Annotated in this window: 56 protein-coding genes (2 of these 56 running past the window's edge); 43 read left to right on the plus strand and 13 right to left on the minus strand. The window is 65.7% G+C overall.

Annotation, left to right across the window (positions count from 1 at the left end):
- Positions 1-201, plus strand: partial view of a MarR family winged helix-turn-helix transcriptional regulator gene (locus ACT54L_RS01810; RefSeq protein ID WP_476083826.1) — the 3' end only. 312 nt of this gene lie to the left of the window's left edge; only the last 201 of its 513 coding nucleotides appear in the window; its start codon lies beyond the left edge, outside the window; its stop codon occupies positions 199-201.
- Between the two features lie 140 nt (positions 202-341).
- Here the strand turns inward: ACT54L_RS01810 and dld are convergent, their stop codons facing one another.
- Positions 342-2,069 carry a D-lactate dehydrogenase gene (dld, locus tag ACT54L_RS01815; protein WP_476083827.1) on the minus strand — a complete coding sequence of 576 codons (1,728 nt, stop codon included), beginning with the start codon at positions 2,067-2,069 and terminating at the stop codon, positions 342-344.
- 26 nt (positions 2,070-2,095) lie between these two features.
- Entirely contained in the window at positions 2,096-2,857 is a 762-nt protein-coding gene (locus tag ACT54L_RS01820) for a TetR/AcrR family transcriptional regulator (RefSeq protein WP_476083828.1), read from the minus strand.
- Between the two features lie 114 nt (positions 2,858-2,971).
- On the opposite strand from ACT54L_RS01820, the gene ACT54L_RS01825 reads away from it, so the two are divergent.
- The 5 genes from ACT54L_RS01825 to ACT54L_RS01845 all read left to right on the plus strand — a co-directional run bounded on the left by ACT54L_RS01825 (position 2,972) and on the right by ACT54L_RS01845 (position 7,483).
- Positions 2,972-3,223: a hypothetical protein gene (locus ACT54L_RS01825; RefSeq protein ID WP_476083829.1), complete on the plus strand. Its 252-nt coding sequence runs from the start codon at positions 2,972-2,974 to the stop codon at positions 3,221-3,223.
- A gap of 85 nt (positions 3,224-3,308) precedes the next feature.
- Complete coding sequence (locus tag ACT54L_RS01830; protein WP_476083830.1) at positions 3,309-4,748, plus strand: MFS transporter; 1,440 nt, start codon at positions 3,309-3,311, stop codon at positions 4,746-4,748.
- A 44-nt stretch (positions 4,749-4,792) separates the two neighbouring features.
- The gene (locus tag ACT54L_RS01835) at positions 4,793-5,572 is read left to right on the plus strand and encodes a cyclase family protein (protein ID WP_476083831.1); all 780 of its coding nucleotides are present in this window, start codon (positions 4,793-4,795) and stop codon (positions 5,570-5,572) included.
- Positions 5,573-5,711: 139 nt separating this feature from the next.
- Positions 5,712-6,674: a 3,5-dioxohexanoate:acetyl-CoA acetone transferase gene (gene kce, locus ACT54L_RS01840; protein WP_476083832.1), complete on the plus strand. Its 963-nt coding sequence runs from the start codon at positions 5,712-5,714 to the stop codon at positions 6,672-6,674.
- Positions 6,675-6,688: 14 nt separating this feature from the next.
- A complete protein-coding gene (locus ACT54L_RS01845) occupies positions 6,689-7,483 on the plus strand; it encodes an SDR family NAD(P)-dependent oxidoreductase (RefSeq protein ID WP_476083833.1) in 795 nt (264 codons plus the stop codon).
- Between the two features lie 125 nt (positions 7,484-7,608).
- On the opposite strand, the gene ACT54L_RS01850 is transcribed toward ACT54L_RS01845, so the two are convergent.
- From ACT54L_RS01850 to ACT54L_RS01860, 3 genes are all read right to left on the minus strand, one after another.
- Positions 7,609-8,364, minus strand: coding sequence for an SDR family NAD(P)-dependent oxidoreductase (locus tag ACT54L_RS01850; RefSeq protein WP_476083834.1), 756 nt, complete (start codon positions 8,362-8,364; stop codon positions 7,609-7,611).
- 490 nt (positions 8,365-8,854) lie between these two features.
- Positions 8,855-9,631: an SDR family oxidoreductase gene (locus ACT54L_RS01855; protein ID WP_476083835.1), complete on the minus strand. Its 777-nt coding sequence runs from the start codon at positions 9,629-9,631 to the stop codon at positions 8,855-8,857.
- Positions 9,632-9,673: 42 nt separating this feature from the next.
- Positions 9,674-10,426, minus strand: a complete 753-nt coding sequence (locus ACT54L_RS01860; RefSeq protein ID WP_476083836.1) for a GntR family transcriptional regulator — start codon at positions 10,424-10,426, stop codon at positions 9,674-9,676.
- A gap of 122 nt (positions 10,427-10,548) precedes the next feature.
- On the opposite strand from ACT54L_RS01860, the gene ACT54L_RS01865 reads away from it, so the two are divergent.
- From ACT54L_RS01865 to kce (ACT54L_RS01885), 5 genes are all read left to right on the plus strand, one after another.
- Positions 10,549-11,829, plus strand: coding sequence for an ABC transporter substrate-binding protein (locus tag ACT54L_RS01865; RefSeq protein ID WP_476083837.1), 1,281 nt, complete (start codon positions 10,549-10,551; stop codon positions 11,827-11,829).
- A 267-nt stretch (positions 11,830-12,096) separates the two neighbouring features.
- Complete coding sequence (locus ACT54L_RS01870) at positions 12,097-12,972, plus strand: branched-chain amino acid ABC transporter permease (protein WP_476084399.1); 876 nt, start codon at positions 12,097-12,099, stop codon at positions 12,970-12,972.
- 76 nt (positions 12,973-13,048) lie between these two features.
- Positions 13,049-15,574, plus strand: coding sequence for a branched-chain amino acid ABC transporter ATP-binding protein/permease (locus tag ACT54L_RS01875; protein WP_476083838.1), 2,526 nt, complete (start codon positions 13,049-13,051; stop codon positions 15,572-15,574).
- 138 nt (positions 15,575-15,712) lie between these two features.
- Positions 15,713-16,660, plus strand: coding sequence for a 3-hydroxyacyl-CoA dehydrogenase (locus tag ACT54L_RS01880; RefSeq protein ID WP_476083839.1), 948 nt, complete (start codon positions 15,713-15,715; stop codon positions 16,658-16,660).
- A 71-nt stretch (positions 16,661-16,731) separates the two neighbouring features.
- Entirely contained in the window at positions 16,732-17,703 is a 972-nt protein-coding gene (kce, locus tag ACT54L_RS01885; RefSeq protein ID WP_476083840.1) for a 3,5-dioxohexanoate:acetyl-CoA acetone transferase, read from the plus strand.
- A 245-nt stretch (positions 17,704-17,948) separates the two neighbouring features.
- Here kce (ACT54L_RS01885) and ACT54L_RS01890 read toward each other — a convergent pair whose 3' ends face one another.
- Entirely contained in the window at positions 17,949-18,635 is a 687-nt protein-coding gene (locus tag ACT54L_RS01890; RefSeq protein ID WP_476083841.1) for a GntR family transcriptional regulator, read from the minus strand.
- A 353-nt stretch (positions 18,636-18,988) separates the two neighbouring features.
- Here ACT54L_RS01890 and ACT54L_RS01895 point away from each other — a divergent pair, with 353 nt between their 5' ends.
- The 16 genes from ACT54L_RS01895 to ACT54L_RS01970 all read left to right on the plus strand — a co-directional run bounded on the left by ACT54L_RS01895 (position 18,989) and on the right by ACT54L_RS01970 (position 37,861).
- Positions 18,989-19,552 carry a VOC family protein gene (locus ACT54L_RS01895; protein ID WP_476083842.1) on the plus strand — a complete coding sequence of 188 codons (564 nt, stop codon included), beginning with the start codon at positions 18,989-18,991 and terminating at the stop codon, positions 19,550-19,552.
- Between the two features lie 184 nt (positions 19,553-19,736).
- Complete coding sequence (locus tag ACT54L_RS01900; protein ID WP_476083843.1) at positions 19,737-21,923, plus strand: alpha-ketoacid dehydrogenase subunit alpha/beta; 2,187 nt, start codon at positions 19,737-19,739, stop codon at positions 21,921-21,923.
- 49 nt (positions 21,924-21,972) lie between these two features.
- Positions 21,973-23,325 (plus strand): acetoin dehydrogenase dihydrolipoyllysine-residue acetyltransferase subunit, encoded by a 1,353-nt coding sequence (locus tag ACT54L_RS01905; RefSeq protein ID WP_476083844.1) that lies wholly within the window; start codon positions 21,973-21,975, stop codon positions 23,323-23,325.
- A gap of 56 nt (positions 23,326-23,381) precedes the next feature.
- The gene (locus tag ACT54L_RS01910; protein WP_476083845.1) at positions 23,382-24,629 is read left to right on the plus strand and encodes a branched-chain amino acid ABC transporter substrate-binding protein; all 1,248 of its coding nucleotides are present in this window, start codon (positions 23,382-23,384) and stop codon (positions 24,627-24,629) included.
- Positions 24,630-24,725: 96 nt separating this feature from the next.
- Positions 24,726-25,667 carry a branched-chain amino acid ABC transporter permease gene (locus ACT54L_RS01915; protein WP_476083846.1) on the plus strand — a complete coding sequence of 314 codons (942 nt, stop codon included), beginning with the start codon at positions 24,726-24,728 and terminating at the stop codon, positions 25,665-25,667.
- 5 nt (positions 25,668-25,672) lie between these two features.
- Complete coding sequence (locus ACT54L_RS01920) at positions 25,673-26,896, plus strand: branched-chain amino acid ABC transporter permease (RefSeq protein ID WP_476083847.1); 1,224 nt, start codon at positions 25,673-25,675, stop codon at positions 26,894-26,896.
- Positions 26,893-27,648 (plus strand): ABC transporter ATP-binding protein, encoded by a 756-nt coding sequence (locus ACT54L_RS01925; RefSeq protein WP_476083848.1) that lies wholly within the window; start codon positions 26,893-26,895, stop codon positions 27,646-27,648. The genes ACT54L_RS01920 and ACT54L_RS01925 overlap by 4 nt, the downstream gene beginning before the upstream one ends.
- Entirely contained in the window at positions 27,645-28,367 is a 723-nt protein-coding gene (locus ACT54L_RS01930) for an ABC transporter ATP-binding protein (RefSeq protein ID WP_476083849.1), read from the plus strand. Before ACT54L_RS01925 ends, ACT54L_RS01930 begins: the two co-directional genes overlap by 4 nt.
- A gap of 178 nt (positions 28,368-28,545) precedes the next feature.
- Positions 28,546-29,994, plus strand: coding sequence for an NAD-dependent succinate-semialdehyde dehydrogenase (locus ACT54L_RS01935; protein WP_476084400.1), 1,449 nt, complete (start codon positions 28,546-28,548; stop codon positions 29,992-29,994).
- 14 nt (positions 29,995-30,008) lie between these two features.
- Positions 30,009-30,842: a shikimate dehydrogenase family protein gene (locus tag ACT54L_RS01940; RefSeq protein ID WP_476083850.1), complete on the plus strand. Its 834-nt coding sequence runs from the start codon at positions 30,009-30,011 to the stop codon at positions 30,840-30,842.
- 79 nt (positions 30,843-30,921) lie between these two features.
- On the plus strand, positions 30,922-31,788 hold the full coding sequence (locus tag ACT54L_RS01945; RefSeq protein WP_476083851.1) for an SDR family NAD(P)-dependent oxidoreductase: 867 nt from the start codon (positions 30,922-30,924) through the stop codon (positions 31,786-31,788).
- A gap of 275 nt (positions 31,789-32,063) precedes the next feature.
- A complete protein-coding gene (locus ACT54L_RS01950; protein WP_476083852.1) occupies positions 32,064-33,245 on the plus strand; it encodes a PepSY-associated TM helix domain-containing protein in 1,182 nt (393 codons plus the stop codon).
- Positions 33,242-33,445, plus strand: a complete 204-nt coding sequence (locus ACT54L_RS01955) for a hypothetical protein (protein ID WP_476083853.1) — start codon at positions 33,242-33,244, stop codon at positions 33,443-33,445. The genes ACT54L_RS01950 and ACT54L_RS01955 overlap by 4 nt, the downstream gene beginning before the upstream one ends.
- 276 nt (positions 33,446-33,721) lie before the next feature.
- Positions 33,722-34,204: an RNA polymerase sigma factor gene (locus tag ACT54L_RS01960; RefSeq protein WP_476083854.1), complete on the plus strand. Its 483-nt coding sequence runs from the start codon at positions 33,722-33,724 to the stop codon at positions 34,202-34,204.
- Positions 34,205-34,308: 104 nt separating this feature from the next.
- Positions 34,309-35,265, plus strand: coding sequence for a FecR family protein (locus ACT54L_RS01965; protein WP_476083855.1), 957 nt, complete (start codon positions 34,309-34,311; stop codon positions 35,263-35,265).
- Positions 35,266-35,437: 172 nt separating this feature from the next.
- Positions 35,438-37,861: a TonB-dependent siderophore receptor gene (locus ACT54L_RS01970; protein ID WP_476083856.1), complete on the plus strand. Its 2,424-nt coding sequence runs from the start codon at positions 35,438-35,440 to the stop codon at positions 37,859-37,861.
- A 79-nt stretch (positions 37,862-37,940) separates the two neighbouring features.
- On the opposite strand, the gene ACT54L_RS01975 is transcribed toward ACT54L_RS01970, so the two are convergent.
- From ACT54L_RS01975 to ACT54L_RS01995, 5 genes are all read right to left on the minus strand, one after another.
- On the minus strand, positions 37,941-39,632 hold the full coding sequence (locus tag ACT54L_RS01975) for a carbohydrate porin (RefSeq protein ID WP_476083857.1): 1,692 nt from the start codon (positions 39,630-39,632) through the stop codon (positions 37,941-37,943).
- A gap of 5 nt (positions 39,633-39,637) precedes the next feature.
- On the minus strand, positions 39,638-41,080 hold the full coding sequence (locus ACT54L_RS01980) for a CoA transferase (RefSeq protein WP_476083858.1): 1,443 nt from the start codon (positions 41,078-41,080) through the stop codon (positions 39,638-39,640).
- A 308-nt stretch (positions 41,081-41,388) separates the two neighbouring features.
- The gene (locus tag ACT54L_RS01985; RefSeq protein WP_476083859.1) at positions 41,389-42,546 is read right to left on the minus strand and encodes an AraC family transcriptional regulator; all 1,158 of its coding nucleotides are present in this window, start codon (positions 42,544-42,546) and stop codon (positions 41,389-41,391) included.
- Positions 42,547-42,582: 36 nt separating this feature from the next.
- Complete coding sequence (locus ACT54L_RS01990; RefSeq protein WP_476083860.1) at positions 42,583-42,993, minus strand: hypothetical protein; 411 nt, start codon at positions 42,991-42,993, stop codon at positions 42,583-42,585.
- Between the two features lie 253 nt (positions 42,994-43,246).
- Complete coding sequence (locus ACT54L_RS01995) at positions 43,247-43,642, minus strand: GFA family protein (RefSeq protein ID WP_476083861.1); 396 nt, start codon at positions 43,640-43,642, stop codon at positions 43,247-43,249.
- A gap of 268 nt (positions 43,643-43,910) precedes the next feature.
- On the opposite strand from ACT54L_RS01995, the gene ACT54L_RS02000 reads away from it, so the two are divergent.
- The 3 genes from ACT54L_RS02000 (at position 43,911) to ACT54L_RS02010 (ending at position 47,098) form a co-directional block, all read left to right on the plus strand.
- On the plus strand, positions 43,911-44,066 hold the full coding sequence (locus ACT54L_RS02000) for a hypothetical protein (protein WP_476083862.1): 156 nt from the start codon (positions 43,911-43,913) through the stop codon (positions 44,064-44,066).
- A gap of 76 nt (positions 44,067-44,142) precedes the next feature.
- The gene (locus ACT54L_RS02005; protein ID WP_476083863.1) at positions 44,143-44,940 is read left to right on the plus strand and encodes a substrate-binding domain-containing protein; all 798 of its coding nucleotides are present in this window, start codon (positions 44,143-44,145) and stop codon (positions 44,938-44,940) included.
- 916 nt (positions 44,941-45,856) lie between these two features.
- Positions 45,857-47,098, plus strand: coding sequence for a tyrosine-type recombinase/integrase (locus ACT54L_RS02010; RefSeq protein WP_476083864.1), 1,242 nt, complete (start codon positions 45,857-45,859; stop codon positions 47,096-47,098).
- Positions 47,099-47,103: 5 nt separating this feature from the next.
- On the opposite strand, the gene ACT54L_RS02015 is transcribed toward ACT54L_RS02010, so the two are convergent.
- Together ACT54L_RS02015 and ACT54L_RS02020 are read right to left on the minus strand one after the other, a co-directional pair.
- Entirely contained in the window at positions 47,104-47,391 is a 288-nt protein-coding gene (locus ACT54L_RS02015; RefSeq protein ID WP_476083865.1) for a type II toxin-antitoxin system HicB family antitoxin, read from the minus strand.
- A gap of 43 nt (positions 47,392-47,434) precedes the next feature.
- Complete coding sequence (locus ACT54L_RS02020) at positions 47,435-47,680, minus strand: helix-turn-helix domain-containing protein (protein WP_476083866.1); 246 nt, start codon at positions 47,678-47,680, stop codon at positions 47,435-47,437.
- A gap of 84 nt (positions 47,681-47,764) precedes the next feature.
- Here ACT54L_RS02020 and ACT54L_RS02025 point away from each other — a divergent pair, with 84 nt between their 5' ends.
- From ACT54L_RS02025 to ACT54L_RS02085, 13 genes are all read left to right on the plus strand, one after another.
- On the plus strand, positions 47,765-48,088 hold the full coding sequence (locus ACT54L_RS02025; protein WP_476083867.1) for a twin-arginine translocation signal domain-containing protein: 324 nt from the start codon (positions 47,765-47,767) through the stop codon (positions 48,086-48,088).
- A gap of 265 nt (positions 48,089-48,353) precedes the next feature.
- Positions 48,354-48,857 (plus strand): hypothetical protein, encoded by a 504-nt coding sequence (locus ACT54L_RS02030; RefSeq protein WP_476083868.1) that lies wholly within the window; start codon positions 48,354-48,356, stop codon positions 48,855-48,857.
- The gene (locus ACT54L_RS02035; protein ID WP_476083869.1) at positions 48,857-49,108 is read left to right on the plus strand and encodes a hypothetical protein; all 252 of its coding nucleotides are present in this window, start codon (positions 48,857-48,859) and stop codon (positions 49,106-49,108) included. The genes ACT54L_RS02030 and ACT54L_RS02035 overlap by 1 nt, the downstream gene beginning before the upstream one ends.
- A gap of 215 nt (positions 49,109-49,323) precedes the next feature.
- A complete protein-coding gene (locus ACT54L_RS02040; protein ID WP_476083870.1) occupies positions 49,324-49,758 on the plus strand; it encodes a hypothetical protein in 435 nt (144 codons plus the stop codon).
- Complete coding sequence (locus tag ACT54L_RS02045; RefSeq protein ID WP_476083871.1) at positions 49,758-51,230, plus strand: YfjI family protein; 1,473 nt, start codon at positions 49,758-49,760, stop codon at positions 51,228-51,230. The genes ACT54L_RS02040 and ACT54L_RS02045 overlap by 1 nt, the downstream gene beginning before the upstream one ends.
- A gap of 141 nt (positions 51,231-51,371) precedes the next feature.
- Positions 51,372-52,700, plus strand: a complete 1,329-nt coding sequence (locus ACT54L_RS02050) for a phage portal protein (RefSeq protein WP_476083872.1) — start codon at positions 51,372-51,374, stop codon at positions 52,698-52,700.
- Positions 52,697-52,933, plus strand: a complete 237-nt coding sequence (locus ACT54L_RS02055) for a hypothetical protein (protein ID WP_476083873.1) — start codon at positions 52,697-52,699, stop codon at positions 52,931-52,933. The genes ACT54L_RS02050 and ACT54L_RS02055 overlap by 4 nt, the downstream gene beginning before the upstream one ends.
- Entirely contained in the window at positions 52,933-54,492 is a 1,560-nt protein-coding gene (locus ACT54L_RS02060) for a phage major capsid protein (protein WP_476083874.1), read from the plus strand. The genes ACT54L_RS02055 and ACT54L_RS02060 overlap by 1 nt, the downstream gene beginning before the upstream one ends.
- 25 nt (positions 54,493-54,517) lie before the next feature.
- Complete coding sequence (locus ACT54L_RS02065; protein ID WP_209101592.1) at positions 54,518-54,925, plus strand: hypothetical protein; 408 nt, start codon at positions 54,518-54,520, stop codon at positions 54,923-54,925.
- 229 nt (positions 54,926-55,154) lie between these two features.
- The gene (locus tag ACT54L_RS02070) at positions 55,155-55,415 is read left to right on the plus strand and encodes a spike base protein, RCAP_Rcc01079 family (RefSeq protein WP_209101591.1); all 261 of its coding nucleotides are present in this window, start codon (positions 55,155-55,157) and stop codon (positions 55,413-55,415) included.
- On the plus strand, positions 55,415-55,756 hold the full coding sequence (locus tag ACT54L_RS02075) for an HNH endonuclease signature motif containing protein (protein ID WP_476083875.1): 342 nt from the start codon (positions 55,415-55,417) through the stop codon (positions 55,754-55,756). Before ACT54L_RS02070 ends, ACT54L_RS02075 begins: the two co-directional genes overlap by 1 nt.
- Positions 55,749-56,042, plus strand: coding sequence for a head-tail connector protein (locus tag ACT54L_RS02080; RefSeq protein ID WP_476083876.1), 294 nt, complete (start codon positions 55,749-55,751; stop codon positions 56,040-56,042). The genes ACT54L_RS02075 and ACT54L_RS02080 overlap by 8 nt, the downstream gene beginning before the upstream one ends.
- 56 nt (positions 56,043-56,098) lie before the next feature.
- Positions 56,099-56,314, plus strand: the 5' portion of a protein-coding gene (locus tag ACT54L_RS02085) for an HK97-gp10 family putative phage morphogenesis protein (RefSeq protein WP_476083877.1). Its footprint extends 177 nt past the window's final position; 216 of the gene's 393 nt are visible here — the first part of the coding sequence; its start codon is at positions 56,099-56,101; its stop codon lies beyond the right edge, outside the window.

The raw sequence follows: 56,314 nt of genomic DNA on the forward strand, positions 1-56,314 counted from the left end.
GCCATGGACCGACGGTCGCAAAGCTGCGCTCTGACCGCCGAAGGCCGCCGCATGCTGGAGGAGATGGAAGACGGCGCACGCCGCGCCCATGCCGTGACCGTCGACATGCTCACGCCGGAAGAACGGCGCCAATTCATTGAAGCCATGAAGAAAATTGTCGCCACCCACGGCGCGCGCCAAGGTGCCTCCGATCTCGCCTGACGCCCTTCCGCCCTGCCCAGAAATAAGGCAAGGCTCTCGAACGAACGCTGCGGCGCCCCCTGCTCGCCCGGGCGGGATGGCCCGGCAAGAGGCGGGCGCACTCTCCGCGTCCTCCTATGCCAGGACCGGGCCGTGGGCGGTCACCGCTGTGCGGGAGGGACCCAGCGCAGGGTCTTCAGCGTGCCGCCAATCCCCGGATTGAAACAGTTGCACGGATCAAGCGCCTTGTAGTGGTCGGTCACCTCCGCAGGGGCCTCATAGAGATGGCCGAAATTGTGCTCCGCCGGATACCGGGCTCCGCGCGCATCCAGCAGCTTCCACATGCGATGCTCCAGCGCGATGGGATCGTGGCCCTTGCGCACGATATAATCCTGATGGAACACGTGGCAGAAGAAATGCCCGTAATAGAGCTTATGGATGATCGGGCCACTCATGTCGTCCGGCAGGACCTCGACGAAATCCAGGTCCGACCGCTTCAGGGCGATGTCGAGGGCGACGATGTCCTCCACTTCGCTCTTGTGCACTTCCCGGTAGCGAATGGCGGCGCCGGCGGCAGCGAAGCGATGCAGGAAGGCTTTCGTCCCTTCTTCCGGCGTGCATTCAAACATGTCGCCGGAGGCTGACGGGAAGACCGTGGCCAGGTGCGCCCGCGCCTCTGCAATGCCGTCCCCGCTCATCTTCAGCATCAAATGATGGACATAGGCATCCCGGAACTTGGTCATGCGCTCCGGCAGGTGGGAGGGGAACAGATGGCTGGCCGCCTGCATGAGATGGTCGGTGAGGCCGGCGGGCAGAAAGGGCAGACGCGCCACCAGCGCATCGATGCGCGCCTTGGCCGCAAATAGCCCCGGCAAGCGGGCGGTGCCCAGATGCTGGATCGCGAGGAACATGTCCTTGCCGTAGGTGGCGGCAATATCATAGGCGGTGCGGTGAAGATACTCGGCCGCCACCGGCAGGTTTGCAAAGTGCATGAGCATGTGGCGGCGGATTGCCTCCAGCTCTGCCGGATCATTGGTGCCGATGTAGAAGACCTGGGTCTTCTCCTCCAGCGGGAAGGTGTCGAGGCGAACCGCGAAGGTCATCACCTTGCCGGCGCTGCCGGAGGCCTCGTGCAGGCGCCGGGGGTCGGCATTGTAGCGGGCCGGAGTGTCGGCCTGCACATCCCGCACATGCACGGCATATTCGCGGTCGGAGGCCAAGGCGGCGGGATCATGCCGGATGCGGTCCTCGCCAAAATCATCCCGATCGAGGGCAGCGAGCATGGCCTCCGGGTCATTGCCCAGATCGACGCCCAGATGATTGACGAGGGTCAGCTGGCCGGCGTCATCGACGCGCGCGAACAGCGCCAGCTCGGTATAGGCGGGGCCCCGGCGAATGAGGGACCCGCCCGAATTGTTGCTCACCCCGCCAAGCACGGAGGCGCCGATGCAGGACGAGCCGATGACCGAATGAGGCTCGCGCCCCAAAGGCTTCAGGGCATTCTCCAGCTCATAGAGCCGCGCGCCGGGATGGCAGATGACCTGCCGGCCACCGTCGATGAGGCGGATGCGGTTGAGCCTGACCGTGCTGACGATGACCACCGGGCGATCATAGTCGTCACCAAAGGGCGTGGAGCCTCCGGTCAAGCCGGTATTGGCGGCCTGCGTGATGACGATGGTGCCGGCCTGGATGCAGGCCCGGAGCACACGCCACAATTCCACCAGGCTGCCCGGCTCCACCACAGCCAGAGCCGGGCCGGAACCGAAGCGGAAGCCCGTGCGGTAGCGCGCGGTCCGGCGCGGATGGGTCAGCACGTGCCGCGCGCCGACGATGTCATTGAGCGAAGCGATGAGCCCAGCCCCCGCGTGAGCAAGCGTCAAGTCCGACACGCCGCGCCTCCATCCCCCAGGGAGTTTCAAACCTCGGGCCGCTTCCGTTTGACCGGGCCCCGCCCCTTGCGGGGGGATGCTGGCTCCGTCGGCTGCATTCCCTGCAGGCCCTGCAGGAAATGCTGCACCCGCTGGCTGCTGAGCTGAGCATTATCCGTGCTCACCGGCAGCCGCCAGACGTGCTTGCGCACAAGACCGTAGATGAACGAGCCCTGCAGATCGATGACACGATCATAGAGATCCGCCTCGCTGACCCCCGCCAGGGCGCTGGGATAGGCATGGCGCAGTTCCTCCATGATCGTGCGCAGGATGGTTTCCACCCGCCGCGACACATAGCGGTGCGTGAGTTCGTTGCCGGCAAGGCCGGAATACAGGACGATGCGGATCCAGATGGGCTCGTCCAGCGCCGTTAGGTAATCCCGATAAAAGGCGACCAGACGCTCATCCAGCGGCTGCGTGCGGTCCTTGAGCAGGTCGATCCAATCCTCGCGCCAGCGTGCGAGATAGACCTCGTCATAGACGCGCTCCAGAAGGGTCTGCTTGTTGCCGAAATAGGTGAAGATCAGCGCCTGCGAGACGCCGAGCATGTCGGCGAGGTCGCGCAGCTGGCCATCGAAGCCACGCTCGGCGAAGAAGGCGATGGCCCCTTCCAGGATCATCCGCGCCCGCGCCTCCGGCTCAAGGCGACGCCGGGGCGCGCTCTTCGCGCCCGCCGCCGTCCGCGCAGGCGGGGCTTTTTCCCGCCCGGCCTTCTGCACCACCGGTTCCCCTGCCTTATCGCCCGACATCGATCCCCGCGCCCTCGCTCTTATTCAAGTTACAGTCAATAAGGGTTGACAACAAGTCGCGCCGCGCTATTCAATCCCTGCTCAATAAGAACACGACACGTGCGGGGAGCAAGCATGCGGGAGGATCGCGGCGCCCGAGCGCCGGGCGCACCGCGCCATTTACCGCATCAGGCGCCGCATCATGCGCGGGTGGCCTCTCCCGTGATGATGGCGCTGCCGTGCCACCTCGTTCTCACCTGCTTGGAGCACGTCGACATCACGTGCCCGCAGCAGATGGCCGCTTTCCGCCAAGGCTTTGGGGCGGCGGCCCTCGCGCTCGGCGCCCTGAGCCTCACCGTTCTGGGTGTCGTCGCATTCTGGTCCTGACCAGCCGGACAGCCGGCCATGCGGCGGTCGCCATCGCCGCATCACCATCAATCACAAGAAAAAGTCATCACTCGGGAGGGTGCTCATGTTCGAGATGCTGGATCGTCAGCCCCGGCTGACAGGCAATCAGTATAAGCTGATCGGTGCCGCCGTGGGCGGCAACATGCTGGACTTCTTTGACCTGTTCATTATTGGGTTTGTCCTGGCCTTCATTGTGAAGCCCTGGGGACTGACCTTCGGCCAGTCTGCCATCGTCCTGCTGTCATCGGGCGTCGGCGCCACGCTGGGCGCTGTGTTCTGGGGATGGCTGGCGGACCGCATCGGCCGGCGCGCGGTATTCTCGGCCACCATCGCCAATTTTTCCATAGCCACGGGCGCCCTGGCCTTCACCCCCGACGGGGGCTGGGTCTTTCTGGCGGCTTTGCGCTTCCTGGTCGGGTTCGGCGCTGGCGGCCTTTATTGCGTGGACCTGCCGCTGGTGCAGGAATTCGTGCCGGCGCGCCTGCGAGGCCGCATTGGCGGGCTCATCACAGCGGCGGTTCCGGTGGGGCTTCTGCTCGCGTCCCTGGCGGCGGCCACGCTGCCGCCGCTCATTGGCTGGCGCGGCCTGTTCATCGTCGGCATGGTGCCCGGTTTCGCCCTGCTGCTCCTGCGCGCCTGGATCCCGGAATCGCCCCGCTGGCTCATGACACAGGGCCGGGTCGAGGCGGCCCGTCGCTCCATCGCCTGGGCGCTTGAAACGCAGCCGGAGAAGGTGCCGGCGCCCGCGGCCGCCGACATGGTCGCCGCGCGGCCGCAGAAGGCGAGCCTGGTGGGCCTGTTCCGCTATCCCCGCAGCCTTGCGGTGTCCTGGCTCACCAATCTGGGCATCCAGACCGGCCATTACGGCATGACCATGTGGGCGCCGACCTTGCTCGTGCTGCTGTTGCAGATCACCCCCGGCGCGGCCTCCTGGTACATGGCGGCAGTGAGCCTGGGCGGGCTGGGTGGGCGCTTCCTGTTCGCCTGGCTCACCGACATCATCGGTCGGCGGCCCTGCGGCATCCTCATCGGCATCGCCGCGGCCGCGAGCCTGGTGACGGCGGCAATGCTGCACAGCGCCTTCATCGGTCCCGTCTCGCTGTTCTGGCTTACCCTGATCGTTGCCAACATCTTCGTGGATGGCGGCTTCGCGGTGGTCGGCCCCTATGCCGCCGAGGTGTGGCCCTCCCGCCTTCGCACCACCGGCATGGGGTCCGCCTACGGCTTCGGGGGCATCGGCAAGATTATCGGGCCGCTGGGCCTGGCCTGGATCATCGGCTCGTCCAACGTGGTCACCCCACAGGCGACCCTGGACGCGGTGGTTCCAGCCTTCCTCTATCTGGCGGGCTGGTTCGCCCTGGTGGCCCTCGCCTTCCTTGTGTTCGGCTTCGAGACGCGCGGCCGCTCCATCGGCGCACTCGACCATGAACTGGAGAGCCTCGGCCGCCTCACGCGCTCCGATCCCGCGCAGGCCGCAAGGCGGCTGTCGCCCAACGCCGAATGAGCCGGCCGCCCGACTCCCATCCCCCATTCAACGAGAGGTGAACCATGCCCAGGCAGCTGATCGACATTTCCATCATGCTGGACAACGAAACGCCCGTCGACCAGCCGGGCTTCGGCCCGCGGATCGAGTACCAATCCCCCCAGGACAACACAGCCGAGATCTTCCGCTTCTTCCCCGGCCTCACGCGGGACCAATTGCCGGGCGGCGAAGGCTGGGGGAATGAGACGGTGACCTTGCGCACCCACAGCGGCACCCATCTGGATGCGCCCTACCACTATCACTCCACCATGGATCAGGGTCAGCGCGCCATCACCATTGATGAGGTGCCGCTGGACTGGTGCTTCCAGCGTGGCGTGAAGCTGGATTTCCGACACCTGCCCGACGGCTATGTGGTGAGCGCCGACGATGTGGAGCGGGAACTGGCCCGCATCGGCCACGCCTTGCAGCCGCTCGACATCGTGCTGGTGAACACCCGCGCGGGCAGCCGCTACGGCCATCCAGACTATATCGACGTGGGCATCGGCATGGGCCGGGAGGCCACGCTCTACCTGCTGGAGCGGGGCGTGCGCCTGACCGGCATCGATGCCTGGGGCTGGGACGCGCCCTTCAGCCACATGGCCCGCCGCTTCGCCGAGACGGGGGATGCCAGCATCGTCTGGGAAGGCCACCGCGCGGGCATGGAGATCGGCTACTGCCATCTTGAGAAGCTGCACAATCTGGAAGCGCTTCCCGCCACCGGGTTCGATGTGTGCTGCTTTCCGGTGAAAGTGCGCGGTGGCTCGGCGGGATGGACGCGCGCCGTCGCCATTCTCGACGCCAAATAGCCCCGGACGCGCCCGGCCAAGGCCAGCCGCGGGGCGCACCATCCAGACCATCACATGCTTTGAAATGACGAGAGGCGCGGGACGGCGTGTCCCGGCACTGGCCCGGCTGCGCCCGCGCCCACCATCGAGAGGAAAGCCCATGACGCATTCCACCACCACCGCCGTGCCCCCGCGCGGCGGGCGCAAGGTCATCATCACCTGTGCGATCACGGGGGCGATTCACACCCCCACCATGTCGCCCCATCTGCCCATCACGCCCGATCAGATCGTCGCGGAAGCCCTCGCCGCTGCCGAGGCGGGGGCCGCCATCCTGCATCTGCATGCGCGCAATCCGCAGACCGGCCAGCCCGACCAGAGGCCAGAGGCCTTCGCGCCCTTCCTTTCGCGCATCAAGCAGGCCACGCAGGCGGTCATCAACATCACCTCCGGCGGCAGCCCCTATATGAAGGTGGAGGAGCGCGTGCTGCCCGCCGCCACCTTCAAGCCGGAGGTCGCCTCGCTGAATATGGGCTCGATGAACTTCGGGCTGTTCCACCTGCTCGACAAGTACAATTCGTTCCAGCACGGCTGGGAGAGGACCCATCTGGAGAACACCCGCGACCTCGTCTTCCGTAATACCTTCAAGGATATCGAATATATCCTTCACACCTGCTACGGCAACGGAACCCGTTTCGAGTTCGAGTGCTACGACATCGGCCATCTCTACAATCTCGCGCATTTCCTGGAGCGCGGGCTGGTGAAGCCGCCGCTCTTTGTCCAGTCGGTGTTCGGCCTGCTGGGCGGCATCGGCCCCCATCCCGAGGACGTGATGCACATGAAGCGCACGTGCGACCGGCTGTTCGGCGACCAGTATCGCTGGTCCGTGCTGGGGGCGGGCCGCAACCAGTTGCCGATCGCCGCCATGGCCGCCTCCATGGGGGGCAACATAAGGGTGGGTCTTGAGGATTCGCTCTGGGCGGGACGCGGCAAGCTCGCCACATCCAACGCCGACCAGGTGAGGCTCGCGCGTCAGGTGATCGAGGGCCTGGGCCTTGAGGTTGCCAGCCCCGACGACGCCCGCGCCATGCTCGCCCTCAAGGGCGGCGACGACACCCAGTTCTGAGAAAGGCAGCCAACATGGCCACCAATTTGATTGCCGAATGCCCGACGGCCCTGCCCCCATTCGACCGCGCCCGTCCCCTCGCGGGCCTGACCGTCCTGGTGACCGGAGCGGGCCGGGGCATCGGCCGTGCCTGTGCCCTATCCTGCGCCTCCGCTGGCGCCCGCGTCATTGCGGCCGCACGCACGGCGCAGGATCTGGAGACCCTGGCCGGAGAGGCCGCCCGCGCGGGGGGCATCATCACGGCGCTGGTCGCCGATGTGACCTCTCCCCAATTCCTGGACAGCATCGCCGCACTGCCCGCCCTTGACGTGCTGGTCAACAATGCCGGGACCAACAAGCTGCAACGGGTGGAGGAGGTGGACGATGCCACGCTGGACCTGCTGCTGGATCTTAATGTGCGCGCGGCCTTCAAGGTGAGCCAGGCCGCCGCGCGACGGATGATGGCGGACGGCGGCGGCGGCGCCATCATCCACATCTCCTCGCAAATGGGCCATGTGGGCGCGCCGAAGCGCTCGGTCTATTGCATGACGAAGCACGCCGTCGAAGGCCTGACGAAGGCACTCGCGATCGAGCTGGCGCCCCGCAACATCCGGGTGAACGCCGTCGCCCCCACCATCGTGGAGACCTCCATGACCGCCCCGTTCCTGGAGGACCCGGCCTACCGGGCCTTCGCCATGGACACCATCCCGCTCAAGCGGATCGCCACCGCTGCGGATGTGGCGGAGGCGGTGGTCTATCTCGCCTCGCCAGTGGCCCGCCTGGTCACCGGGGTGAGCTTGCCGGTGGACGGAGGCGCCACCGCGCAATGATCCCCGGCCGGGGACAAAACATAAGGGCATCCGGCACCCTCGTGCATCCCGCCCCCCCATGGGGCGCACGGGGGTGGCGGCAGGCCATGGCCCAGTGCCGCCCCCGCGCGAGACGCCGCCGCGGCTCAATCCATATAGAGACCGCCATTCACATGGAGCGTTTCGCCTGTGATGAAGGAAGCGGCGTCGCTGGCCAGGAAGAGCGCGGCGCGCGCGACCTCCTCGGGCTCGCCCAGGCGCGCGAGGGGCGTCGCCGCAAGCAGGGCGTCGCCCTTCGCCGCCAGGAGGTCATCCACCATGGGCGTGCGGATGATGCCGGGGGAGAGGGAATTGACCCGGGTGCGGGGCGCAAGCTCCATCGCCAGGCTGCGCGTGAGGCTCAGAAGGGCGCCCTTGGTCGCCGCATAATGGGAATGCTCGGCGCTGCCCCGATGAGCCGCGATGGATGTGATGTTGACGATGGCGCTGCGGTCTGAAAGCACGGGAATGGCAGCCCGGATGATGCGATAGACGGCGTCGAGATTGACCTCCATGGTCTCCCGCCATTCCTGCTCCTGCATCTCGCTGAAGCGCCGCTGGCGGTAAATGCCCGCCGCGGGGATCAACATGTCGATCGATCCGAACTGAGCCCGCGCCCGTTCCACCACCTGGGTCGCTGCCGCCGGGTCGCGAAGGTTGGCGGCGAACACAAGGGACTTTGCCGGGGCGCATTCCCTGGCAAGGTCCTGCAGCGGCGGCTCATGCAGGTCGGTGAGAACAAGGTTCGCGCCGCGTGCAGCCGCCAGCCGGGCGATGGCGCTGGCGATGGAGCCGGTGGCTCCCGTGAGCATCAGGGTCCGGCCCGAAAGGCTGGTTTCAAAATCGAGCGCGGGGGCAGTCATCTCTAGCACATCCCTTCATCTGCGGCCTGAGCTGGCGGACGGGACAGATGGAGCAGCGCCGTTCTCCGACGCGCCCGAGCACCGTCCTCACCCAGCCCGCCACGGCCCGTGGACAGGCCCCGGGCAGCGACGGCGGCGCCGTAGGAAGGGAGGCTTAATGTATCCGATCGACCTTTGTCAAAGGTCGAAAGCCGAGAATATCCTACGAATTTTCACGAAAATTAGAGCAGTTTTGAGCCACACCACACTCAATGTATCCAATCAGGCCCAGAGCGGGGCGTTCGCGGCGCATGGTTCGGCCGGGACCGAGACCTCGGAACCCGCGCGGACGACGCCTTGAAAAAGCCCATCGTCAGGTCCTTCTCCCTCTAGGGACGGCGCCATCGGCGGCTTCTTCGCCGATGCCCGGCCGACCCTTCGCTCCTGCATCGGCAGCGCCGTCCGCCACCGTGGCGCGCGTACGCGGGACAACTGGCCAGAAGGGCTGGTGTCAGACCAGCATCTGCATGTCGCCGTCCACCGCGATGGCCTGGCCCGAAATGCTGGAGCCGAGGGGCGAGGCCAGGAAGACCGCCACATTGGCCAGGTGCTGGGGCGGGATCAGGCGCTTCAGGGAGGTGGCGGACAACGCCATGGCCTGGACCTCCTCGAGGGAGAGATTGCGCTCCCGGGCCTTGTTCTCAAACACCGAGCGGATGCGCTCCCCGTCCACCGAGCCGGGCAGGATGGCATTGGCGCGGATGCCGAATTCCCCGAGCTCCATGGCCAGCGACTTGATGAAGCCGATGACGCCCCATTTGGCCGCCGCATAGGGCGAGCGCAGGGGGAAGCCGAAGCGGCCGGCCGCCGAAGACAGGCCGATGATCGAGGCGTTCTGGCTGTGCTTCAAAGCCGGGACAGCAAGGCGCGTGACATTGAAATGGCCGGTAATGTCGACCGCAAGCGTGCGATCCCAATCCTCGGGACTGATCTGATCCACCCGGCCGGTGGGGCCGGCGATGCCGGCGTTGTTCACCAGAACATCCAAACCGCCCAGACGATCCAGGGCATCGCCCATGAAGCGGTCGACGGCCTTGCGGTCCGACACATCGCAGGCGACGCCATGGGCGCCGGGCGCATTCCGCGGCAGGGCGGCCAGGGCGGCCTCATCGACGTCGCACACCTCCACCCGGGCGCCTTCCTTCAGGAAGGCACGGGCGATTTCAAGTCCGATGCCCCCCGCCCCTGCGGTGATGATTGTGCGCAGGCCGGTGATGCCGAGGTCCATGTTCTTTCTCCTTGGGTGGTTCGCTCGGGGCGGGATGTCGGGTCAGTCGGGCAGGATGCCGCGCGACAGGATGAAGTCGCCGGCGCTCCAGATGTCGGCCACCAGCGCGGCGCGCGCCCCCTCCGCGTCGCGTGCCTCCAGGGCGCGCACCAGGGCGGCGTGGTGGATGTGAGCCTCGCCCTGCCGCACGCGGTCCGGGCCGGCGCAGAAATCCAGGTTCAACACAGGACCGATCTGAAGCCAGAGCCCTTCGATCATCTGGAACAGCGTCGGCAGATGGGCCGCGCGGTACAGCGTGAAATGCAGCGCCTTGTTGTTGCGCATGGCCTTCTGGCCATCGGGCTGCGCCTCGTCGCGCTCGGCGGCGAACAGGCCCTCGAATCGGGCGATCTCGGCAATTTCCTCCGCGCTCGCCGTTGTGGCGGCCGTGGCCGCCGCCAGTCCTTCCAGGCTGGTGCGAATGAGGCGCAGCTCTGCAAACCGCGCCCGTGACATGAGGGGTACACGGACCGCCCGGTTGGGCAGAACCTCCAGCGCATTCTCCGCCGCCAGCCGGGAGACGGCCTCGCGCACCGGCATGGGGCTGGTGCCGATGGCGCCCGCCAGCCCGCGCAAGGTGAAGCGCTCGCCCGGCACGGCGCGCCCCTCCAGCAGCAATTCCTTCAGATCCGCATAGACTTGGTCCGCCAGCGTCTGCCGGACGATCCGGTTGACGCGCGTGTCGAACGGCTCCCCGCCCGCCTGCGTGCCGAACCGGGGAAAGGAGAGATCGTCGTGCGCTGGCTTGTCTTCCATGATGCTCGTCTGTTATGTGTGATCACAGATAACAGATCGCCGACATGATCGGCAATCATCCCGATGCAGGCAGGCAGAGAAAACTGTCGCCCCAAGCAGCGGGTATAAGGGGAGGATCCGCGGTGAAAGAGACTTCGTTTCGCGCGTCCATTGCGTCCGCGCCGCTGGGGCGGCGCACACTCCTGAAGGGCGCCGGCGCCACCGCCCTTCTGGCGGGCGTGGGCATGCCGGCCATCGTTCACGCCCAGTCGGAAGACATCATCTTCGGGCATCTCACCCCCCTCACCGGCTTCCTCGGCCCGCTCGGCGCCTACGGCCAGATGGGTGTCCAGCTCGCGGTGGAGGAAATCAACGGGGCGGGCGGCATCAACGGCCGCAAGGTCAAGCTCATCATGGAGGACAGCGTCAATCCGGCGACCGCCTCCTCCAAGGCCCAGCGCTATATCGAGCGCGACAAGGCGACGGTGATCGTGGGCGAAATCTCGTCCGCCTCGGCGCTCGCCATTTCCCAGGTGGCGGCCCGCAACAAGGTGGTGTTCGTCAACACCGGCGGCAATTCCGACGCCCTGCGGGGCAAGGACTGCAACCGCTTCATGTTCCATGTGGAAGGCGCCAACACCCAATATGTGAAGGCGGTGGGCGCGGCCATGCTGCGCGACGGGCTCATCAAGGGCAAGAAGCTGTTCTTCCTGACCGCCGACTATGCCTTCGGCCACGATCTGTCCCGGGTCGGCAAGCGCTATGTGGAAGCCAATGGCGGCCAGGTCATCGCCGACGAACTGGTGCCCACCGACGCCACCGACTTCTCCGGCTATCTGCTGAAAGTCCGGCAGGCGCGCCCCGACGTGGTCATCTCGAACCTCGCGGGCAACCAGATCACCAATTTCATCAAGCAATATGCCGAGTTTGGCCTGCAATATCCCTATGGCGGCTTCGGCTTCGACACGGCGGTGGCGTGGGGCGCGGGCAAGGGCACGTTTGGCGGCATCTGGCCGCTGATCTGGCACCATGACGTGCCCGCGGCCTCCTCAAAGGCGTTCGTGGCGGCTTTCGTGAAGAAGTTCGGCAAGCCGCCGGAGAACCAGGCCTGGGGCGACTATGTCGCGACCATGGTCGTGGCCCGCGCCATGACGGAAACCAAGAGCACCGCGGGCACCGACCTCATCACCTATTTCGAGAAAGAGCCCGAATTCGACATCCTGAAGGAGCGCAAGGGCTACTTCCGGGCGTGGGATCACCAGCTGATCCAGGAAATGTACACGGTCACCGCGGCTCCGGCAGCCGAGGTGAAGGAAGTCTGGGACATCATGAAGCTGGGCAAGGCCGTGCCGGGGCCGGACACGGCGCTCAGCGCCATCGCGCCGACGCCGGAAGAGAACGCCTGCACCTTCCCGCCGGTGTGAGCGCAACACGCCCGGCCTCCCGCGCGGGGCGCGAGGGGCCGCCGCGGCTGGGCGTTGGGAACTTTGGCGTTGCCTGTGCGGTGTCTGGCGGTGTCTGGGCCTGACCTTCGACGGGTCCTTGAACGTCACTCCTGTGGCCTCGCCTCCTGTCCCCGCCCCTCCCTCCCCCGGAGCCGGCTGTCCGGCTCCGGGTCTTCCTTGTCCCTCGCGGGCCCGGCCCGCCGTCTCCGGCGGCGGAGCTCGCGGCAGGAGCATGGCTTCATGGCGCTGGAACTCGTCTTTCTGTTGGAGCAATTGCTCAATGGCCTGATGGTGGGCGTGACCTACCTGCTCATCGCGCTGGGCCTCTCCCTCATCTTCTCGCTGGGCGGCATCGTGAACCTCGCCCATGGCGGCTTCTATGCCATCGGCGCCTACATCGCCGTGGAGGTGGGCAACCGGTTCGGATTTGCCGCCGCCTTCCTGGTCTCGCCCATTGCCGTGGCGCTGATCGGCATGGTGGTCGAACGCACGCTGTTCTCCCGCTTCTACCGCGCCGATCCCATCCTCTCCCTGCTTTTGACCTTCGGCCTTGCCATGGTGATCGAGCAGGCCTTGCGGATGCTGTTCGGGGCCACCCCCATTCCCTTCTCCATCCCGCCCTTCCTGCGCGGGCAGGTGTTCCTCGGCGACTTCATCTATTCGCGCTACCGCATCGCCATTCTCGTGGTGGCGGCCGTGGCGGTGCTGGGCCTGTGGCTTTTGTTGCAGCGGACCGCCTTCGGGCGCGTGGTGCGGGCGGGCGTTCAGAACCCGGACATGGTGGGCGCGCTGGGCATCTCGCTCACCCCCTACCTGACCGCCGTAGCGGCGCTCGGCATCGGGCTGGCCGGCGTCGCCGGGGTCATGCTGGCGCCCATCTCGGGGGTTCACCCGGCCATGGGCGCGGAGGTGCTGACAGCGGCCTTCGTGGTGGTGGTGATCGGCGGGCTCGGCTCTTTCTGGGGCGTGGTGCTAGCGGGGCTTCTGGTGGGGCTGGTGCGCGGCCTGACCGTCTTCTTCATGCCGCCGGCCGCCGAGGCCTCCATGTATCTGCTGATGCTGATCGTCCTGCTGGCGCGCCCACGCGGGCTGTTCGGCGAGCGCATCCTGCGTTTCGAGTGAGGCGCTCATGCTGGACCCTTCCAAGGGCTTGGGAACCACATCTCCGTCCCTCTCCGCAATCCCCGAGGCAGGCACCATGATCAAGCGCCATGCAAACCTGCTCATCACGGCGGCCTGCCTGCTGCTGCTGCCGACAGCGCTCTTCGCCATGGGGCTGACTTTGACCTCGGCGACGGACGTGGTCTTGCTGGCCATGGCCTGCATGGCCTTGAATCTGCTGGTGGGCTACACCGGCCTGGTGTCGTTCGGCCACGGTGCCTGGTTCGGCCTTGGAGCCTATGCCGCCGCCCTTCTTCAGCAGCGGCTTCTGCCGGATTTCGGCCTGGTGCTGGCCCTGCCGGCCATGGCGCTGGTGGGGCTTTGCGCCGTGCCCATCGGCTTCGTGGTGCTGCGTCGGCGCGGCGTCTATTTCTCGCTCCTGACGCTGGCCTTCACTGCCCTGCTGTTTTCCATCGCATTCCGCTGGACCGCCCTGACCGGCGGGGAGAACGGGCTCGGCGGAGTGGAGCGGGGCACGGTGCTGGGCCTCAACCTCAACAGTTCACAGAGCTTTTACGCCGTGGTGGCGGGGGTGGTGTTCCTGGTGGTCTATGGCCTGCAGCGTTTCGTGCGCTCCCCCCTGGGGACGGTGCTGGTGGCGATCCGCGAGAACGAGCAGCGCGCCCGCTTCATTGGCTACAACACCACGCGCTACAAGCTCGCCTGCTTTGTCCTGTCGGCGTCGGTGACGGCGCTCGCCGGGGCGCTGACCGCCTTCAACCATCGGTTCGCCTCCGCCGACCCCATCGGGATCAGCTTTTCGGGCGAGCTTCTCGCCATGGTCGTCATCGGCGGCATGCGCAGCTTCCTGGGCCCGGCGCTCGGCGCGCTGTTCTACGTGCTGTTCCGCGAATTCCTGTCCATGTGGACGCCCAACTGGCTGTTCTATTTCGGCCTGTTGTTCGTGGGCTTCATCGTTTTCTCCCCGACCGGTCTTGTGGGGGTGGCAGGGCGCCTGATGGCCCCCTTGCGCAGGCGCCGCGTGGAGGCCGCCGCCATGGGCGGGCGCGCGAGTGCGCAGGTACGCCCCTTGCCGGCAAGCCTGCTGGCCGGTGCCGGTGGCAAGGGGGACGAGATCGTGCTGGAGGCCAAGGGCCTTGTCCGGTCCTTCGGCGGCATTCGAGCGGTGCAGAACGGGACGGTCATCGTCAAGGACCGAACGTTGCACGCGCTCATCGGGCCCAACGGCGCCGGCAAGACCACGGCCTTCAACCTCATCTCCGGTATGTTTGCCCCGCAGGCCGGGGAGATCCGGCTTGCCGGAGGCCGCATCGATGGACTGACGCCCAACGAGGTGTGCATGAGGGGCCTGTCCCGGTCGTTTCAGATCACCAATCTCTTTCCCACGCTCTGCGTCGAGGAAAATCTGCGGCTCGGCGTCCAGGCCACCCACAAGCGACGCTTCGACCCCTGGACCGACGCCCACGCCTTGGCTGACGTGACCGCGGAAACCCGCGCCATGATGGACTTCCTTGGCGTCGCCGGCATGGAGAAGGCGGAGGCGGGCGCGCTCTCCTATGGCGGCCAGCGCCTGCTGGACATGGGGCTCGCCCTCACCTCCCGGCCCCGGGTGCTCCTGCTCGACGAGCCGCTCGCCGGCCTTGCGGCCGCGGAGCGCACCCGCGTCTCAAACCTCATCAAGCAGATTTCGCGCGAGGTGCCGGTCCTGCTGGTGGAGCACGACATTGATCGCGTGTTTGAGCTGGCCGACGCGGTCACCGTGATGGCCGATGGCGCCGTCCTGGTGGCGGGGACGGTGGAGGACGCCCGCTCCAACCCGAAGGTCCAGGAGGTCTATATCGGCTCGGGCGCGGCCGCGCTGGCATCCCGCGATCTGGTCTCCTGCGCCACCGACACCACGCTTCTCGCCTTGCAGAATGTGGATGCCTTCTATGGCAAGAGCCGCATCCTCTCGTCGGTCTCGCTGGAGGCCAGGCAAGGGGAAATCCTGGCCCTGCTCGGGCGGAACGGGGCAGGCAAGTCCACCTTGCTGAAGACCATCACCGGCATCGTGAAGCCGCAGTCCGGCTCGATCCTGCTGGCGGGCGAGGAACTGGCGCGCCAGCCCTCTGCCGTCATCGCCCGGCGCGGTGTCGGCTACGTGCCGCAGGGCAGAGCCCTGTTCCACGGCATGAGCGTGCGCCACAATCTCGAACTTGGAAAGCTGAAGCGCATCACCGGGGCCGGCCATCACTTCTCCGAGGAGGAAATCTATGCGCTGTTCCCGCGCCTGAAGGAGCGCCGGGACCAGCCCGCCGACCTTCTTTCGGGTGGCGAGCAGCAAATGGTCGCGGTGGCCCGCGCGCTCATGGGCGATACCCGCGTGCTGCTTCTGGACGAGCCCTTCGAGGGTCTGTCTCCGGCGGTGACGGAAGAGCTGTTCGATGCCTTCGATACCCTGCGCAAGACGCTGACCCTCATCATCGTCGACCACCACCTCGACGTGGTGCTGAACCTGGCGGACCGGGCCGTGGTCCTGGAGCGGGGCGAGGTGGTGCATGAGGGTCCCGCCCGCCCGCTGGCAAGGGACATCGACCTGCGCCGGCAGGTCCTGTGGCTCTAGCGCCGGTTCCCCGACTTTGAATCCCAAGGCGTTTCAATGTGACGGGGGGATCACAGGCCGGCGGAAACCGGCTTGCGGCCCGGTCCTCCCCGCCACCGCCTTCAGCTTCGATCTCCAGTCCTCAACGAGGCGACATTCATGACAAAGGTTGCAATCATCGGGTCCGGCTTCATTGGTCGCGCCTGGGCCATCACCTTCGCGCGGGCGGGCTTCGATGTGGCGCTGGCGGACCAGGCCCAGGGCGCGCCCGAGGCCGCCCTTGCCTATATCGAAGGCGTCCTGCCGGACCTTGCCAACAATGATCTCCTGATGGGCGCCTCGCCCGAGACGGTACGGCGCCGACTTTGCGCCAGCCCCTCCTATGCGGACGCGCTGGATGGCGCAGACTATGTTCAGGAGAATGCCCCCGAGGATCTCGCGATCAAGCTGCCGCTCTATGCGGAGCTGGACCGGCTGGCGGCGCCGGAGGCCGTCCTTGCCTCGTCCACATCCGCCATCCTGCCCTCGCTCTTCAGCGAGGCCCTGGCCGGGCGTCATCGGGTGTGCGTCTGCCATCCCATCAATCCGCCCTATCTCGTGCCCGCCGTGGAGGTGGTCCCCGCGCCCTGGACCGATGCTGCCACCATCGCGCGCGCTGCCGCCATCATGCGGGAGGCCGGCCAGTCTCCCATCGTGATGCAGCGGGAGCTGGACGGGTTCGTCATGAACCGCCTGCAGGGGGCACTGCTGGAGGAGGCTTTCCGCCTGGTGGCGGATGGATATGCCAGCGTCGAGGATGTGGATGTGGGTATCCGCGAGGGTCTCGCCCTGCGGTGGAGCTTCATGGGTCCGTTCGAGACCATCGACCTCAACGCGCCCGGCGGGGTGGCGGACTATGTCGCGCGCTACCAGCAGATTTACGAGCGCATCGCGCCCACCCAATGGCGCCGCGTGGATTGGGCGGGAGATGTGCTCGGCACGGTGCTCGCCGAGCGCCGGTCGCGCCTGCCGGAAGACGGACTCGCCGCGCGCCAGCTCTGGCGCGATCGGCGGCTGATGGCCCTCGCCGCTCACAAGCGCAAGGCCGAGCGCGACATCGGCCAATGAGGATCAGGGCGCGGCGCTCGGTCGTCCGACCGGCGCCGCCCCGATGAAACCCAGACCCACGGATGGCGAAAATGACTGAAACACAGAGCAACCCGCAGACTTCGGCCCCGGCCAAGCCCCCCCGCAAGGTCATCATCACCTGTGCGGTGACCGGCGCGATCCACACGCCCACCATGTCCCCCCACCTGCCGATCACGCCGGATGAGATCATCACCGATGCGCTCGGGGCGGCTGAGGCCGGCGCGGCCATCCTGCACCTGCATGCCCGCAACCCGCAGACCGGCCAGCCCGACCAGCGCCCCGAGGCCTTCGCCCCCTTCCTCTCGCGCATCAAGCAGGCGACCGGGGCTGTCATCAACATCACCTCCGGCGGCAGCCCCTACATGAAGGTGGAAGAGCGCGTGCTGCCCGCCGCCACCTTCAAGCCGGAAGTGGCCTCCCTCAACATGGGGTCGATGAATTTCGGCCTTTTCCATCTCCTGGACAAATACAAGGAATTCAAGTTCGACTGGGAGCGCCAGCACCTGGAAAACACCCGCGACCTCGTGTTCCGCAACACCTTCAAGGACATCGAATATATCCTGTCCACCTGCTACGATAACGGCACGCGCTTCGAGTTTGAATGCTACGACATCGGCCATCTCTACAATCTCGCGCACTTCCTGGAGCGCGGGCTGGTGAAGCCGCCGCTCTTTGTCCAGTCGGTGTTCGGCCTGCTGGGCGGCATCGGCCCTCACCCCGAGGACGTGATGCACATGAAGCGCACGTGCGACCGGCTGTTCGGCGACCAGTATCGCTGGTCCGTGCTCGGCGCCGGGCGCAACCAGTTGCCCATCGCCGCCATGGCCGCCGCCATGGGGGGCAATGTGCGGGTGGGCCTGGAAGATTCGCTGTGGGCGGGAGCCGGCAAGCTTGCCACTTCCAACGCCGATCAGGTTCGCCTCGCCCGCAAGATCATCGAGGGGCTCGGGCTCGGCATTGCCACACCCGACGAGGCGCGCAGCATTCTGGCGCTGAAGGGCGCGGACAAGACGAACATCTAGGTCGCCTCTTACTCCTCCTGGCAGGCGCTCCCTCTCTTCCAGGCCCCCTCCTTTCCGCCGGCGAAATCTTGCGGCGCGCGGAAAGGCGGATGGCATTGAAGTGATGATGGGGGCGCCCCGGAGCCTGCGGTCAAGGATGGCGTGGCCCCACCGCTCCACCCCGATGACAAACCGCAGGCGAACAGGCACCAGGCCCGGCCCAGATTGACGGCCGGGCCTTCAAGGCCGAGGGGGCACAGGCCCGCTCAACGACCGCTGCTGAGCGAGCTTTCCTTGGCCTGAAGCTGCAGGCGCGTGCGCCGGATATGGGTGGCCAGCAGGTTTTGCACATCGGTGCTGTCCCGCCGCCGGATGGCCTCCATGATGAGCCGATGTTCGCTGTGAATGATCCACTGCCCCTCTTTGCCGATGAGGCGGGAATATTCACGGCGGTAATGCTGGGTCGTATTCCAAAACCGCTCGATCATCGTCAGCAGGGTGGGCATCTGCGCCGACCGATAGCTGAGAAGATGAAACTCACGGTCCAGCCTGAGGAAGTCCTCCACTTCGCTCGCCGCTTCGATCTGCGCGCAGATGTTGGACAGCGTATCGATCGTGGCGGCGTCCATGTGCAGGATGCTCTCGCTGAGCGCCAACGGCTCGATGCGTTCGCGGATCTTATAGACCTCCACACACTCCCGGATGTCGGTCTTTGCGATCCAGGCGCCGCTATTGGGCACGAGGACCACGAGACCTTCACTTTCAAGAGTGCGCAGCGCCTCCCGCACCGGGATGCGGCTTGTCCCATAGCGCTCCGCCAATTCTTCCTGCCGCACGCGCGTGCCGGGGGCATAGAGGCCGGCGAGAATCCCGGTGCGCAGATCGGAAGCGATGGCAACGCCAAGAACTGCGGTGTCTTTTTCCAGGGTTTCAGCGGGGCGGGTTGGCGTCATGTTCGGCTCTATGTGGGTCGCGAGTGGCCATTGAGATAATTGGATACCACGTTAGAGATTGCAACGCTAACGTATCCAAAGATGGTATTATATTATTCCCAATAGCCAATTATGGAGTGATTTTCCGCTCAATCGGATTCCTGTCGTTGACATCGTATCCAATCAACACTATCCCATCATCAAACGGCAGAGATCGTTGGCGAGGGTGGAGATGGATGGGCGGAGCGGGCGCCGTGCGGTTGCGCGGCGGACTGCGTGTCGCCCCAGAGCCTTCCCCTGACCTATGTCCATGAACAGCCGCCTCGGCTTCAGCCGAGGGCACATCATTCCTGACGCACGTTCGGAGGAGCGCCATGCCATGTCTTGAGCAAAGCAGGTCGGATGCCGCCCTGCGCATGCCCGGGCTCCGGGGGCTTGAGCATGTGGGCTTCACCGTCCCCGACCTCAGTCAGGCCGTTGCGTTTTTCGTCAACGTCATCGGCTGCCAGCTGATTTACGAACTCGGTCCGTTCGTCGCGGACGATGACTGGATGGCGCGGCAATTGCGCGTCCACCCCAGAACGGTGATGAAAAAGCTCGCCTTCCTGCGCTGCGGCCATGGTTCAAACTTTGAAGTCTTTGAATATGACGCGCCCGATCAGAACCACGCCCAGCCACGCAACAGCGATGTCGGCGGGCACCACCTCGCCTTCTATGTGGACGATTTTGCGAGCGCCCTCGCCTATCTGAAGTCGCATGACGTCGCGATCTGCGGCGCGCCCATTACCCGGGAGACCGGGCCGAGCGCAGGCCAGACATGGGTCTACTTCCTGACACCTTGGGGCATGCAGTGCGAACTGGTCAGCTTCCCCAAAGGGAAGGGGTACGAACAGGGCGCGCCCGTCAAGCTGTGGCACCCCGCGGATCCGACAGCGTGATCCTTCGCCGTCCGCCCGCCGGAACAGCCGCGGTGGCGCCGAGGTCCGCAGCGCAATCGGCATAGAAAATCGACAAGAATGGAGCGTATCGCGCAGTCGACGACGTGCCTCCACGCCCGACTCGCAAGTTACGCCCCGCCTTGATTTCAGAATGACAAAAACGTCCGGGATTTGGAGTTCCTCGATGGTTCGTTATGCCGATCTTGCGCCGCTGGCGCCGTGGCGGGAGCTGAGCGCCACGCGTGAAGACTGGAACTCTGCCGATCCGGCGCTGCTCGGAACCATGCTCACCTCCATGGTCCTGATCCGCGCGTTCGAGGAAAAGACCCTGGAACTGGCGGGCCGGAGCCTCGTCCATGGTCCCGCACATTCGGCCATCGGGCAGGAAGGGGGAGCCACCGGCTCGGCGGTCATGATGCGCGCCACCGACCAGGTGAATGGATCCCATCGCGCCCATCACCAGTTCCTGGCCAAGTCGCTGCAATTCATCGCCCCGGAAGGTCTTTCTCCCACCTCTGCGTTCTCGTCGGACATCCGCGCGCTGTCACAGAAGACGCTGGCCGAAATCCTCGGCCTTGCGCAGGGCTTTTGCAGCGGGCGCGGCGGCTCCATGCATCTGCGGTGGGCCGAGGCGGGCAATCTGGGAACGAATGCCATCGTCGGGGGTGGCGTTCCCATGGCGGCGGGCGCGGCGTGGGCGCATCGGCGGGCCGGAACGGGGGACGCGGTCTTTACCTATTTCGGCGACGGCGCCGTCAATATTGGCTCCGTGCTTGAGACCATGAACCTTGCCGCAGCCTGGAAGCTGCCGCTCTGCTTCTTCATCGAGAACAATCGGTACGCGGTTTCCACGCGCGTGGACGAAGTCACCGCGGAGACCCGCCTGTCCGCCCGCGGCCTGGGCTTTGGCATCCCGGCCTGGAAGGTGGATGGCATGGACCCGCTCGCGGTCGCGCTGGCGACCGAGGAAGCGCTGGCGGTCATGCGCAGCGGCGGCGGTCCGACCATCATCGAGGCGGATGTCTATCGCTTCTTCCACCAGAATGGCCCCTTGCCCGGCAGCGCCTTCGGCTATCGGACCAAGGAGGAAGAGGCGCAGTGGCGCCAGCGTGATCCCATCGACCTCCTGGCGCGGGAAATGGGGCTGCGGCAGCTCATCAGCGAAGACCAGGTGGCGGCCTTGCGGGAGCGCGCCCGGCAGCTGATGGACGATGTGGCGGGCGAGCTGGTGGAGCGCTCGGACAAGACCTGGCGCATCAAGCCCACGCTCTGGCCCTCCACCGACTTCCGCGACTTCGGCGTGCGCGGCGACCTGTCCGAATTCGACGGCGTCCGCACCGAGGAATTGGAGACGTTCAAGGGCGCCATTACCCCGCAGGCCAAGTTCATCGACGTGGTCGCGGACGTGATGCAGCGGCGGATGCAGCAGGACGACGGCATCGTGGTGATGGGCGAGGATGTCCATCGCCTCAAGGGCGGCACCAACGGGGCGACGCGTGGCCTCAGCGAGGCATTCGCCGGCCGCGTCCTGGGCACGCCCATCAGCGAGAATGCCTTCGCGGGACTTGCTGGCGGCATCGCCATGGACGGGCGCTACACCCCCGTGGTCGAATTCATGTATCCCGACTTCATGTGGGTGGCCGCCGACCAGATCTTCAATCAGATCGGCAAGGCGCGGCACATGTTCGGCGGCACCTCCGATGTGCCGCTGGTGCTGCGCACGAAGATCGCCATGGGCACCGGATACGGCTCGCAGCACTCCATGGATCCGGCCGGCATTTTTGCAACGTCCGTGGGCTGGCGGATCGTCGCCCCCTCGACACCGTTCGACTATGTGGGGCTGATGAACAGCGCCCTGAAGTGCAAGGATCCGGTGCTCGTCCTGGAGCATGTGGACCTGTACAACACGCGCGGGCCTGCCCCCGTGGACGATCTCGATTACTTCATCCCACTGGGCAAGGCGAAGGTCGTGCGCTCGGGCTCGGCCGTGACCATCATTACCTATCTGAACATGGTCCAGCCCACCCTCGACGTGGTCGAGCGCCTCGGGGTGGACGCGGACGTGATCGACCTGCGAAGCCTGGATCGCGCCGGTCTCGACTGGGACACGATCGAAGCCTCCATCGCCAAGACCGGCAATGTGCTGATCGTCGAGCAGGGCTCCATCGGCACCTCCTACGGCGGCATGCTCGCCGCGGAGATCCAGAACCGCTGCTTCGATGACCTGGACCAGCCGGTGCAGCGCGTTCATGGCGGCGAAGCGTCCCCCAGCATTTCCAAGGTGTTGGAGGCGGCGGCCTGTGCCGGACCCGCCGAGATCGAGGCCGGTGTCAGGAAGGTCATGGCCGACCAGGGGCGCGCCCTGTCGTGACCTGGCCGTTCGCCCATCGCTTGGTCGCCAGCAAGGCAGAGACGTTCCCATGCCGCACGACATCCTGATGCCCGCGCTCTCCGCCGGAATGGAGGAGGGTCACCTCGTCCGGTGGCTGAAGAGCGAAGGCGAAGCCATCTCCCTTGGCGAGGCCATCGCCGAGATCGAGACCGACAAGGCCCTGATGGAGCTGGAAGCCCCCCATGCGGGCATCCTCGCCTCCATCCTGGTGGGGGACAATTCGCAGGGTGTCCCCGTCAACACCCTCATTGGCATGATCGCGGCCGAGGGCGAGGCCCTTCCGCCCAAAGGCACCGCCGGGCCGGATCATCCGGCGCCGGTGCCGGCGACGACGCCTGTTGCGGCCGCGCAGGATGCCCGTGGCGCCGGGGTCGTTGTTCAGACCCGGTCCGAGCCTCCCCCTCCCCGCAAGGTGAAGGCGTCTCCGCTCGCCCGGCGCTTCGCCGAGATGCACGGGATCGATCTGCGGACGATCAAGGGAAGCGGCCCCGGCGGGCGCGTGGTGCGGCTGGACGTTCTGGCCCAGCGCACCAGCGCCCCCCTTGATGCCCGTCCAAGCATGGTCGCCGTCCCTGAACCGGCGCCTGCGGCGGCGCCACCCCCTGCCAGCCCCGCCGTCGCGGCGCATGGCCTGCTGAACCATGCCTGGCTGCGCCGCGGCGAGGGCGATCCCATCGTCCTCCTCCATGGCTTTGGCTCCGACCATGGCGGCTGGCGCCCGTTCCTGGCGGGCGCCGCCACGAACCGGCCTGTGCTGGGGGTGGACCTGCCCGCGCACGGCGGGTCTCTCGCCCATGTGGCCCGCGATTTTGACGCCATGGTTGACCTCGTGGAAGCCACGCTCCTCGGGCTCGGCCTCCAGCGGCATGACCTTGTGGCGCATTCGCTCGGGGCGGCCGTGGCGACCGCGCTGGCGGGCCGCGGGCAGCTTGACGTGCGCTCCCTCTTCCTCATCAGCCCGGCTGGTCTGGGACCCGACATCAATGGGGCCTTTATCGAGGGCCTCGGCCGGGCGCGGTCCGAAGCCAGCCTCGGGCCGTGGCTACGGGAACTTGTGGCGGACCCGAGCGCGCTCGGACAGGGTTTCGTGCGCGCCAGCGCCGCCGCGCGGGAAGATGACGGGCTGGTCACGGCCCAGAACGCGCTCGCATCCGCACTTTTTCCGTGCGGGACGCAGGCCTTCAGCGTGCGCCGGCAGCTTGAGAACCTGTCCATCCCGGTCGCGGTGGTCTTCGGCCTGAAGGATCGGATCATCCCGGCCCGCCATGTGCGCGGCCTGCCCGGTCCCGTCGCGCTGCACCTGTTCTCCGAAGCGGGGCACATGCCGCACCTGGAGATGAAGGCAGACATCTGGCGCCTCTTGAACCATCACCTGCGCTAGGCGCGAGCGGCTACGTAAGACGAGCGTACATCTCTAAATAAAACAGGGAGGATCCTATGACTATGCTACGGACCATCACCGCGTCGGCCATGCTTCTGGCGTCCACAGCCGCATTCCAGCCGGTCGCGGCCGAGCAAATGAAGATTGCCCTGATCGAGACCCTCTCGGGACCGCAGGCCTCGACGGGCCTCCTCTTCAAGGCGGCCACCCGCTACCAGATCGACAAGATCAACGCCGCCGGCGGCTGGGCGGGAGAGCCCATCCAGTTGATCGAATACGACAACCAGGGCGGCCCGGTGGGTGCGGCGGACAAGGTCAAGGCGGCCATCGCCGATGGCGCCCGCATCATCGTCCAGGGGGCCTCGTCGGCGGTTTCGGGACAGATCACGGAAGACGTGCGCAAGCACAATATGCGCAACCCCGGGAAGGAGATCATCTTCCTGAACGTGGGCGGTGAAGCGCTTGAGCTCACGGGCGCCAAGTGCCACTTCTATCACTTCCGCTTCAACAGCAACGCCCCCATTCGGGTGAAGACGCTGGTCGAGGCCATGAAGGGCGCCGGCATTCTCGGCACCCGGGTTTATTCCATCAACCAGAACTATTCCTGGGGCGTCGACATGGAGAATGCCATCGTGGCGGATGCTCCGCTCGGCGGCTACCAGGTGGTTGAGAAGACCCTTCACGACGTCTCCAAGATCCAGGACTTCTCGCCCTATACCGCCAAGATCGCCGCCGCCAATGTGGATACGGTCATGACCGGAAACTGGTCGAACGACCTGCTTCTGCTGATGAAGGCGGCGAACGGAAGCGGCCTGAAGGCTCGGTTCGGCACCGCCTTCCTCGATCAGCCCGGCAATATCGCCAATGCCGGAGACGTGGCCATCGGACACGTGGTGGCCCATCCCTTCAATGCGGAAGCCGGTGGTGAAGTCAGCGCCACCTTCGTGGAGGACTACAAGGCTAAGACGGGGCACTACCCTGTCTTCATCGAGCCCCAGACCGTCTTCGGCCTGGCCATGTTCGGCGAGGCCCTCAAGTCTGTGAAGGCGCCGGACGGCAAGATCGACGCCACCGCCATCGCCAAGGCCATCGAGAACACCAAGATCACCTCCCCCATGGGCGAGATGACCATGCGGGCGGCCGATCACCAGGCGCAATTGCCGATGGTGGCGTCCATCGTCTCGGAAGACGCAAAGTACAAGGTGGATGGCACCCGTCTCGGCTTCAAGCCGCTGAAGCTGTTCACCGCGGCCGAGGTCTCCTCTCCGGTCCAGGCGGACTGCAAGATGGTTCGGCCGAACTGATCGGCCGGACATCCGATCAAAACATAAAAACGGGGGAGTGCGTCAACGATCATGTCGCCAGCGCACTCTCACATCTAGCGTCAGCCGGGGACTGAAATGGAACATCTGCTTGTCTCTGTGTTGAACGGGGCGATCTATGGTCTCCTCCTGTTCATGGTGTCAGCCGGACTGACGCTGATCTTTGGCATGATGGGCGTGCTGAACTTCGCCCATGCCTCCTTCTATATGCTCGGCGCCTATTTCGCTTATGCCTTGCAGGGCGTTCTGGGCTTCTGGCTGTCCGTCCTCGTCTCGCCGCTCCTCGTGGGTGCCATCGGCGTCATCGTGGAGCGCTACTTTCTGCGGCGGGTCCACCGCTACGGACACGCCCACGAGCTTCTGCTGACCTTTGGTCTGTCTTTCATCATCGCAGAGCTGATCAAGCTGTTCTTCGGCAACTTCCCGGTGGACTACCGCATTCCGGCGTCCCTGAACTTTGCCGCGTTCGACATCGGGGGCGTGGCCTATCCGGCCTATCGCCTGCTCATGGGCGGCGTGGCGGTGTTCATGTTCATCGTCATCTATCTGCTCTTGAGCACCACGCGCGTCGGGATCGTGGTGCGGTCGGCCATATACCGGCCGCGGATGGCGGAAGCCCTGGGGCACAACGTGCCGCTGGTCTTCATGGGCGTGTTTGGCGTGGGCGCGGCTCTGGCCGGCTTGGCCGGATCGGTGGCGGGCGCCTTCTACACCACCAATCCGAACATGGCGCTGGAGCTGGGGGTCATGGTGTTCGTGGTGGTGGTCATCGGCGGTCTTGGGTCGCTGGAGGGGGCGATGGTGGCATCGCTGCTTATCGGCATCGTCACCTCGCTTGCCGTGGGCATCGATGTCAGCGCCGCGGAAATCCTCGCGCTGGTGGGGCTTGGCGATTGGGCGCGCGGTGTCGGCGGCCTCTTGACGCTGCAGGTCTCAAGCCTGGCGGCAACGATCCCCTTCGCACTGATGCTGCTCATCTTGCTGGTGCGCCCGTCGGGACTGTTCGGTGAAAAGAGCTGACTGCGATGAACCTGAAAATCACCTCTATCCTGGTCGGCGTCGCGGTGCTGGTTCTTGCTCCAGCCGTGTTGACCCCGTCTCTGATGAACGCTGCCATTCAGATGCTCATCGCCGCGCTTTTCGCGTCGGCCTTCAGTCTGCTGTGCGGGGGCGCGGGCCTGCTGTCGTTCGGCCATGCCGCCTATTTCGGCATCGGATCGTTCGCGACCATCCATGCCATGAACGCGCTGGGCGGTAACGGGCTTCTGCCCACCCCCCTGCTGCCGCTGGTGGGCGGATTGTTCGGGCTGGTGAGCGGCATTCTGGCCGGCTGGTTCGCGACCAAGCGGACGGGCGTCTATTTCGCCATGATTACGCTGGCACTGTCGGAACTTCTGCATGCCCTGGCCCCGCATCTGAAGGGGATCTTCGGCGGCGAGGCCGGCATTTCGTCCATGCGCAGCCCGGCATGGGGCATAAGCTTCGGCAGCAATGTGGATGTCTATTACCTGACGCTCGCCTGGGTATTGTTGTCCATCGGCGCCTTGTACCTTTATACGCTGACCCCGGTTGGCCGCCTGACCTTGGGGTTGCGGGAAAACGCGCACCGGCTCCGCTTCCTTGGCTACAACGTCCACTGGCTGAGCGTGTTCGTCTTCTCCGTCTCGGCGATGTTTTCGGGCATAGCGGGCGCGCTTCAGGCGATGAATATTGAAGCCGCCAATTATGTCGTCCTTGATGCGCAGCTCTCGGCCACGGTGGTCCTCAACAGCTTCATCGGCGGCGTGAAGGTCTTCCTTGGACCAGCGGTCGGCGGGGCCTTGATGACCTTCTTCGGCTATGCCGTGTCGGACATGACCCGCTCCTGGCTGCTCTATCAGGGGCTGTTGTTCGTGGTGGTGATGATGTTTCTGCCAGAGGGCATCGTCGGCGAGATTTTCCGGGGCCTGAAGAGCGGTGACCTGAAAGTCTTGCGGCGTCCCCGCGTGGGTCTGGTCGGCGCCATCGGCTGCCTTGCGATCGTCGCCGGAACGGTGTGCGGCATCGAGCTGGCTCAGCGCTTCTTCTCCAGCGACTACAGGGCGCTGGCGGTGTCCGGGGGCTGGCCTCCCATCAGTTTCCTCGGCCTGCAATGGTTCCCCTTCTCCTGGCAGACGTGGACGGTGCCCACCCTGCTTGCGGGCATCGGGATTGTCTTGCTGCGCCTTGCGGTGCGCGGCCATGACGCCGCCAAGGGAGAACGGGCATGACGAACCCGATTTTGTCATTGCATGAGGTCCGCAAGTCCTTCGGGCCGACCGAGATCATCCGGGGCGTCAATCTCGCGATCACCGAGGGCGAGCGACACGCGGTCATAGGCCCCAACGGCGCGGGAAAATCAACGCTGTTCCACCTCATCTCCGGGCAGTTCGCGCCCTCGAGCGGGCGCATCCTGCTCGAAGACCGGCAGATCCAGGGCATGGCGCCCAACGAGGTGAACCGCCAGGGGCTCGCGCGCTCGTTCCAGATCACGAACATCTTTCCGGGACTGACCGTCTTCGAGAACCTGCGGCTGGCGGTGCTGTGGCGGTTCAAGATGGAGTTCGTGGTCTGGCGGTTCGTGGCCCGGGCGCGCGCCGTGACCAACCTTGTCGACGAATTGCTGGAGCGGGTGCGGCTGACGCACAAGGCCGGTACGCAGGCCAGCGAACTGTCCTACTCCGAGCAGCGTTCCCTTGAGATCGGGATGACCATCGCCTCGGACCCGAAGGTCATCCTGCTCGACGAGCCCATGGCCGGCATGTCGCACGAAGAGACGGAATACACCGTCGGCCTGATCCGTGAGATCAGCCGCGGCCGCACCTTGTTGATCGTGGAGCACGACATGGATGTTGTCTTCTCCTTGAGCGATCGGATCAGCGTTCTCGTCTATGGCGAGATCATCGCCACCGGGACCCCGGCGCAGATCCGCTCCAATGCCCTCGTCAAGGAAGCCTATCTGGGCGAGGAGGCCAGCCGATGACCCAGCCTGGACCCGCGGTGCTCAGCGTCGAGGAGCTTCACGTCCACTATGGCAAGAGCCATATCCTCCACGGCGTGAATTTCCATATCGAACGGGGTGAGGTGGTCAGCCTGCTCGGCCGGAATGGCTCGGGGCGGTCGACGACGCTGAAGGCGATCATGGGCCTCGTGCCTCCCACCTCCGGCCACGTGCGGCTGCAGGGGCGCGACCTTGCCGGCGCGCGGCCCTATATGATCTGCCGCAGTGGCATTGCCTATGTTCCCGAGGAGCGGGAGGTTTTCCTCAACCTGACGGTGGACGAGAATCTGCGGATGGGCGAGCAGCGCGGTCAGGACAATGCCCCGCGTTGGACCGTCGAGCAGATGTTCGACTATTTCCCGCGCCTCAAGGAGCGCAGGAATACGCGGGCGGGGAGCCTGTCGGGTGGCGAGCAGCAGATGTTGACCATGTGCCGCTCGCTGCTTGGAAACCCCTATGTGATCCTCATCGACGAGCCCACCGAAGGCCTCGCGCCGAAGATCGTCACAGTGGTCGGCGAGGCCATCACGGACATCAACCGGCGCGGTGTCGCGGTGCTTTTGGTGGAGCAGAAGCTGACCATCGCCCTGAAAGTGTCCCAGCGTGTCTGCGTGATGGGCCATGGGCGGATCGTCTTCGAGGGCGCGCCCGGCGATCTCACGTCCAACCCGAAACTGATGGAAGAATGGATCGCGGTGTGAGCCGCGCCATCACGGCGCTGCTCGTCCCGCCCCCCGCGCCCCGGTTGCCCCATAGCCGGATGCCCCTCGAGAGGCGCTCGCGGTGAAGGATCATCAGGGAGACGACCTTCGGCAAACGGCATCCGCCGCGCCCGGGGTCGTCCCGCCTCTCGGCCTGGAAGCGAAAGAGGAGAGGATGATGGTGAAGCTGAAGGATGCCGGTCTCCTGCGGGACGCATGTTTCGTGGCCGGGACCTGGGTGCGCGCGGACAGCGCGATCGATGTCTTCAATCCGGCCACGGGCGCCAAAGTCGGCAGCGTTCCCGATCTGGGCGCAGAGGAGGCGCGCGAAGCCATCGCGGCGGCCAATGCCGCCTGGCCGGCCTGGCGGGCGCAGACCGCCAAGCAGCGGGCCGCCGTGTTGCGGCGCTGGTTCGATCTCATCATGGCCAACCAGGAAGACCTGGGTGCCATAATGACCGCCGAGCAGGGCAAGCCGCTGGCGGAGGCCCGGGGCGAAATCGCCTATGCCGCGTCCTTCATCGAGTGGTTTGCCGAAGAGGGCAAGCGTGTCTATGGCGACATCATCCCCGCGCCGGTCCAGGGCCAGCGCATCGTCGTCACCAAGGAGCCCATCGGGGTCTGCGCGGCCATCACGCCCTGGAACTTCCCGGCGGCCATGATTACCCGGAAGGCGGGTCCCGCGCTGGCGGCCGGCTGCACGATGGTGGTAAAGCCGGCCTCGCAGACCCCCTTGACGGCGTTGGCGCTGGCCGTGCTGGCAGAGCGCGCCGGCGTTCCCGCCGGTGTGTTCTCGGTCATCACCGGCTCGTCCCGGGCCATTGGCAGCGAGATGACCTCCAATCCGCTGGTGCGAAAGGTCACCTTCACCGGTTCGACGGAAGTCGGCCGGCTGCTGATGGAGCAATCGGCGCGCACCATCAAGAAGGTCTCGATGGAACTGGGTGGAAACGCCCCCTTCATCGTCTTCGATGATGCCGATCTTGATGCCGCCGTCGAAGGCGCCGTGGCCTCCAAATATCGCAATGCTGGCCAGACCTGCGTCTGCGCCAATCGGCTTTATGTGCATGCGCGGGTCTATGATGCCTTCACGGAAAAGCTGGCCGCGGCGGTGGCAAGCCTGAAGGTCGGCGACGGCACGCAGGAGGACGTGCGGATCGGCCCGCTCATTGATGCCAAGGCGGTCGAGAAGGTCGAGGAGCACGTGCGCGACGCGACCGCCAAGGGCGCGCGCATTGTGCTGGGCGGTGGGCGCCACGCCCTCGGGCATTCCTTTTTCCAGCCGACCATCCTGGCGGATGTGACACCGGACATGCTCGTGTCGGGGGAAGAGACCTTCGGCCCCCTGGCGCCTCTGTTCCGCTTCGAGACCGACGACGAAGTGGTGGCGCTCGCCAATGCCAGTGAATTCGGCCTTGCCAGCTATTTCTACTCGCGCGACCTCGGCCGCGTGTGGCGGATTGCCGACCGGCTGGAATCCGGCATCGTCGGCGTCAATACGGGCCTGATTTCCAACGAGGTGGCGCCCTTCGGCGGCGTCAAGCAGTCCGGCGTGGGGCGCGAGGGATCGCACTACGGCATCGAGGACTATCTCGTGGTCAAGTACATCTGCATGGGCGGGATTTGAGGGGGCATGCGCCAATGACCATCAACGGCAACACACGGGTCGTCGGCATCCTGGCCGACCCCATCGGGCATGTGCGCACGCCCCAGCTTTTCAATGCCTCCGTCGCGCGCCAGGGGCTGAATGCGGTGTGCGTTCCGTTCCATGTGAAGCCAGACGGGCTCATGCGCTTCCTGGACGGTGTCCGGCAGATGGAGAGCCTGGCCGGGATCATCGTGACCATCCCCCACAAGGAGAGCGTCGTTGCGGCCTGCGATGAGCTCTCCAACGCCGCACGCCTGGTGGGATCGGTCAATTGCATCCGGCGGGAGGAAGACGGGCGGCTGGTGGGCGGCAATTTTGATGGAGAGGGGTTCGTCGCCGGACTGAAAAGTGCGGGCCACGACGTGAAGGGCCGGCGCGTGTTGCTGCTGGGGGCCGGCGGGGCCGGAAAATCCATCGCGCTGGCCATTGCGCGTGAGGCCCCGTCGCAGTTCGTCATCCACAACCGCACGCCGGAGCGCGCGGTGGAGACCGCAGAGCGGATCCGCCGCGCGCTGCCCGGCGCCTCGGTGAGCGCAGGTCCCGATGACCCGGCCGGCTTCGACCTGGTCATCAACGCCACGGCCCTGGGGCTGCGCGACGGAGAGCCGCTGCCCCTGGATCCCGCACGCCTTGGGCCGGACACCCTGGTGAGCGAGGCGGCCATGCGGGACGGCGACACCGCCTTGCTGGCTGCCGCGCGGGCGCGGGGCTGCCGGGTCCATCACGGCCAGCACATGCTTCTGGGCCAGATTGTCAGCATCGCCACCTTCCTTGGCCTGCCGCTTTCGGCCGACGCCGTCGATAAAGGCATTCTGCCGACCGGCTAGAGCATGCGTGAGGCGATTCACCGATCAGATGGATTCGATCTGATCGGATCGCGCTCGACGCGCACATCCGCGCGACGGGGTGCGGTTCGCGTCGGCAAGACGCCTGGAAACAAGAGGATCGAGCGTTTCCGGCGGCCGGGCTGCCCGGTGGCAAGATCAATGGAAATGGGATGAAGGCAGTTACATGATGTCTCACGGTCGGAACGCCGTTATCACCGGCGGCGGCGCAGGAATCGGACGCGCCATCTCTCTCGCCCTCGCGCAGGCGGGCCATCATGTCTGCATCATCGACCTGGACGAGGCCGCGGCCGCGGAGACCGCGCGCCTCATCACGGCCGCCGGCGGAGGGGCCGCCCCATTCATCGGCTCGGTCCTGGATTACGCGGAAGTGGTTGACATGTTTGACCGCATTCAGCGGGACCACGGGCGCATCGACGTGCTGGTCAATAACGCCGGCGTGAGCGGCAATAAGCCCACTCTGGACCTCACCGAGGCGGACTGGAACAGGACGATCGGGGTCAATCAGACCGCCGTGTTCTTCTGCGCCCAGCGGGCGGCCCATGTCATGCTGACCCACGGCGGGGGAGCCATCGTCAATATCGGGTCCATCTATTCCCTGGTCGCGGCACCGAACCGGCTGCCCTACTGCGCCTCCAAGGCCGCCGTCGCCATGATGACCAAGTCCCTGGCCATTGAATGGGCCGAGCACGGGATTCGGGTGAACTGTGTGGCGCCCGGCTATGTTGAAACGGCGCTGGTCCACAAGCTGCAGGAGGAAGGCCGGCTGGACCTGGAGGCGATCCGGGCCCGGACTCCTCAAAAACGCCTCGCGACCCCCGATGATATTGCCCGGGCCGTCCTTGGATTCTGCGATCCCTTGAATGCCCATGTCACGGGGCAGGTCCTGGCGGTTGATGGCGGGTGGACCGCCTATGGCTATATCTGAGGCTTGAGACCGGCCGGTCCGCGCCATCGTCCCTTCAGGCGGTGGCGCGGGTGACGCCCGCACCATCGGTGAGGCCCAAAGCCGCTCGCGGCAGTTCGGTGTGAATAATTTGCGCGACAATCCGCTCCTTCGCTCGTCTAGCTAGGAGGGAGCCGTGCGGGCTCCCAAGAGCAGGAGCCCCGCGGGTGAACGAAGACGGCCTCCCATGCGCCACCCGTGGGGCGGCGGTGCCGACCTTGCCCCCCTCCCTCAGGTCGCAGGCAAGGGACGCGATGATGCCGGCCAGCACGCTCAGGATCTGGGCCTTCATCCACACCTGGACCAGCCTGGTCTGCACGGTCTTTCTGCTGCTCATCTGCCTCACCGGCCTGCCGCTGATCTTTCACGAGGAGATCGACCACTGGATCGATCCGCCTCCCGCCCCTGCGCAAATGCCGGCCGACATGCCGCACCTCCAGCTCGACCGCCTGGTGGAGCGGGCAAGGGGCATGTATCCGGGCGAGGCCATCGTTTCGCTGTTCAAGGACGATGAAGAGCCCGAGGTGGTGGTGTGGATGGCGCCATCGTTCGCCGCGATCGAACAGGACCCGCGGCTGGAACATTTCATCCGCTTCGATGCGCGCAGCGGAGAGGTGATGGAGCAATCCCAACCGATCGAGCATCAGCGCACGGGCTTCATGACGCTCATGCTCCGCCTCCATGTGGATCTGTTCGCGGACCTGACCGGCAATCTGTTCCTGGGGGCGATGGGCCTCCTCTTCGTGGCCGCGCTCGTGTCCGGGATCGTGCTGTACGGCCCCTTCACGCGCAAGCTTAAGTTCGGTGCCGTACGCGCCACTCGCGCGCGCCGCACCCGCTGGCTCGACCTGCACAATCTGCTGGGCATTGTCACCGCCCTGTGGGTGCTGGTGGTCGGCGCGACCGGTGTCCTGAACGAACTGGCCTCTCCCCTGTTCGACCTGTGGCAGCGCACCGAGGTGCGCGCCATGCTGGCGCCATGGCAGGGCAAGGCGCCACCCGCGCCGCAGGATTTGGCCTCGGTGCAGGCCGCGTACGACAGCGCGAGCCGCACGCTGCCGGACATGCATGTGGTCACCGTCATCTACCCCGGAAGTCCGTTCGGAAGTCCCCATCATTATCTGCTGTGGGCGCACGGCAGGACGCCCCTGGCCGAGCGCCTGTTCAGCCCGGTGCTGGTGGATGCGCGAACCGGCGAACTGACGGCTGTGGTCGAGATGCCTTGGTACCTGCGGGCGCTGGAAATTTCCCGCCCGCTGCATTTCGGCGATTATGGTGGCCTACCGCTCAAGATCATCTGGGCGCTGCTCGACCTCGTGACCATCGCCGTGCTGGGAAGCGGCCTCTATCTCTGGCTCTCGAAGCACCGCCGCGCCGCGCCCTCTGGGCACACGCGTCCTCAACGCCCCGCCGCCCGCCTGCCGGAGGCGGCGGAGTGAAGGGACGTGCTGCGGCCTTCTGGGGACAATGGGGTTGGCCGCTGGGCCTCGCCCTTCTCACCGCGTTCGGCCTGGTCTCCGCCTTGCTGGGCGAGGGCGGCATCTGGTGGGTCCTGTCCTGGATCGCGCTCGGCGTCCCGCTCCTTGTCGCGCTCTGGCACATGCTTTGCGCCAGATATCGCAGAGCCGGGCGCCAATAAGGCCGGACGGCTCAACCAGTTGAAATGTCCGATATTTCGCAACGCCATGGAGAGCACGGATCGGGCCCGCCCGACGCGCCTTAGAATCGATATAAATCATTGGTGTTGCAAGGGAATTTCATACTACGCTAGATCACACCCCGCGATGCGGCACGCTCTCTTGGAAGGGCATGCCGGCGCAACCGGCCGTCCTTGAAACGAGCGACGGCTGCCAAGGCATGGACGGCACCGGCACGACCGGAGGGTGGGGCTTCAGTGGGTTGGGATCTCGCCACATTGTTCAAACGGCACGCCAAGGACATCGCCCAGGCGCTGCGCCGGCGCGGCCTGACGGCGGACATGGCGGCCGACCTCACCCAGGACACGTTCGTCCGCGTGCTGGTGTCCCCGCCCGCCGAGACTGCCCCGGTGAGCAACCCCACCGCCTATCTCTTCCGGGTGGCCCGCAACCTTTCCATCGACCACCTGCGGCGCGAGCGGCTGCTGAACCGGGTGGACCTTGGGACCGAGGGCTTCGAGGCGCTCCTCGATCCCTCCCCGTCCCAGGAGGCGGCGGTCTATGACAGGCAGAGGCTCGCCTTGACCGCGGCGGCCCTGGCCGAACTGCCGGAAAAGACCCGGCGGGCCTTCGAGCTGCACCGGATCGAGGAGATGACGGTCGCGGAGGTGGCGGCGGAGCTTGGCCTGTCCCGGTCGCGGGTCTGGGCCCTGGTGCGGGAGGCTTACGAGCACATCGACCTGCGCCTGAACGGCCTTTGAGCGGCGCGTTTCAGGACGCTGAACATGCGCGCGTGCCGTTCGTATAGTGATAGGAAGCCCGCGACCCCTGCCACCCCGGTAGCCCGCCTGCACGAGGGATGTCCATGAGCGAAGTGCCGGAAGAGCGCCTGCTGTTTCGGGAAGCCGCCGACCTGGCCATCCGCCTGCAGAATGATCCCGCCAATTCCGTTTCGCTCGACATGGTCCGCGCCTGGGCCGCGCGCAGCCCCGCGCATGCCGCCGCCTGGGCGCGGGTGGCGCAGATCCACGGCATGACCGGCAAGGTCCTCGCCGATCAGCGCAAGACGACCGACGACCCCCGCTTGCCCACACGCCGCACCCTCGTGATCGGCGGCGTCATCGGCCTTGGTGCCGCAGCCGCGGGCGCCTGGCTCGGCCCCGAGGCGATCCGCCACGCCCGCGCGGACCAGGCCACATCCACGGCCGAGATCCGGCGCGTTGCGCTCGCCGATGGCAGCGTGGTGACGCTCGGCCCGGACAGCACGGTGGCGATCCGCTTCTCCGACGACCGGCGGGAGGTCACGCTCCTCGACGGCATGGCCTTTTTCGAGGTGGCGCGCGACGCCGCCCGGCCCTTCTCGGTCCTGTCGGGCTCGGTGTCGGCGACGGCGATCGGCACGGCGTTCGACATGACCAGCGATGGCGGCTCCACATCCATTTGCGTCGACCGGGGGGTGGTGGAGGTGCGCGCGCCCGACGCGCTGCTGGCCTCAGGCACGCGCCTGACCGTCGGCGACTGGATCACGCTCGATCCCGCCTCGCACAAGGTCTCCCGCGGCGTGCGCGATTCGTCCCAGATCGCCGCGTGGCGGGAGGGCATGGTGATCGCGGACGGGGAGACCGTCTCGGCGCTGGTGGCCAAGATCGCCCGCTGGCAGCCCGGCCGGGTGGTCATCGCCGACCCCTTCCTCGGATCGCGGGTGGTGAGTGGCGTGTTCGACCTGACCAACCCCACCCGCGCCCTAGAGGCGGTGGTGCGTCCCTTCGGCGCGAAAGTGCGCCGGATCGGCCCCTATGCGACGGTGATTTCGCCCCTTTGAGAAAAAAGCGTGAGAAGTGCAGGAGGTTTTCGACCTCCGCTCGTAAGGCCCAATAGGGGCGACAGCAGCGAGCCACCTGGCCATGCCAGCCCTCCAGTGAAAACGACGGAGAGGCGGGGACATGCGGCCGGGGTCTGGGAGAGGGGGGGTCGCCGGCATTGGCGGCAAGGTCATGGTCGCAACGCTGCTGGCGACCACCGCCATCCCGGTGCAGGGCGTGCTCATGGGCCGTCCCGCCCAAGCCCAATCCAGCGCGCAATTCCCATTCAACATCCCCGCCGGCCCGCTGAGCCGCGCCCTCGCGGCCTTCGGCAAGCAATCTGGCACGCAAGTGTCCTATGAGGCCGCCATCGCGACCGGCAAGACGTCGCCGGGATTTCAGGGCTCCGCCACGCGCGAGCAGACCCTGGCGCGGCTGCTGCAGGGGTCCGGGCTCACCTATGCCTTTTCCGATGCCACCAGCGTCCTCATCACCCAGCCCCGCCCCCAGGCGGCGGCGGGGGCAAACGACGGCTCCATCGCGCTTGATACGATCACCGTGGAAGGGCTGGGGATCAACGACTGGGATACGCCGCCTGTCTATGCGGGCGGCCAGGTGGCCACCGGCGCGCACCTGGGTGTGCTGGGCAATGTCAGCATCATGGATGCGCCCTTCAGCATCACCAGCTACACCTCGAAGGTGATCCAGGAGCAGCAGGCCGTGACCGTGGCCGATGTGATGGCCAATGATCCCTCCGTGCGGGTCTTCACCAATGGCATCAGCTCGTCGGCCGGCGCGGGCGAAGTCTTCTTCATCCGCGGCTTCAGCGTCACAAACCAGAGCATCCTGATCGACGGCTATGGCGGCATTTCGCCCGATCGCCTCATCCCGGTGGAAACCATGGAGCGCGTGGAGGTCCTGAAGGGGCCGAACGCGCTTCTGACCGGCTACACCCAGTATGGCTCGCTGGGCGGCTCCATCAATGTGGTGCCCAAGCGCGCCACGGACGAGCCCGTCACGCGCATTACCGGCAGCTATTTCTCCGACAGCCAATTGGGCACCCAGGTGGACGTGGGGCGGCGGTTCGGCGCCAACAAGGAATGGGGCGTGCGCGTCAACGGCATCTTCATGGACGGCGACACGTCCGTGGACGGCCAGTCCGCCAGGCTTGGGGCAGGCACCTTGGCGCTGGATTATCGGGGAGAGGACCTGCGGGCGAGCTTCGACGCCGGCTATATCGACCAGAAGACCTATGCCCCCACCGGCGCCGCCGGCTTTGGCTTTGCCTCCGACATCGCCATTCCCCACGCGCCGGATGCCAGCAAGCAGATCTACCAGAATTGGGAATATTCCGGCACCAGGACGGCCTATGGGCTGGCCAAGTTCGAGTATGACATCAATTCATCCTGGACACTCTATGGAGGCATCGGCGGCAGCACCTATCGGCAGTCCATGCTGTCCACCGACATCTTTGTTCTTGACGGCGCGGGCAACGCGACGGCCACGGCCTATTACAGCCCCATCAATGGCAATGCCATCTCGGCGCAAGCCGGCCTTCGGGGCGAGTTCACCACCGGCCCCATCGGCCACAAGGTCAATCTGAACACGTCCTACCTGTACCAGAACCTGTACCAGGAAAGTAATTATTACGGCTTCTTCTCTTTCGACACCAACATTTACAACGCGCCGACGGTGGCGGCCCCGTCCACTTTCGGCTTCAGCGACGACCCGCCCAAATATTGGGACATCAACGCACCCGCGGTGACGCTGACCGACACGCTCTCCGTCCTGGACGATCGCATCCTGTTCACCGCCGGGGTGCGGTACCAGCAAATCAAGGTGGATGTGTTCAACCCGGATGGCAGCATTTCGCAGGCCTATGACAAGCAGGCGGTGACACCCGCCTTCGGCCTGGTGGTGAAGCCCGTCGACCATTTGTCGCTCTATGCCAATTACATCCAAGGCCTGCAGCAGGGGCCCGTTGCCTACCAGGGCACGGTGAATGCCGGCGAAGTGTTCCCACCCATGATGACGGAACAGATGGAAGCCGGCATCAAGTATGATTTCGGCGCCTTCACCGCCACCGCCAGTCTTTTCCAGATCACAAAGCCCAGCAGCATCATTTCCACCAATGCGGCGGGCGAGTCTGTCTTCAGCGTGAACGGCGAGCAGCGCAACCGGGGCGTGGAGATCAATGTCTTCGGCCAGCTCTGGCAGGGGCTGCGCCTCCTTGGTGGCGTCGCTTATACCCAGGGCACGCTGACCCAGACAGCGGACGGCCTCTATGACGGCAATGCGGCGGTGGGTGTTCCCACCTGGCAAACCAATATCGGCATCGAATGGGACCCCGAGCCCATTGCCGGCCTCACCTTATGGGCGCGGATGATCACCACCAGTTCGCAATATGTGGACCAGGCAAACACCCAGCAGATCCCGAGCTGGATCCGCTTCGACCTCGGCACCCAATATAAGACGGAAGCCTTCGGCCACCCCCTCGCCGTGCGCTTCGCGGTGGAGAATGTCTTCGACAAGAATTACTGGGCGGCCGTGAACGACGGGTGGGTCTCCACGGGTCTTCCCAGAACCTTCAAATTCTCGGCCGTGATGGACTTCTGAGTGTTTGGAGCAAGGCGCCGACGAGGAAGGGGCAAGGCGAAAAAGCAGGAGCCTCCTCCCCTATACCGGCTGTTCCCCGTCACCAGGCGGCGGTAAGGCGAAGCGTGAACAGGTCGGCATGGTCCTGCTGCGCGGCCACCTGCGCGGCAACCGGGTTCCAGATGTGCTGGTAGCCTGGAATCATATGGACCGCCGGGGTGATGGCAAAGTCGTAGAACACTTCCAGACCCTTCTCATCCTGCACATCCGTGAGGCCGGCGGTCATCATCTTCACCGACTTCTTCAGGTCATCGCTGATGCCGTTATAGTAAAAGCCGACACCAAAACTGTCGTACGGGCGCTCGGCCAGCAACCCGTGCGCAAACAGGGCGATGCTCGCATTATAGGTAATCATGTTCGTCTGGGGCGGCGCGTAGCCCGCGCGGGCGATGAGGCCGACGCCATTGATGACACCGCCGCTCTTCAGCTTCTGCCGGACCGTCGCTGCATCGTCCCGCACATAGAGAAATTGCGACACGTTGGCGATGGCAAACCAGCTGTTGTCGATGTAATTGGCGGCAAGACCCTCGGTTCCGTTGGCACCCAGCAGGGCGCCGATGGCCTGAGGGATCTGGCTGACCGTCACCGCGCCATAGGGCGCGGCCAAGTCGAGCTGCGGCTGGTTGGACCAGTTGAAGGCCGGCGAGAATTGTCCGGGCAACCCGCCGATGTCGTAGGACACCAGTGCCATGGCGTAGAAATTCGCTCCCTTCTGGAACGCGTCCTGGGCGAAGTTATCCGCCTGGGAATAGGGGTCCAGCACGCCTCCCGCGAACGCCAGCCAGGGGGTTGGCGCGTAGACTCCGAGCGCGGCCCATGCGATCGGGTGATAGAAATTGATCGTCATGGGGTTTTTGTTGAAATTGAAATTGGCAAAGTAATATTTGTAGCTGTCGGCGAAGAGGGTCTGGTCGGGGATAAAGACGTCGCTGATCTTTCCCACCACAAGGGCCGTCTCCTTGCTCAGCGCCTGCACGAGGAAATACTCGGACGGCAATGTGGTGCTCGAAAAGGTCGGCCCCGGCTCCACCAGCCCGGTATATTGCGGGGCAATGCTGCCCGCGTTGAATGTATCCGCCGGGGAACCGCCATAGCGCGATTGGAGGCTGAAATGAATGAGCCCCCCGTCCCACAGCCCCGCGCGCCCGGTGTCGAGATTGACCACCAATTGGGAATTCTGGACGAATGAACTTCCCGTCTTGGTGCCGCCCGAGGTGACGTCCTGGACAGAACTCGTGGTATAAAGGTCGATGAACAGGCCCTTGCGGGCCCATTCGGTGCGCAAGCCCCCCCAATCGCCCAGGAGCTGCGTCCGCTCGGAGAGGCTGCCCGTGACGGTGCCGGGCACGCCGAAGACGGGCCCATTGTTGAAATAGGCGACCAGGCCCGGGGCGAGATTGACGAGCGATATTTTGTCCGTCGGGACCGGCCCCCACGGATCAGTGTGCGCCGGCTCCGCATTGGCCTTCCCGGCGCCTTTGGCCGGAGTCTCGGCGGGCGGACCGGCGTTCTGAGCGTCTGCAAGCCCGTGAAACTCGCCGATGGCCTGGTCGGCGCGTGCGGGAGCCCCGCCGATCATGGCGCCCGCAACCGTCGCTGCCCAACACAATACGCGCCCAAGGCCCGCTGACCGCTGCATCTGCATGTCCCCCTGCGCCATGAGGCTCCCCCTCGCGCACGCGGCTTCGGCTTTGTCACCGCGCGGCGAACGCCGTCCGTGTTCGAGGCCCATCGGTCTCACGCCTCCAGCCACTCGGGCTTGCAGGAGCCGCGGACGGTGACGACACCGTCGGGCCAGGCGCCAGGCGTTTGGGAAAATTGCACCGCGGGCGCCAGTCGAACGAGCTCCCCATAGGGGGTCTGGCGCGTGATCGTGTCAGGCGGGAGCAGCCGATGGGCCTCGTTGTCGGGCTCCAGCGCATGCGGATCCACGAGGCCAAGGGTCGGATACCACATGGCGTTTCGCGTCAGGGAAATCTTGACGTGATAGCTGCCGCCTTCCCGCGCGCGGCGGATGAGCGCCGCCGTCACGCCCGCCGCGCCCATGTAGCCGGCGATATAGTCATTCATGACGAGGGTGGGGGGAAACTTCGGGCTGTCGGGCGTGCCTTCGCGGAAGGTGAACCCGCTGACGCACAGCGCTTCCATGTCGAAGCCGCCGCGATTGGCCCACACGCCCTCATAGCCGTAGCAACGGATGGAGCAATAGATGAGCCCCGGCCGCGTCTCGGCCAATGCCTCCGGCGAGAAGCCGAGCCTGCTCAGGCTCCGCCCCCGATAGCTGTCGACGAAGACGTCGGCGCCGCGTGCCAGCGCATGGCCGCGCGCATTGCCCTCCACCGTCTTCAGGTCGAGCCATGCGGACCGGTGGCCGGCGCAGGTGTCGATGGCCAGGACCTCGTGCTCGAACTCCTGCGGATGAGCGATCTGCAGCACCTCTGCGCCCTGCTCGGCGAGGGTGCGGGAGACCACATTGCCGGCAATCACATGCGTCGCCGAGAGCACGCGGACACCGGACAAGGGGCGCTCCGCCGCGCCGAACGGTTCCGGCGCGCTATCGCTGATTTTTTCGATTTCGATCAGGGGCTTGGAGGCCAGAAGCTCGCCCTGGGGATGGCGCGCCCATTCCTCGCTGGACCGGCAGATGGCGAAGATCATGTTCTTCTCGGCCGCCGCCTGGTCAAGATCTTCCGCATCCCATTTCAGGATGGCATTGGCGATGCTGGCCTTTTCGTGCGAACAGCGCAGCAAGGCACTCCATTCGGCGGTCATATGGGGATAGGCGCCGGTCGGAAGCACCCAGCGGCCATCCCTGGTCAGATAAAGATCAAACATCATATTATTGCCCTGGCCGTAGGGCATTTGATAAGAATAACCGTTTATTGTTGGCTTGAATTGATAGAGCGGGTTGACGCCATGGATGGCGCGGCGCAGGTCGAGGCTCAGATCCTGCGTCCCCCCCGTGCGCATGTTCCAGATGGTCGCGGCGCCAGCGGCAGCGCCCATCATCGGAAGGGCAATGCAGGCGCCGATGCGGTGCCGGCTCCCATAGATGGGATCGGCGCCGAGAAAGCGAATGGTGCCGCCGGTGTCTTCCGGGGATAGACCGATGCCTTGCATCAGGAGAGCAAATTCCCGGTCCATATCCAGCGCGCTTGACGTGATGTCATGTATCGTCATGGTCAATTCCAAGAGTTTGCTTGCGGGCGGCGCGGTGGCTTGCGGCCACAGCCATGCACCCGGCATCAGGTCGAGAGGTCGGACGCAGGCGTGATCGAGCACGCGCGCAACAGCCCGGAGCCATCGCAGCGATACGCATGGCCTCAACGACGATCCGTTCGCGGCGCTCCAAGGCGAAGACGCAGCGGAAACGGCTTGTGTGAGACAGAGGCCGTCGGGCGAATGCCCGATCCCTTTCAGGTCACGGCGTCACGGCGTGCCTTTGAACGGAGACGACGGGCAGAGGGCGTTCGCTCCATCCGGCCCATTCATCCCCGCCGGGGCGAACGGTTCGTCCAGCGGCGGAAGGCGTGCCGGAAATTTGCGGCATCGGAAAACCCCAGCGCGAAAGCGACCTCCTCAACCGTCGTCCCCTTCTTCTGAAGGAGACGCAGCGCGAGGTCGCGGCGCAGATCGTCGTGAATCTCGCGGAAGGAACTTCCCTCCGCGGCGAGGCGCCGCCGCAATGTCCGCACCGACGTGCCAAGCTCATCGGCGACCGCGTCGATGGAATGCGGCAGGAGCCGGCCGCGAAGCAATGCGGTGCGCACCCGCCCGGAGGTTCCGCTGGCTTCGTCGATCTCCCGCAGGCGCGCCTCGCACAAAGCAATGACTTCGGCTGAGCTGATGGCATTGCCGAAGCGTGCCTCGCGATCCAGCCACGCGGCCGCGAAGGTGAACCGATTGCGGGAGGCTCCGAACGCCACCTGGCATCCCAGGACCGCCGCGCTCCTGTCGGCGGCGTGCGGGGCCGGCCATGTGACCTCCACGGCGTCGAATCCGAAGTCCGATCCCATGACGTCCCGGTGGAGCGACAAGTTCTGGCCGCACTGCATTTCGACGAGAAAACGATAGACGCCCTCATCGACCAGCGGATGGGCGATCGGCTCGACGATCCAGGACGCCGTCCCGTCCGCCTCTTCAAAGCCCAGCGAGACCAAAGGTGCGGACACCAGATGATACTTGGTGGCGAAGGCGATGGCGGCCCGAAAACTCGTCGCGCTAAGCACACCGAAGCCATATTGCCCATAGCTCGCCACATGGAGACTTGCGCCCACGTGGAAGGCGAAGTGACCGCTGGCGGTCAGCCGCGCAGCATTGGCGTAGACGCGCAGGATGTCGGCCATCGAGACCCGCGTCTCCGCCGTGATGGGGGCGGCGGCATTCATCCATGTGCCGGCCAATGCCGCCTCTGCCGGAATGCCCTCGCGCAACAGTGCATCCCGCACCGCCACGATCTTGGCGGCCGAGTGGACCTTGTCGTTCACCCCGGATCGAACGGGGGGATCGTGCTCAGCCATCGACACCAAATGGCTCCGTGCGCAAGCCCGAACGCCCTCGGGGCGAAACGCAATTTCCAGCATCGGCACAAAATGGCGTGCCCCGCCAGAACCGATGCCATCCAGTATATTTGCATCGAACGCCATAGACGAGCCCCCCTCTCTTTCGATCGGCCGCTGCGCCTAACCCGCGCTGTCGGCGTCAGATCGGGCGTGCCACGCTTCGAGCGCCGCCGCCTCGGCTTCGTCTATGGCCGCCGCGGCCAGCTGCGAGGCCGCGCGGGCATAGTCTTCGGCCCGTTCGGCGCGCCGCTCCAGCTTCTGCCGCTCATGGTTCTGCTTCCACGTAGCAATCTCGGCCTCGGTGGCGTCCTTCTTCTCCTCGATCCAGGTCTTGGCGTGCCGATTGGCCTCGACGACCTTCTCGTGCTGCTGCTCAATCCGCGACTTCACTGCGCCAAGATGTTCCCGAACCATCTCATCGGCCTGGGCGCCCCGATCCGTGACGCTGCTTTTCAGCGCGCCGAGAGCGTCGTCGATACCGGTCAACTTCTCACGCAAGTCCTCGCAAAACGCGTCGATATGCTGTCCCATGATCTTCCCACACCGCTTTGCTTGAGCTGGGTGGATAAAGACATGGGCCTCCCATGCTCGAAAGGTGAACTTCGGCCAGAAAGTGGGGAATGCCGGCCAATCTCGCGGCCGGGGAACACCGCCAATGGGCGTGCACGAGGGCGGCGTGCACGCGGCCGCCGCGGTCGCGCGGTCGCCATTCCCAGAAAGATTGCTCCAGGGCGCCGAAGATGGCGGGCCTCAGGCAAACCCGAGCGGTAAACAGCGGGGCATGTCAGCCCTCCGGCGGCGCCCCCTCCCAGGCTTTGATATGGTCGTCGAGCGTGGTCCACGCCAGCTTGTCATGGATGAACCAGTTCTCGGATGGCGGGCATAGGTTCGGATGATCCAGTGAGCCTGCGGTCACCCAGATGGTTTCGGGGTCCGTGTCGAATACAAAGGTCATTGGACTGCCACACGTGCCGCAATGGGTGCGTACGGCATGCTCGGACGACCGGTATGGAACCAAGGTCCCGGTCTCCACATGGAACGAGGTTTGCGCGACGGCGACGTAGGTGAGGAAGGACGCGCCGCTATGGCGACGGCACATGCCGCAGTGGCAATTCACCGAGCTCTTGGGTTCGCCTTTCAGGAGGTACCGAAAGGAGCCGCACAAACAACCGCCTCGCATCGCTTCTTTCTCTCAGGAACTGCGCCGGCGCCCAGGACGGGAGCTGCTCGAGTAAAACCTGGTACTGCGTGCCACTTTAGCCTCATGTCATAGATCGCTCTGAAGGGCTGACGGCGCAAGCGCTCCACCCGGCGTGATGCCCAGCTTCCCGGTCTCCTCTGGTCGACCGTCAACATGTGCCATCCCGCCGTGGCCCGGAGACGAGCCGAAGACCGACGACACCGATCCGCCCCAGACGCAGCCTCAGCGCGAAGAGGACGGCTCCGAGGTGAAGGCATTCGACCTCGAATGTCCGATCGACATCGGCATGAACGGCCGGCCCGGCGGCACGGCGGTCATCGCATTCGTGCGCTGGCGGCCCACCAGATGGGAAGGGTCACCGCCCCTCCACGGCTATGAACAACGCGAGCGCAAACCGTCATGAACACGCGCCCGTGAAAGGATTTGACGCGCTGACCCGCTATTCTCGCGCAGCCTACCAACCAGCCCTCAGGCCGCCCATGCCCGCGACCCGCCTCATCCGGACATTTACCCGCCGCGCGCCCGTGTTGCGCCTCGCCACCCTCGCGCTCGGCCTTGGCCTGTTCTGCGGGCACGCCACCGCTGGCGATCTGAAGGTTCTGACCACCGGTGCGTTCAAGCCAGTGGTCGTCGAGGCCGCCAAGCGGTTCTCCGAAGCGACCGGCACGCAGGTGAGTGTGGATAACGACACCGCCGGCGCGCTCGCCCGCCGCGTGGAGGGTGGGGAGGCCTTCGACGTGCTCATTCTCACGCCCGCCGCCCTTGGCACCCTGCAGAAGAGCGGGCGGGTGGCACAGGGCACGCCGGTGCTGCTTGCCAAGGTCGGCATCGGCGTCGCGGTGAAGGTCGGCGCGCCGAAGCCGGACGTTTCCACCCCCGACGCCTTCGCAGCCGCTCTGCGCGCCGCCCGCAAGGTGGCGATGATCGACCCCGCCTCCGGGGGATCGAGCGGCATTTATCTCGTCGGCCTGTTCGAGCGCATGGGCATTGCCGATGAAATCAAGGCCAAGGCCGTGCTGGTGCCGGGCGGATTGGTGGCGACGCGGGTGGTCTCGGGCGAGGCGGACATGGCCATCCATCAGGTGAGCGAAATCCTCGCGGTGCCCGGGGCCGAGCTGGTGGCGCCGCTGCCCGCCGCGATCCAGAACTATACGATCTATGCCGGGGCGCTCGCGCCCAGTCCATCCAATCCCGACACCGCCGCGGCCTTCCTCGCCACCCTCGCCGCGCCAGACATGGCACCGCTGCTCGCCGCCAAGGGGATGGAAAAACCGTAAGCGGCGCGCCGGTGCGGCCCCCCTTGGGCCGGGCCGGATCTCGCCGAAGGCCGGCTGCGCCTCAAGCGCACGTGCCACAAGGACGGGCCCCGGACTTTCCCCTGCCCCCCCTGCCCCGTGCGTGGCGCGGGGCCGCGGATCGCCGTCCTTCCCTGGGCCGGAACAAAGGCGCGCCTGCGCCATCCTCCCCCCTGCACTGCAATTGCAATGCGGCCCCCTCGCAAGAGCGGGACGGGGAGACCCAGGCGATGGGGCGTCTCGCGCCTTCCGCCCCGATCGCCCTAAAGGCCACAATGGCGCGGGCTCGAAAGACAGGAAGGAACTGGAAGATGGCCCCCGTCGGCAGCGGTGCCAACGGCCTCACCGCCATCTGCTCACTTGCCAGCCCAGGCTACCGCGACGCGCTTCCCCTTCGCGTCGACTGAACCGGCCCCGGTCCAGGCCGTGCGCGCGCCGCATCACCGGGCGCGCATGCGGACCCCTCGTTTGCATGACCGGCGGCGGAAACGGCGGGGATTTCAAACCTCTGGAACCTGCCTTCAAGCCAGGTTATCCGCCAGCCTTCGACGCGGGCGGCACGCGAAGTGGGCTTTCCCACGATGCGCCCCATGCGCTTCCGGACCCTTGGAAGGATCACCGGGCCGACCAGCTTAGGCATTGAAAAGACTGGCGCACCCGGCACGATTCGAACGTGCGACCTTTGCCTTCGGAGGGTTAATCAGGAGGCATTTCCTGTTTTTGCGGCTCGCTTCCGAACATTTATAAGCATTTGATCTGGAACGGATTTTTCATTTAGTCCGATTTCAAGTCGCTTCCGGGAATTTGCCTGATTATCGCCCGCGTGCTTCCTATATGCTTCCTGTAACGACATTTGCCCTTCGCGGCGACCTCACAGGAAGCAGGGGCGGAACGGGCCATGAAGCTCTCCAAGCGGGCAGTCGAAGAGCTCGAGGTGAAGGCCTCGGACTACTTCGTGTGGGATGACGACTTGCACGGCTTCGGCGTCCGCATCTGGCCGAGCGGACAGCGGACCTATGTCGTCCAGTATCGCGCCGGAAAGCGCACGCGGCGGGTGAAGATCGGCCATCACGGCGCACTCACGCCGGCCGAGGCGCGGGCGGAAGCAAAGGGCATCCTGGGGGACGTGGCGCGCGGCCAAGATCCGGCCGAAGACCGCATGACCCGACGCAAGAGCCTCACCGTCAAGGATCTATGCCAGCGCTATCTGGAGGCGGCCGAAAGCGGCCTGATCATGGGCAAGGGCGGGCGCGCGAAGAAGGACAGCACGCTCTATGTGGACCGTGGCCGCGTCGAGCACCACATCCTCCCCTTGCTCGGCAACAAGCTGGTGCGCGACCTGGCGCCGGCGGACATCAATCGCTTCTTGCGAGACATGATCGCAGGCAAGACGGCCGCTGTGGTGAAGACGAAGAAGCTGCGGGGCAAAGCCATTGTTGAAGGCGGCGCCGGCACCGCGGCGCGCACGGTGGGCTTGCTCGGAGGCATCCTCACCTTCGCTGTGTCCGAAGGCATCATCCCCATGAACCCGGCGCGCGGCGTGAAGCGGCCTGCGGACAATCGGCGCACGCGTCGGCTCACGGCTGATGAATATGCCAGCCTCGGACAGGCGCTCGCAGAGGCGGCAGACAATCCGGTGGAGCCCTGGCAGGGCGTGGCCGCCGTGCGCCTCCTGGCGCTCACGGGATGCCGCCTGGGCGAGGTGCAGAAGCTCCGATGGGCGGAGGTGGACCTTCCCGGCCAATGCCTGCGCCTGGAGGACAGCAAGGAAGGCGCCAGCGTGCGCCCTATCGGCAATCCGGTGGTGGCGATCCTGGAGACCCTGCCCCGCTTCAAGGGCCATCCGTTTGTCCTGCCGGCCGTGCGCGGCACCGGCCACTATGCGGGCGTGCCCGGCTTCTGGAAGCGCCTCATGGGGGCCGCCGAACTGGAAGGCATCACGCCTCACACCCTGCGCCATTCCTTCGGATCGGAAGCGAACGACCTGGGCTTCACCGAACCCACCGTGGCCGCGATGCTAGGCCACTCCACCGGCTCGGTGACAGGCCGCTATATCCACCATCTGGACGCGGTGCTGGTGGCGGCGGCGGATCGGGTGGCGGCGCGGATTGCGGATGCGTTGAAGCGCCCGGCTCGGTGACGGAATCAACGCGCCTGATTTCCCGCCTGGGCCGTGGCAGGGATATAGGCCACCACCAGCAAGGAGGCGCCGGCCGAGAGCTCGGCGGCAACGTCATCCCGCTCGCGGATTTCCTCAAGCGGCGCGGGCGCCACCTCGGGCATTTCCTCAAACCACAGATCGAGCGCCTCGGTCGCGGCGGCGGGAATGCCAGCCCAGGTGTCGGCGGCTGCGGTGCAGCCGGGCAGATCGGGAAAGGTCAGGCCATAGGCGCTGTCCTTGTCCTTGTGAACCATGACAACGAAGTTGCGCATCATGTCCTCTTGAGCGCTGGAGAGACGGGGCAAGGCCTCTTTGTTATCCCTTCTTCCTCAATCGCACGCCCGGCCCCTCGCCATTCTCCGCAACGAAGATCACGCCGGCCGCCTCCAGCGCCGCGCGGATCGCGGCCAAGTTCGCTTCAGTGATCGATGGAACTCTATCAGCCGCCTCGGCACGCCGGATAGTCGCCACTCCAAGCCGGGATTGTTCCGCAAGCGTTTCGGCACTCCACCTGAGCAGCGCGCGCCCGGCGCGGATTTGAGCGCTAGTGATCAAATTCATATCTCCTGATTGACATTCGCTCAATGCGCTCTAATGATCGCTTTCATATCAGTTAGCGCGTTTCTTATCAACAGGAGCAAACCAATGTCCGAGCACACGCTTGGGGCAAACGCCCCTTCTATGCCTTCTCGACGGTCCTTCCTGGGCACCGCCGCTGCCGCCGGCGCGGCGCTCGCCGCTGTGCCTGCCGTGGCAAGCCCGCCGGCGGACGGTGACGACCTGGCCGCGCTCCGCAGGGCGTGGCTCAACTTCTGCCACGCGGCTGACCGGGTGACCGGCGGCGAGTGGACCGTCATGGCGGCGGAGGGCACCGAAGGGGAATATTTCCTCAACTTCTGCAAGTACGAGCCATTTCCGGTCGAGATCGAGCCGCGCTTGTTCAGCCGTTACCGGCGGATCCCGGTGTGAGGCACCATCGCAAAATCCGACAGTGCTCGGCATCCTCGGATTTTCTGAGGATGGGCGGGCGGCAACATCCGACGAATGGCGTCGGATCATCCCGACCGGAGTGGGATTTGCCCACCTCGCTCCGCGCGCGGATCGCAATCCAGGAAATTCTGGGACTGGTGTCGGTAGGCCAGACCTTCCGAGATGTGCGGATGGAACGGGCGGGGTGGGTTGACCGAGAGTTACACATTGTGTAATTGATACGCGTCACGTAGGAATTACGAAAATGCACACCATCTCGGCTCTAGCCCGGAACGCGGCTCTTCCGCGCCGATCCGTCCAGTATTGGCACGATCAGAGCATCATCATTCCCATCTCGCGCAGCCCTGTCGTCTACTCTGACGAGGAACTGCTTCTGGTGCGGCTGCTGGCCCCCTTCGACCACCTTTCATGCGCCGTGGGCGCAATTCGCGAGTTGGCTCGCATTTTCCGCCTCTGCTTGTCCCGGGACGGAAGTGTGCCGCCTGATGTTGCGCAGGCCTTTAGCAACGCACGAGACGGTGACGAGGGTTATTTCATGATGGCGCCCGAGATGATCGGAACAAATCGTGCTGATCCAAAATCGTTTTGGATCTGGACAGCAGGAGCCGTGTCCAAGTCTCAAGCAGCCAAAAGCATATTTTCACTCAACTACAATGCTCGCGCCAATCTGGCGGTTGTCATGATCGACCTGAAATACGCGCTTAATTCTTCCGTTACTGTTGGCGCGATCCAGGAGGACGAAGAGTGATGGAACTCCCGCCCCATCTTCGGAAAACCCGCCTCACAACTAAAGAAGCATCACAGTATCTCGAAGCCGTCCACGGCGTGCGCCTCGCCAAGATCACGCTGACGATCAAGCGTTGCAAGGGCGGCGGCCCGGCCTTTCACAAGTTCGGGCATCGGGTGCTTTACACACCGGCCGCGCTTGACGAATGGGCGCTCGCGACGCTTGGCGCGCCCATCAAATCCACTTCCGAAATACAGGCTAGCACGGCATGAACGCACACACGCGCCCTGAGATGAGAAGCGCCGAAGCGGCTGGTACCCGCTCCGACGCTGATGGGTCGGATTGGACTGCCCTTCCCGCGCCGGACTTTAGCCTCGCCCCCCTGCCGAGTCACCTTGAATGTGAGGCCGCAGCGCAAGCCTTCCCGTCCCGCGAAGCTCTGGCATCCCTTCGCACGGCTGGTGTTCCTGATCGCGTCATTGGCGAAATGATCATCACCGAGGCCGAGGTGCGGTTCTTCGCGCGCCGCCGGTGGGACTATCACCCCGGCGGCGTCCCTGCCCTCTTGCTCATGGTCCGCGACGGTTTCGGCGAGGTGGTGGACGTGATCGCCTGGCCCATCGCCCGGCCCGACAAATGGGCGCGGCTCACCGCGAAGGCGATCCTCCTTGGCGAGGACGCGCTCCACCAGCCGCAGGGCGGCCCCGTGGCCGCATATCGGACGCCGCTCGGCTGGCTCGCCAGCGGGGCGAACGGCGTCTGCATCCTCGATCCAACATACGCTTGGAAGACCTTGCGCACCGGCCCGCCGCTGTCAGGCGAAGACCTCGCGCACGCGAAGGAGCTGCAAGCGATCCTCGCGCCTCCCGAACCGCCCAAGGTCTTCGTGCGCCAGCCCTTGAACCGAAAGAAAGCCGCGTGATGGAAGAGAGTGTCGTGATCCCGCTCGCCGAAGCCGAGGCCCGCATGTCCACCGGCCCGCTTCCGCTCTATCCGCGCCGCGCCGCGCCGAAGGCCTTTCCCTTGGATGCCCTCGGCCCGGTGCTCTCCCGCGGCGCCGGCGGCATCGCCCGCAAGGTGTGTGTGCCCGACGCGCTCGCCGGCCAATCCGTGCTTGCCGCCGCGTCCCTCGCCGCTCAAGCGCACGCGGACGTGCAACTACCGTTCGGCCAATGCCGCCCCCTTTCCCTCTATTGCATCACGGTGGCAGGTTCTGGCGACCGGAAGTCGAGCGCCGACAATGAGGCCCTATGGCCCCTGCGGAAGCGGGAGCGGGCCTTGCGCGAGAAGTTCGACGCGGACGTGGAAGACTGGCAGGCCTCAAGCGCGGCGTGGCATGCGAAGCGCAAGCGCATCGAATCCGACAAGGGCATTGAGGATTTGAAGGGCGCGCTCTTGGACCTCGGCCCCGAGCCGGCCCGGCCCCTTCACCCGATGCTGACCTTCTCGGACGCCACCCTGGAAGGCATCCTGAAGGCCTGGCCCAACGCCCATGCGAGCCTTGGCCTGTTCGCCTCGGAAGGCGGCACCTTTTCCGGCGGCGCCGGCATGACGAGCGAAAACCGGCTGAAGACGGCGGCGGGCCTTTCCGAGCTTTGGGATAACAGGCCATCCAAGCGCCTGCGAGCGGCGGATGGCGTCATGATCCATGAGCGCCGTCGCCTTTCGGTGCACCTCATGATGCAGCCCGACGTTGCCGCCGGCTTCTTCGGCGATGGCGTCCTTCGCGACCAAGGCCTCTTGTCCCGCGTGCTGATCGCCGCACCGGAAAGCATCGCCGGCACGCGCCTCTATCGCGATCCAACACCGGAGGATGAAGCCGCGATCCAGGCTTACGGCGCCCGCCTGCTTTCCCTTCTGGAGGCGCCATGGCCCATCGCCCAAAGCACCCGGAACGAACTGGAGCCCCGCGCGCTGCCCATGAGCACCGAAGCGAAAGCGTCCTGGGTGTCCTTCTTCAACTCGGTTGAGGAGGGGAGCGCGAAAGGCGAGGTGTTCGCCGACATCCGCGACTTCGCATCCAAGGCGGCCGAGCACGCCGCGCGCATTGCCGGGGTGCTCACCATTGTGGAGGACATCAACGCCCCCTCAATCTCGAAGACGCAGATGGACGCCGCTATCACCTTGGTGGACTGGTATCTGAACGAGACCTTGCGCCTCTCTTCTTCCGCGAAGACAGACAACCGCCTTGTGAAGGCCGAAGAGCTTTTGTCCTGGATGAAGTCGAGGGGCTCGCCGGTGGTGGGCTTTCGGGAGATCCTCCAGTTTGGCCCGACACCCATGCGAACGAAGGCAATTGCCGACGATCTGGTTTCCGTCCTGAAGGATCATCAGTGGATCATTGAGGACGCCGGCCGGCCCCGCCGGTTTCGAATTTCCTCGTCAGCACGGTGAAGGCGGTCGCCACTGCGCTACACCGCTACACCGCTACGGTTCTTTTTTTATTCTATATATCAGAGACTTATATAATGTGTAGCGGTGTAGCGGTGTAGCGAGGGGGCTTCAAGTAAGCGCGCACAGTGGCGCACCCACGTTATGCACAGGCCTCGGCGCCACGTATACGGCAAAATACAGAAAGAAAACTCCGCAAATAATCCCGATCAAATAAGGTGGATAGACGCCCGATTTATTGTTGACGCGCCGATTTTGTCAGGCATTCACTCAGGAATGCTTGAAAGGTTTCGCCGCTTCCTCGGACTTGAACGCAAGTCGCTCGCATCGCCTGATGCCGACTTGCTCGCTCTGTTTGGCGCATCTGCCCAGACCGCGGCGGGCGTGGCCGTGGGGCCTGGAAATGCCCTGACCGTCCCTGCCGTCTCCTGTGCCGTGAGGGCGATCAGCGAAGCCGCCGCGTGCCTCGACATCACCGTGAAGCGGCGCGAGCCGGACGGCACCGAGACCGAGGTGACAGACCATCCGGTGGCCGCGCTCTTGCGGGACGGGCCGAACGATTGGACCGACGGCTTCACCTTCCTGCGAGACCTCACGGCACAGGCCTTGTCTTACGACATGGGCGGCTTGGCCTGGGTCAACCGTGTGAACGGCCGGCCGGTGGAGATCCTTCATTTTCAGCCCGGCTTCCTGACCGCACAAGACGATGGGAGCGGCACCGGCGCGTGCCGCTATTTCCTGAACGGTGGTGCGATTCCAGCCCAGGATACAATCCACCTGCGCTCGCCGTTCGGCCGCTCGCCGCTGTCCCTAGCACGCGAAAGCATCGGCCTGGCGCTCACGCTTGACGCCCACGCGGCGCGCCTGTTCGGCAACGGCGCCCGGCCCTCTGGCGTGCTCTCGCTGAAAGAGCGGGTGACGCCGGAAGCCATCGCCCGCATTCGTTCGTCCTGGCAGCTTGCCCACGGCGCCGGCAAGTCCGGCGGCACGGCCATCGTGGAAGGCGGGGCCGAGTACTCGCCCCTCACCATGAGCTCGGTGGATGCCCAGTTTCAGGAGATGCGGGCCTTCGAGATTCTCCAGGTTGCCCGCGCCTTCCGCGTCCCCCCGCAGATGCTCTACGACCTGACGCGGGCCACTTGGTCGAACAGTGAACAAATGGGGCGCGAGTTCCTCGTGTTCACGTTGGAGCCCTGGCTCCGTGCCCTGGAAGGGTGCCTGCGCCGCGCCCTCTTCACGCCGGAAGAATTCCCCACGCACCGCGTAGCCTTCGACCGTGACGACCTGACGCGCGCCTCGCTGACCGAGCGCGCCACTGCCATCAACTCGCTGATCGCCTCGCGCGTCCTCAATCCGAACGAGGGCCGCGACTGGCTGGACCTGCCGCCCCGCGCCGGCGGCGAGGAATACGCGAACCCGAACACCGGATCGAACCAGCCCGGCGCCGCGGCGCCGCAGGGAAGCGCCACATGACGAATATCATCCCCTTTCCTGCTGCCTCACGGGCGGAGCTCGACGGCGGATTCATCAGGGACGACCTGGCGCCGTCCAAATGCAGAGAGGCGTTCTATTTCATCGACCTGGTGGAGGCGGACGGCTCTCGCTTCTGCATGTGGGATGGCGACTCCTATGACGAGGCCCTCGCCGTTCTCGGGGAGTTTCGTCGTGGCGGCATCGCCACCCGTGACCTCCTGAGGGGGCACTGATGCAGCACCTTGAGTTCAAAGCCAACTTCACCGCCGGGGATGCAGGCCAGATCGCGGGATACGCCTCGCTCTTCGGCCGGCCGGCGGACGCGGTGCGCGACATCGTGGAGCCGGGAGCGTTCAAGGCCTCCCTGATGCTGCGCACGCCTGAGATGAAGGCCGAGCACGCCGGCCCCGCCATTGGCGCATGGGATGAAGTCGTGGAAGACGAGATGGGCCTTCGCGTGAAAGGCCGCCTCAACCTCGATAACCCCGCCGGCCGCGCCGCTTATGCCGACGTGATCGCCGGCCGGAAGGGTGGGCTCTCCATCGGCTATGTCGCCACCAAGAGCGCCAAGGACGCATCCGGCGCCCGCGTGCTGGCTCAAGTCGATCTTCACGAAATCAGCATTGTCCGAAATCCGGCTTCCAGCCGGACCCGCATCCTTTCAGTCAAATCGAAGGAGGGCAGCATGCCCGGTGATGAGAACGGCGCCGCAGTCGATACGGCGGCCCTGGAAGTGAAGGTCGCCGACCTCGACAAGGCGGTGAAGTCCCTTCCGGTGGTGGACCTGAAGCCCTTCACGGAACGCCTGGACAAGATCGAAGCGAAGATGAACCGCCCGGCCACGAAGGACACGCCCGCCGAACCGACGCTTGAGCGGAAGTCCTTCGCCACCTATCTGCGCCACGGCAACGCCACGCCCGCCGAAGAGCTGAAGAGCCTCACGGTGTCGTCCGACCCGCAGGGCGGCTATCTCGCCCCGGCCGAGATGAGCACCGAGTTCGTGCGCGACCTGGTGGAGTTCTCCCCCATCCGCGCCGTCGCCAGCGTGCGCACCACGGGCGCACCGTCCGTGATCTATCCCAAGCGCACCGGCATCACGAACGCCAAGTGGAAGGGCGAGACGCAGGCGGCCGAGGCTTCCGAACCCGCGTTCGGCCAGCTGGAAATCCCGGTCAAGGAGATGAACACCTATGTGGACATCTCCAACCAGTTGCTCGCCGACAGCGCCGGACAGGCGGAAGCCGAGGTGCGCCTCGCGCTCGCCGAAGACTTCGGCCAGAAGGAAGGCCTTGCCTTCCTGAAGGGTAACGGCGTTCTGGAGCCCACCGGCCTGCTGACCGATGCCAGCATCGCCTACACGGCCAACGGCCACGCCACCAATCTTTCGGCCGATGCGCTGATCGGCTTCATGTATGCGCTGCCCGCCGCCTATCGTAATCGCGGCTCCTGGCTGCTGAACGGCACCACCCTCGCCGTCATCCGCAAGCTGAAGGATGGACAGGGGAATTACCTCTGGCAGCCGAGCTTCCAGGCGGGCCAGCCCGAGACCATCCTCGGCCGCCCGGTGGTGGAGGCGGTGGACATGCCCGACATCGCCGCGGACGCCTTCCCCATCATGTTCGGCGACCTCGCCACGGGCTACCGCATCGTGGACCGCGTGGCGCTCACCATCCTGGTGAACCCCTACATCCGCGCCACGGACGGCGTGACGCGCATTCATGCCACCCGGCGGGTGGGCGGTGGCGTCATCCAGCCCAAGGCCCTGCGCAAGCTCAAGATGGCCGTGAGCTGATCGGCGACGGAAGGAGAACACACACATGCGCGACATTGCATCGAACATCGCCGTCCGCGCCGTCATCGCTCCGGTGGTGGTGTCGGACAACACCGCTGCGGTGGGCACGGTGATCGACCGGCTCGGCTTCGACAGCCTGGCCTATGTGATCGCCACCGGCACCCTCGCCGACGCGGACGCCACCTTCACGGTGCTGCTGGAGGAATCGGACGCCTCCGGTTCCGGCTTCACTGCCGTGGCCGATGCCGACCTGATCGGCACCGAGGCGGACGCCAGCTTCACCTTCGCCAATGACGGCGTGGTGCGGAAGCTCGGCTATCGCGGCCACAAGCGTTACACGCGGCTCACCATCACGCCGGCCGGCAACAGCGGGAGCGCGCCGCTGGCGGCGGTCGCGATCCTCGGCCACGCGGCGAGCCGTCCCGTTTCCTGACTTCAAAGGGCGCCGGTACCTTGAGGGCACTTAGCGACCTGCCCAACAGCGAGAATTCCGCCTCCCCGGCGCCCGCGGTGCGAACCGGCCATGAGGGGTCAAGGCGGGAAAGGTCGCGAGCACCAGCCGAGACGACGGCCAAGGGCTCAAGCGGATTCCCGGGATAGGGACCGCAGGGGAGGCGGCGGGCGGATGCTTCGCCCCTCCCCGTCCCGCTCACACGAGGTGAATGATGGACCCGTTCGATTCCTTTGCGCTCCAGGTATCCGACCAAGCCGTAAAGCTCGCCGCGATCACGCCCGCGAACGCCGACCTGGCACAGGCTACCCGCGCCCTTTATGTCGGCACCGGCGGCGACCTGGTGGTGATCGGCAAGGATGATTCCGCCTCGGTGACGCTCAAGAACGTCCCTTCCGGGACGATCCTCCCGCTTCGCGTCAAGCGGGTGGCTGCCGCCACCACGGCAACTGACATCCTGGGGCTCTACTGATGCCCGTCCGCGCCCCTCGCATCTGCGGCTGTGGCCACCGCATCGCCTCTGGCGAGGTGTGCCCGTGCGAGCGGCGCCGGAAGGCCGAGGCGGACAAGCGCCGGCCCTCGGCCCGTGAGCGCGGCTATGACAGCAAGTGGGACCGGGAGCGCGAGGCCTTTCTCAAGGCCCATCCCAAATGCACGCGCTGCGGCGCACCGGCAACGGTGGTGGACCATATCCAGCCGCACCGCGGAGACATGAAGGCCTTCTGGAACCGCAGCAACTGGCAGCCCCTGTGCGCCACCTGCCATTCCCGATGGAAGCAGTCCCGTGAGAAGCGCGAGGCCGCCCATGGCTGACGTGATCGACACCCTGGAAATCGTCACCATCTCGTCGCTTCACGACGCGCTGAACATCACCATTGATGGCGACGATCTGAAGCTTGAACGGCTGGTGGAGACCGCACGGGACTTCATCGAGGGCTATGTGGGACCGCTCGATGACTTCGAGACGGCAGACGCGGTTCCCGCCGCCATCGCCCAAGCCATGCGCCTCTATGTGGGGCACCTCTATGACGAAGATGCCGCGCCCGTTCCTGAAGGCGTGTTCGCCCTGATAGGCCCCTATCGCAAGTGGGAGTTCTGATCATGGCGCGCATTCGGACACGGCGATACGGCAGCAGCGCGAAGCGGGTGGACGCCATGATTGACGGCGCCACCAAGGAAGCCATTGCCGCCACGCAGCCGGCCTTGATGCGCGCCGGCAAGATCGTGGCCGCCGACATGAAGCGGCTGGCAGAGACCTCCCGCGAAACCGGCAACCTGATCGAAAGCATCACGGTGACGCCCGGTGGCAAAAGCACGCCTCCCTATTCCCAGCCGGGCGGCGAGGCCGTCGTGCCCGCCAACATGGTGATG

The organism is Aquabacter sp. DMC10 (assembly GCF_056314145.1).

Coding starts and splice junctions, on each gene's coding strand:
- ACT54L_RS01820 (WP_476083828.1), bottom strand. CDS start 2,857: ATGTCGGGCGATAAGGCAGGGGAACCGGTGGTGCAGAAGGCCGGGCGG.
- ACT54L_RS01825 (WP_476083829.1), top strand. CDS start 2,972: ATGCGGGAGGATCGCGGCGCCCGAGCGCCGGGCGCACCGCGCCATTTA.
- ACT54L_RS01830 (WP_476083830.1), top strand. CDS start 3,309: ATGTTCGAGATGCTGGATCGTCAGCCCCGGCTGACAGGCAATCAGTAT.
- ACT54L_RS01835 (WP_476083831.1), top strand. CDS start 4,793: ATGCCCAGGCAGCTGATCGACATTTCCATCATGCTGGACAACGAAACG.
- kce (WP_476083832.1), top strand. CDS start 5,712: ATGACGCATTCCACCACCACCGCCGTGCCCCCGCGCGGCGGGCGCAAG.
- ACT54L_RS01845 (WP_476083833.1), top strand. CDS start 6,689: ATGGCCACCAATTTGATTGCCGAATGCCCGACGGCCCTGCCCCCATTC.
- ACT54L_RS01850 (WP_476083834.1), bottom strand. CDS start 8,364: ATGACTGCCCCCGCGCTCGATTTTGAAACCAGCCTTTCGGGCCGGACC.
- ACT54L_RS01855 (WP_476083835.1), bottom strand. CDS start 9,631: ATGGACCTCGGCATCACCGGCCTGCGCACAATCATCACCGCAGGGGCG.
- ACT54L_RS01860 (WP_476083836.1), bottom strand. CDS start 10,426: ATGGAAGACAAGCCAGCGCACGACGATCTCTCCTTTCCCCGGTTCGGC.
- ACT54L_RS01875 (WP_476083838.1), top strand. CDS start 13,049: ATGATCAAGCGCCATGCAAACCTGCTCATCACGGCGGCCTGCCTGCTG.
- ACT54L_RS01880 (WP_476083839.1), top strand. CDS start 15,713: ATGACAAAGGTTGCAATCATCGGGTCCGGCTTCATTGGTCGCGCCTGG.
- kce (WP_476083840.1), top strand. CDS start 16,732: ATGACTGAAACACAGAGCAACCCGCAGACTTCGGCCCCGGCCAAGCCC.
- ACT54L_RS01890 (WP_476083841.1), bottom strand. CDS start 18,635: ATGACGCCAACCCGCCCCGCTGAAACCCTGGAAAAAGACACCGCAGTT.
- ACT54L_RS01895 (WP_476083842.1), top strand. CDS start 18,989: ATGCCATGTCTTGAGCAAAGCAGGTCGGATGCCGCCCTGCGCATGCCC.
- ACT54L_RS01900 (WP_476083843.1), top strand. CDS start 19,737: ATGGTTCGTTATGCCGATCTTGCGCCGCTGGCGCCGTGGCGGGAGCTG.
- ACT54L_RS01905 (WP_476083844.1), top strand. CDS start 21,973: ATGCCGCACGACATCCTGATGCCCGCGCTCTCCGCCGGAATGGAGGAG.
- ACT54L_RS01910 (WP_476083845.1), top strand. CDS start 23,382: ATGACTATGCTACGGACCATCACCGCGTCGGCCATGCTTCTGGCGTCC.
- ACT54L_RS01915 (WP_476083846.1), top strand. CDS start 24,726: ATGGAACATCTGCTTGTCTCTGTGTTGAACGGGGCGATCTATGGTCTC.
- ACT54L_RS01920 (WP_476083847.1), top strand. CDS start 25,673: ATGAACCTGAAAATCACCTCTATCCTGGTCGGCGTCGCGGTGCTGGTT.
- ACT54L_RS01925 (WP_476083848.1), top strand. CDS start 26,893: ATGACGAACCCGATTTTGTCATTGCATGAGGTCCGCAAGTCCTTCGGG.
- ACT54L_RS01930 (WP_476083849.1), top strand. CDS start 27,645: ATGACCCAGCCTGGACCCGCGGTGCTCAGCGTCGAGGAGCTTCACGTC.
- ACT54L_RS01935 (WP_476084400.1), top strand. CDS start 28,546: ATGGTGAAGCTGAAGGATGCCGGTCTCCTGCGGGACGCATGTTTCGTG.
- ACT54L_RS01940 (WP_476083850.1), top strand. CDS start 30,009: ATGACCATCAACGGCAACACACGGGTCGTCGGCATCCTGGCCGACCCC.
- ACT54L_RS01950 (WP_476083852.1), top strand. CDS start 32,064: ATGCCGGCCAGCACGCTCAGGATCTGGGCCTTCATCCACACCTGGACC.
- ACT54L_RS01965 (WP_476083855.1), top strand. CDS start 34,309: ATGAGCGAAGTGCCGGAAGAGCGCCTGCTGTTTCGGGAAGCCGCCGAC.
- ACT54L_RS01970 (WP_476083856.1), top strand. CDS start 35,438: ATGGTCGCAACGCTGCTGGCGACCACCGCCATCCCGGTGCAGGGCGTG.
- ACT54L_RS01975 (WP_476083857.1), bottom strand. CDS start 39,632: ATGGGCCTCGAACACGGACGGCGTTCGCCGCGCGGTGACAAAGCCGAA.
- ACT54L_RS01980 (WP_476083858.1), bottom strand. CDS start 41,080: ATGACGATACATGACATCACGTCAAGCGCGCTGGATATGGACCGGGAA.
- ACT54L_RS01985 (WP_476083859.1), bottom strand. CDS start 42,546: ATGGCGTTCGATGCAAATATACTGGATGGCATCGGTTCTGGCGGGGCA.
- ACT54L_RS01990 (WP_476083860.1), bottom strand. CDS start 42,993: ATGGGACAGCATATCGACGCGTTTTGCGAGGACTTGCGTGAGAAGTTG.
- ACT54L_RS01995 (WP_476083861.1), bottom strand. CDS start 43,642: ATGCGAGGCGGTTGTTTGTGCGGCTCCTTTCGGTACCTCCTGAAAGGC.
- ACT54L_RS02005 (WP_476083863.1), top strand. CDS start 44,143: ATGCCCGCGACCCGCCTCATCCGGACATTTACCCGCCGCGCGCCCGTG.
- ACT54L_RS02010 (WP_476083864.1), top strand. CDS start 45,857: ATGAAGCTCTCCAAGCGGGCAGTCGAAGAGCTCGAGGTGAAGGCCTCG.
- ACT54L_RS02015 (WP_476083865.1), bottom strand. CDS start 47,391: ATGCGCAACTTCGTTGTCATGGTTCACAAGGACAAGGACAGCGCCTAT.
- ACT54L_RS02020 (WP_476083866.1), bottom strand. CDS start 47,680: ATGAATTTGATCACTAGCGCTCAAATCCGCGCCGGGCGCGCGCTGCTC.
- ACT54L_RS02025 (WP_476083867.1), top strand. CDS start 47,765: ATGTCCGAGCACACGCTTGGGGCAAACGCCCCTTCTATGCCTTCTCGA.
- ACT54L_RS02030 (WP_476083868.1), top strand. CDS start 48,354: ATGCACACCATCTCGGCTCTAGCCCGGAACGCGGCTCTTCCGCGCCGA.
- ACT54L_RS02035 (WP_476083869.1), top strand. CDS start 48,857: ATGGAACTCCCGCCCCATCTTCGGAAAACCCGCCTCACAACTAAAGAA.
- ACT54L_RS02040 (WP_476083870.1), top strand. CDS start 49,324: ATGATCATCACCGAGGCCGAGGTGCGGTTCTTCGCGCGCCGCCGGTGG.
- ACT54L_RS02045 (WP_476083871.1), top strand. CDS start 49,758: ATGGAAGAGAGTGTCGTGATCCCGCTCGCCGAAGCCGAGGCCCGCATG.
- ACT54L_RS02050 (WP_476083872.1), top strand. CDS start 51,372: ATGCACAGGCCTCGGCGCCACGTATACGGCAAAATACAGAAAGAAAAC.
- ACT54L_RS02055 (WP_476083873.1), top strand. CDS start 52,697: ATGACGAATATCATCCCCTTTCCTGCTGCCTCACGGGCGGAGCTCGAC.
- ACT54L_RS02060 (WP_476083874.1), top strand. CDS start 52,933: ATGCAGCACCTTGAGTTCAAAGCCAACTTCACCGCCGGGGATGCAGGC.
- ACT54L_RS02065 (WP_209101592.1), top strand. CDS start 54,518: ATGCGCGACATTGCATCGAACATCGCCGTCCGCGCCGTCATCGCTCCG.
- ACT54L_RS02070 (WP_209101591.1), top strand. CDS start 55,155: ATGATGGACCCGTTCGATTCCTTTGCGCTCCAGGTATCCGACCAAGCC.
- ACT54L_RS02075 (WP_476083875.1), top strand. CDS start 55,415: ATGCCCGTCCGCGCCCCTCGCATCTGCGGCTGTGGCCACCGCATCGCC.
- ACT54L_RS02080 (WP_476083876.1), top strand. CDS start 55,749: ATGGCTGACGTGATCGACACCCTGGAAATCGTCACCATCTCGTCGCTT.